This is a genomic window from Mycoplasma cottewii, assembly GCF_024918975.1.
GTDB lineage: Bacteria > Bacillota_I > Bacilli_A > Mycoplasmatales > Mycoplasmataceae > Mycoplasma > Mycoplasma cottewii.
In genome coordinates this window covers 1-57,671 of record NZ_CP103424.1, presented here as the reverse complement: position 1 = coordinate 57,671, position 57,671 = coordinate 1, and the positions used below count along the sequence as shown (strand labels likewise).

48 protein-coding genes and 1 pseudogene (1 of these 49 running past the window's edge) are annotated in these 57,671 nt (G+C 25.2%); 16 read left to right on the top strand and 33 right to left on the bottom strand.

The features are described from left to right. A protein-coding gene (locus tag NX779_RS00250) for a ribulose-phosphate 3-epimerase (protein WP_259430236.1) crosses the window boundary here: on the top strand, positions 1-386 show its 3' portion. 271 nt of this gene lie to the left of the window's left edge; only the last 386 of its 657 coding nucleotides appear in the window; its start codon lies beyond the left edge, outside the window; it ends in the stop codon at positions 384-386. 74 nt (positions 387-460) lie between these two features. On the opposite strand, the gene msrB is transcribed toward NX779_RS00250, so the two are convergent. From msrB to NX779_RS04500, 8 genes and pseudogenes are all read right to left on the bottom strand, one after another. Continuing rightward, a complete protein-coding gene (msrB, locus tag NX779_RS00245; RefSeq protein WP_259430235.1) occupies positions 461-1,390 on the bottom strand; it encodes a peptide-methionine (R)-S-oxide reductase MsrB in 930 nt (309 codons plus the stop codon). Between the two features lie 137 nt (positions 1,391-1,527). Continuing rightward, a complete protein-coding gene (locus NX779_RS00240; RefSeq protein ID WP_259430234.1) occupies positions 1,528-2,646 on the bottom strand; it encodes an LlaJI family restriction endonuclease in 1,119 nt (372 codons plus the stop codon). Between the two features lie 198 nt (positions 2,647-2,844). Continuing rightward, positions 2,845-4,845 (bottom strand): AAA family ATPase, encoded by a 2,001-nt coding sequence (locus NX779_RS00235; RefSeq protein WP_259430233.1) that lies wholly within the window; start codon positions 4,843-4,845, stop codon positions 2,845-2,847. A gap of 222 nt (positions 4,846-5,067) precedes the next feature. Next, complete coding sequence (locus NX779_RS00230) at positions 5,068-5,745, bottom strand: chromate transporter (protein ID WP_259430232.1); 678 nt, start codon at positions 5,743-5,745, stop codon at positions 5,068-5,070. Then, on the bottom strand, positions 5,745-6,356 hold the full coding sequence (locus NX779_RS00225) for a chromate transporter (protein ID WP_259430231.1): 612 nt from the start codon (positions 6,354-6,356) through the stop codon (positions 5,745-5,747). Before NX779_RS00225 ends, NX779_RS00230 begins: the two co-directional genes overlap by 1 nt. A 92-nt stretch (positions 6,357-6,448) precedes the next feature. Beyond that, positions 6,449-7,717, bottom strand: a complete 1,269-nt coding sequence (gene serS, locus NX779_RS00220; RefSeq protein WP_259430230.1) for a serine--tRNA ligase — start codon at positions 7,715-7,717, stop codon at positions 6,449-6,451. Between the two features lie 77 nt (positions 7,718-7,794). Then, the gene (locus NX779_RS00215) at positions 7,795-9,519 is read right to left on the bottom strand and encodes a PTS transporter subunit EIIC (RefSeq protein ID WP_259430229.1); all 1,725 of its coding nucleotides are present in this window, start codon (positions 9,517-9,519) and stop codon (positions 7,795-7,797) included. A 108-nt stretch (positions 9,520-9,627) separates the two neighbouring features. Beyond that, positions 9,628-10,424: pseudogene (locus NX779_RS04500) on the bottom strand (SPE_1075/MLC_0560 family membrane protein). A 325-nt stretch (positions 10,425-10,749) separates the two neighbouring features. Between NX779_RS04500 and NX779_RS00200 the strand changes: the two are divergent. Next, complete coding sequence (locus NX779_RS00200; protein WP_259430226.1) at positions 10,750-12,183, top strand: RNA/DNA-binding domain-containing protein; 1,434 nt, start codon at positions 10,750-10,752, stop codon at positions 12,181-12,183. Positions 12,184-12,221: 38 nt separating this feature from the next. Here the strand turns inward: NX779_RS00200 and NX779_RS00195 are convergent, their stop codons facing one another. The 4 genes from NX779_RS00195 to NX779_RS00180 all read right to left on the bottom strand — a co-directional run bounded on the left by NX779_RS00195 (position 12,222) and on the right by NX779_RS00180 (position 16,499). Next, the gene (locus NX779_RS00195; protein ID WP_259430225.1) at positions 12,222-12,797 is read right to left on the bottom strand and encodes an MSC_0063 family putative ECF transporter S component; all 576 of its coding nucleotides are present in this window, start codon (positions 12,795-12,797) and stop codon (positions 12,222-12,224) included. Positions 12,798-13,015: 218 nt separating this feature from the next. After that, positions 13,016-14,017 (bottom strand): alpha/beta hydrolase, encoded by a 1,002-nt coding sequence (locus NX779_RS00190; RefSeq protein WP_259430224.1) that lies wholly within the window; start codon positions 14,015-14,017, stop codon positions 13,016-13,018. A 53-nt stretch (positions 14,018-14,070) separates the two neighbouring features. Then, positions 14,071-15,648 (bottom strand): hypothetical protein, encoded by a 1,578-nt coding sequence (locus tag NX779_RS00185; RefSeq protein ID WP_259430223.1) that lies wholly within the window; start codon positions 15,646-15,648, stop codon positions 14,071-14,073. Between the two features lie 143 nt (positions 15,649-15,791). Beyond that, positions 15,792-16,499 (bottom strand): glycerophosphodiester phosphodiesterase, encoded by a 708-nt coding sequence (locus NX779_RS00180; RefSeq protein ID WP_259430222.1) that lies wholly within the window; start codon positions 16,497-16,499, stop codon positions 15,792-15,794. Between the two features lie 305 nt (positions 16,500-16,804). Here NX779_RS00180 and NX779_RS00175 point away from each other — a divergent pair, with 305 nt between their 5' ends. The 6 genes from NX779_RS00175 to NX779_RS00150 all read left to right on the top strand — a co-directional run bounded on the left by NX779_RS00175 (position 16,805) and on the right by NX779_RS00150 (position 23,691). After that, positions 16,805-17,614 (top strand): TatD family hydrolase, encoded by an 810-nt coding sequence (locus tag NX779_RS00175; protein ID WP_259430221.1) that lies wholly within the window; start codon positions 16,805-16,807, stop codon positions 17,612-17,614. Positions 17,615-17,854: 240 nt separating this feature from the next. Then, a complete protein-coding gene (locus NX779_RS00170; RefSeq protein WP_259430220.1) occupies positions 17,855-19,696 on the top strand; it encodes an ABC transporter permease in 1,842 nt (613 codons plus the stop codon). 2 nt (positions 19,697-19,698) lie between these two features. Beyond that, positions 19,699-20,403, top strand: a complete 705-nt coding sequence (locus NX779_RS00165; RefSeq protein WP_259430219.1) for an ABC transporter ATP-binding protein — start codon at positions 19,699-19,701, stop codon at positions 20,401-20,403. Further along, positions 20,381-21,730: an aromatic motif membrane protein gene (locus tag NX779_RS00160; RefSeq protein WP_259430218.1), complete on the top strand. Its 1,350-nt coding sequence runs from the start codon at positions 20,381-20,383 to the stop codon at positions 21,728-21,730. The genes NX779_RS00165 and NX779_RS00160 overlap by 23 nt, the downstream gene beginning before the upstream one ends. Then, positions 21,717-22,796 (top strand): aromatic motif membrane protein, encoded by a 1,080-nt coding sequence (locus tag NX779_RS00155; RefSeq protein WP_259430217.1) that lies wholly within the window; start codon positions 21,717-21,719, stop codon positions 22,794-22,796. The genes NX779_RS00160 and NX779_RS00155 overlap by 14 nt, the downstream gene beginning before the upstream one ends. A 1-nt stretch (position 22,797) precedes the next feature. After that, positions 22,798-23,691, top strand: a complete 894-nt coding sequence (locus NX779_RS00150; protein ID WP_259430216.1) for an aromatic motif membrane protein — start codon at positions 22,798-22,800, stop codon at positions 23,689-23,691. A gap of 680 nt (positions 23,692-24,371) precedes the next feature. Here NX779_RS00150 and NX779_RS00145 read toward each other — a convergent pair. Further along, positions 24,372-25,910 carry an ABC-F family ATP-binding cassette domain-containing protein gene (locus NX779_RS00145; RefSeq protein WP_259430215.1) on the bottom strand — a complete coding sequence of 513 codons (1,539 nt, stop codon included), beginning with the start codon at positions 25,908-25,910 and terminating at the stop codon, positions 24,372-24,374. A 279-nt stretch (positions 25,911-26,189) separates the two neighbouring features. Between NX779_RS00145 and mnmE the strand changes: the two genes are divergently transcribed. From mnmE to adhP, 4 genes are all read left to right on the top strand, one after another. Then, entirely contained in the window at positions 26,190-27,551 is a 1,362-nt protein-coding gene (gene mnmE / locus NX779_RS00140) for a tRNA uridine-5-carboxymethylaminomethyl(34) synthesis GTPase MnmE (protein WP_259430587.1), read from the top strand. Positions 27,552-27,625: 74 nt separating this feature from the next. Beyond that, positions 27,626-28,078, top strand: coding sequence for a lipoprotein (locus NX779_RS00135; RefSeq protein ID WP_259430214.1), 453 nt, complete (start codon positions 27,626-27,628; stop codon positions 28,076-28,078). A gap of 381 nt (positions 28,079-28,459) precedes the next feature. After that, positions 28,460-28,795: a hypothetical protein gene (locus NX779_RS00130; protein ID WP_259430213.1), complete on the top strand. Its 336-nt coding sequence runs from the start codon at positions 28,460-28,462 to the stop codon at positions 28,793-28,795. A gap of 189 nt (positions 28,796-28,984) precedes the next feature. Beyond that, positions 28,985-30,034: an alcohol dehydrogenase AdhP gene (gene adhP / locus NX779_RS00125; RefSeq protein ID WP_370873687.1), complete on the top strand. Its 1,050-nt coding sequence runs from the start codon at positions 28,985-28,987 to the stop codon at positions 30,032-30,034. A 55-nt stretch (positions 30,035-30,089) separates the two neighbouring features. Here adhP and NX779_RS00120 read toward each other — a convergent pair whose 3' ends face one another. Continuing rightward, a complete protein-coding gene (locus NX779_RS00120) occupies positions 30,090-30,689 on the bottom strand; it encodes an FMN-dependent NADH-azoreductase (RefSeq protein WP_259430212.1) in 600 nt (199 codons plus the stop codon). 84 nt (positions 30,690-30,773) lie between these two features. Here NX779_RS00120 and NX779_RS00115 point away from each other — a divergent pair, with 84 nt between their 5' ends. Beyond that, a complete protein-coding gene (locus NX779_RS00115; protein ID WP_259430211.1) occupies positions 30,774-31,571 on the top strand; it encodes a TatD family hydrolase in 798 nt (265 codons plus the stop codon). A 236-nt stretch (positions 31,572-31,807) separates the two neighbouring features. On the opposite strand, the gene NX779_RS00110 is transcribed toward NX779_RS00115, so the two are convergent. The 11 genes from NX779_RS00110 to NX779_RS00060 all read right to left on the bottom strand — a co-directional run bounded on the left by NX779_RS00110 (position 31,808) and on the right by NX779_RS00060 (position 41,111). After that, positions 31,808-32,044 (bottom strand): hypothetical protein, encoded by a 237-nt coding sequence (locus NX779_RS00110; RefSeq protein ID WP_259430210.1) that lies wholly within the window; start codon positions 32,042-32,044, stop codon positions 31,808-31,810. Position 32,045: 1 nt separating this feature from the next. After that, complete coding sequence (locus NX779_RS00105; RefSeq protein ID WP_259430209.1) at positions 32,046-32,765, bottom strand: hypothetical protein; 720 nt, start codon at positions 32,763-32,765, stop codon at positions 32,046-32,048. Then, entirely contained in the window at positions 32,765-33,274 is a 510-nt protein-coding gene (locus tag NX779_RS00100; protein WP_259430208.1) for a protein-tyrosine phosphatase family protein, read from the bottom strand. The genes NX779_RS00105 and NX779_RS00100 overlap by 1 nt, the downstream gene beginning before the upstream one ends. Beyond that, a complete protein-coding gene (locus NX779_RS00095) occupies positions 33,274-35,004 on the bottom strand; it encodes a PTS transporter subunit EIIC (protein ID WP_259430207.1) in 1,731 nt (576 codons plus the stop codon). Before NX779_RS00095 ends, NX779_RS00100 begins: the two co-directional genes overlap by 1 nt. Before the next feature lie 114 nt (positions 35,005-35,118). Further along, complete coding sequence (locus tag NX779_RS00090; protein WP_259430206.1) at positions 35,119-36,858, bottom strand: PTS transporter subunit EIIC; 1,740 nt, start codon at positions 36,856-36,858, stop codon at positions 35,119-35,121. A 269-nt stretch (positions 36,859-37,127) separates the two neighbouring features. Beyond that, positions 37,128-37,451 carry a cupin domain-containing protein gene (locus NX779_RS00085; protein WP_259430205.1) on the bottom strand — a complete coding sequence of 108 codons (324 nt, stop codon included), beginning with the start codon at positions 37,449-37,451 and terminating at the stop codon, positions 37,128-37,130. After that, entirely contained in the window at positions 37,442-37,606 is a 165-nt protein-coding gene (locus tag NX779_RS00080; protein WP_259430204.1) for a hypothetical protein, read from the bottom strand. The genes NX779_RS00085 and NX779_RS00080 overlap by 10 nt, the downstream gene beginning before the upstream one ends. A gap of 273 nt (positions 37,607-37,879) precedes the next feature. After that, positions 37,880-38,560, bottom strand: coding sequence for a phosphoheptose isomerase family protein (locus NX779_RS00075; RefSeq protein ID WP_259430585.1), 681 nt, complete (start codon positions 38,558-38,560; stop codon positions 37,880-37,882). Positions 38,561-38,810: 250 nt separating this feature from the next. Beyond that, on the bottom strand, positions 38,811-39,824 hold the full coding sequence (locus tag NX779_RS00070) for a nucleotidyl transferase AbiEii/AbiGii toxin family protein (RefSeq protein ID WP_259430203.1): 1,014 nt from the start codon (positions 39,822-39,824) through the stop codon (positions 38,811-38,813). Further along, a complete protein-coding gene (locus tag NX779_RS00065) occupies positions 39,817-40,425 on the bottom strand; it encodes a DUF6088 family protein (protein ID WP_259430202.1) in 609 nt (202 codons plus the stop codon). The genes NX779_RS00070 and NX779_RS00065 overlap by 8 nt, the downstream gene beginning before the upstream one ends. Positions 40,426-40,502: 77 nt before the next feature. Next, positions 40,503-41,111: a DUF6088 family protein gene (locus NX779_RS00060; protein ID WP_259430201.1), complete on the bottom strand. Its 609-nt coding sequence runs from the start codon at positions 41,109-41,111 to the stop codon at positions 40,503-40,505. Between the two features lie 199 nt (positions 41,112-41,310). On the opposite strand from NX779_RS00060, the gene NX779_RS00055 reads away from it, so the two are divergent. After that, complete coding sequence (locus tag NX779_RS00055) at positions 41,311-42,900, top strand: SNF2-related protein (protein WP_259430200.1); 1,590 nt, start codon at positions 41,311-41,313, stop codon at positions 42,898-42,900. A 161-nt stretch (positions 42,901-43,061) separates the two neighbouring features. Here NX779_RS00055 and NX779_RS00050 read toward each other — a convergent pair whose 3' ends face one another. The 6 genes from NX779_RS00050 to rnmV all read right to left on the bottom strand — a co-directional run bounded on the left by NX779_RS00050 (position 43,062) and on the right by rnmV (position 51,263). After that, positions 43,062-43,589: a lipoprotein gene (locus tag NX779_RS00050; protein ID WP_259430199.1), complete on the bottom strand. Its 528-nt coding sequence runs from the start codon at positions 43,587-43,589 to the stop codon at positions 43,062-43,064. A 211-nt stretch (positions 43,590-43,800) separates the two neighbouring features. Continuing rightward, the gene (gene gyrA / locus NX779_RS00045; protein WP_259430198.1) at positions 43,801-46,287 is read right to left on the bottom strand and encodes a DNA gyrase subunit A; all 2,487 of its coding nucleotides are present in this window, start codon (positions 46,285-46,287) and stop codon (positions 43,801-43,803) included. Between the two features lie 15 nt (positions 46,288-46,302). Next, on the bottom strand, positions 46,303-48,207 hold the full coding sequence (gyrB, locus tag NX779_RS00040; protein WP_259430197.1) for a DNA topoisomerase (ATP-hydrolyzing) subunit B: 1,905 nt from the start codon (positions 48,205-48,207) through the stop codon (positions 46,303-46,305). A gap of 284 nt (positions 48,208-48,491) precedes the next feature. Continuing rightward, positions 48,492-49,928, bottom strand: coding sequence for an MATE family efflux transporter (locus tag NX779_RS00035; RefSeq protein ID WP_259430196.1), 1,437 nt, complete (start codon positions 49,926-49,928; stop codon positions 48,492-48,494). A 2-nt stretch (positions 49,929-49,930) separates the two neighbouring features. Then, a complete protein-coding gene (gene rsmA / locus NX779_RS00030) occupies positions 49,931-50,725 on the bottom strand; it encodes a 16S rRNA (adenine(1518)-N(6)/adenine(1519)-N(6))-dimethyltransferase RsmA (protein ID WP_259430195.1) in 795 nt (264 codons plus the stop codon). Position 50,726: 1 nt separating this feature from the next. Then, positions 50,727-51,263: a ribonuclease M5 gene (rnmV, locus tag NX779_RS00025; RefSeq protein ID WP_259430194.1), complete on the bottom strand. Its 537-nt coding sequence runs from the start codon at positions 51,261-51,263 to the stop codon at positions 50,727-50,729. A 214-nt stretch (positions 51,264-51,477) separates the two neighbouring features. Here rnmV and NX779_RS00020 point away from each other — a divergent pair, with 214 nt between their 5' ends. Continuing rightward, on the top strand, positions 51,478-52,521 hold the full coding sequence (locus NX779_RS00020) for an ATP-binding protein (RefSeq protein ID WP_259430193.1): 1,044 nt from the start codon (positions 51,478-51,480) through the stop codon (positions 52,519-52,521). 1 nt (position 52,522) lies between these two features. Beyond that, positions 52,523-54,793 (top strand): S8 family peptidase, encoded by a 2,271-nt coding sequence (locus NX779_RS00015; RefSeq protein ID WP_259430192.1) that lies wholly within the window; start codon positions 52,523-52,525, stop codon positions 54,791-54,793. 114 nt (positions 54,794-54,907) lie between these two features. Here the strand turns inward: NX779_RS00015 and NX779_RS00010 are convergent, their stop codons facing one another. Then, complete coding sequence (locus NX779_RS00010; RefSeq protein WP_259430191.1) at positions 54,908-56,035, bottom strand: DNA polymerase III subunit beta; 1,128 nt, start codon at positions 56,033-56,035, stop codon at positions 54,908-54,910. Positions 56,036-56,282: 247 nt separating this feature from the next. Next, positions 56,283-57,656, bottom strand: a complete 1,374-nt coding sequence (gene dnaA, locus NX779_RS00005; RefSeq protein ID WP_259430190.1) for a chromosomal replication initiator protein DnaA — start codon at positions 57,654-57,656, stop codon at positions 56,283-56,285. Positions 57,657-57,671: the final 15 nt, after the last annotated feature.

Sequence of the window (57,671 nt, the reverse complement as noted above, 5' to 3'; positions counted from 1 at the left end):
TTAAAAATATAGACAGTGCAAAACAGTGAATAGATGAAATTAAGCAACATAATTTAAAACCGGGAATAGCTATTGATTTAGATAATCAAATATCAGATATTTATGAATTGTTAGATGATTTGAATCATATAACTATTATGTCAATCAAACCTGGATTTACAGGTCAACAATTTGAAGATCTAACTTGAAAAAAATTAAATGAAATTAAACAAATAAAAGAGAGATACCCTTTATTAAAATTTCAAATTGATGGTGGAGTTAGATGATCTAATTTTAAAGAATTAATTGATATTGGTGTTGATTGAATTGTAGTTGGTTCTATGTTATTTGAAAGTGATGATTATACAAAAACAGTCGATAAAATTTATAAAGTTTCAAATAATTAATAAAATAGACTTTCAAGTCTATTTTTTATTTTTAAAAGTAAAAACAAAAAGAGAAGGTATGAAAACCTTCTCAATTACTTAACAAATTCTTTATATTCTGAATATCCTCTTTCATCCATTTCTTCTAAAGGAATGAACACTAAAGCCGCTCCATTAATACAATATCTTAATCCACCCATATCTTTAGGTCCATCATTAAAGACATGTCCTAAATGATTATCTCCAATTTTAGAACGAACTTCGATTCTATGCATATTATGAGAATTATCATCTAAATAAGTAACCGTTCTCTTTTTAATTGGTTCACTGAAACTAGGTCATCCACAACCTGCATCAAATTTAGTAGATGAAGAAAATAAAGCTTCACCACTTATTTTTTCAACATAGATTCCTTTTCTGTGTTCTTTATTTAACTCAGAAGTGTGTGGTCTTTCTGTTGCTGAATGTTTTAAAACACTATAACTTAAATCGTCTAATGATATTTCTTTTCTAACTTGATTAATTATTTCTTTTTCTCTATCAGTTAAATTATAATCAACATCAAGATTTACGTGACAATATCCAGTAGGATTCTTTTTTAAATAATCTTGGTGATATTCTTCACCTACTGAATAGTTTTTTAATTCTTCTAATTCAACATAAAATTCTTTATAATTCTTTTTAAAAATATTAAATACTGAATCAATAGTTTTAACATCACTACTATCAGTAAAATAAACACCGGTTCTATATTGAACACCAACATCATTTCCTTGCTTATTTAATGAGTCTGGATGAATGATTCTAAATAAATGCACAATTAATTCTTCAAGTGAAATTATGTTTGAATCATAATCTATTTTTACCGTTTCAGCATGCAGTGTTCTTTTTAAACTATGATATTTAGTTTTATCAGTTATTCCATTAGCATAACCAACTTCGGTATTAACTACTCCATTTAATCTAGAGAAATATTCTTGAACCCCTCAAAAGCATCCTCCCGCAAAATAAGTACTTTTTATCATGTTTTAGCTCCTTTCAAGTAGTTAATAATATTTTAAACATAATTATTCTTTTATAGTTATTTTCTAAGATATTCTTTATACATTTTTTCACATGATTTAAATATGACCGATACACCACAGCTTTGTTTATTTAAAATCTATGAAAGAACATCAATAGTAACACATCCTATTTTTTCTTGTTTTATGTCATGATTTTCATCACTTGGAAATAAAAATGCATTTTCTACTATATTAAGGTTATATTCTTTAGCAAATTCTTTATACGCTAATTCATATAGATATTGTTTAGTAATATCAGCTATTCCAGGTTTATCTTTTATTACATTTTCATTTAAGACAATATTGTAATACTTAGCATCATAGATGAAAAGAGAATTTTCATCTATACAAATAATATCTGGGTTTAGAGTGTCTTCGGATTTATGGTGATGATCATTTTGATGATTATCATCAGGATGGTATTTCCATTTAGGTTTGAAAATTATATTTTTTAAAGACTTTGAATTATCATCTTTAAAATTACTTAAATTTAATTCTTTTAAAGTTTTATCACGACTATTATTCATAACTACAGAACAAACATCTTCTCAAACTAAATTAAATGCATTAGTGCCAAAAAATGAAACACTATGTGATGTTGCTTCACTTTCTTTTTCTTGAATATATTTTTTTAATAGTTTTAAAATATTTTGCTTGTATGTGATAAATTGGGTTGAGATTTCCTGATTAAGTCGATGAACAATATATTCAGTTTTACCAAAATTACTAATATCACTTAAACTAAGGTCAACACCTTCTAAACCTATTAGTTCTAAAACTTCACTAAATCTATTAGATATATCAGTTAACACAAAACTGTGTAATTGTCTAAAATAATCATTATCATTATCTTTTTGATTGAAATTAAATGTATCTAAATAAACTGGAATGTTATTAGAAATATAAGCGGTATTTTCATTAATTGTTTTTTCTCAAAATATTTCACCTTCACCATTTAGTTCAATAATTTGTTTGTGATTATTATAAAGTCCATGTTCAAAATAATCTAACAGTAATTCTAAACAAATAGATAACATGTTAGAACTTTCTAGATCGTAGTTATTAGTGGTGTGTATTTTTCGTTGTTTAGATTTTTTATATTTTTTAATTACATTGATGATTTGTTTGAATTTTTTGTAGTTATTTTGGCTATCTTTTTCTATATTTTTTATATATTTTGGATATATAAACAAAAGAATGTTTTTAACAATTATCATTCCTACATATGTTAAAGAATAAAAAGCTTGTTTTGGAATATTTGGTTCTTCTGGATCTGCTTAGAGGTATTTTTTAAACTTTTAATTATATTATTTTCAAATAGTGATTGAATTATGTCTTTCAAATGATTTGGATCCTCGACTTCAAAAATATCTTGTAATTGATTAAAGGTAAAACGACTTAGTTCTTGTAATGTTTTAATTTTCATGGTTTAAATTTTCTTCTTTATTTTTCTTCTTTTTCTTTTCTTCATTATCCTCAATATTTAGACCGTTTTTGAACAATGCTAGACAATCATTATCGAATTCTTCACAAAGTTTAGAATATGTTTTGTATGTTCCTTCTCTAAAAAGTTCTGATCTATGAGCTCTTGTTACATCATCATATAAATACATTAACACTTTATCCTTTATAACTTCGGTAAGTTTTTCAGGAGTAGTTATAGATTCTTTTAAAATTTTTGAAGATATAAAATAAGGTCCAATTAACTTGTCTTCTGGAATATGTAAATTTGAAAGTTTATTATTTATTGCACGCCTGAACTCATCTCAATTGTATTTTTTTGATTTTACTTCTTGTGTTGAATTTACTTCTTGTGTTGATTTTACTTCAAACTCGTAATTTTTGAATTCTTTTTCATTTTTATCACTAGCTTTATTAATAGATAAATATTTAAATTCTCATCTTCTTTTAAATGCACTATCTAAAGGCATTACACCTTGATCAGCACTATTCATTGTTGCTAGTATGTAGAAGTTTTTTGGTAAATATAATTTTTCAAATTTAGGTTTTAATTTATCTTTAACTTCTTGTTCTAGTTCAGATTCATTGATATTTTCTTGTAAGTATTGTTGCAATTCTTCTGATGTTGAAATTAAGTATTGGCTATCTCCATTTTCATCTCTATCTAGTAATTGGAAAATATCTCCAAAAACAGCTGAAACATTTGCTCGGTTAATTTCTTCAATAACTAATGCAAAATTTTCATTAGGTTTTTTATATGCTTTTATTAATTGTTTTATTAATATTCCAGGAACATATTTATAAGTTATAGTTTCATTTTTAGTAAAAGGTTTAAAAGTTCCTACAAAATGACCGTACATATAACTTGGGTGGAAAGTTACGCGTTCATAGTTTTCACAAAAACTTTTTTCTACTAGTTTATTAAGTTCATAGCTTTTACCAGTACCTGGTGCTCCAAAGTAGATTGTTTGGTGAGCTACATCTGGTACTTCGTGTTCTGAATTATTTTTGCAATTGTTATTTAATAAAATGTCTTTCAATCTTAAAAAGTTTTCATAATGTTGTAAAGAAGTATATATATCGTTTCATGCTAAAAATTTAAAAGACACATTATCTTTTAATTTAGTTTTTATAATTTCAAAATCAGATAAATTATCAATTGTGTAAAGACTAATTTTATTAATATTTTGATCCCTAGCTTCTTTTGTTAATAAAAAATTTAAATTATCACCGTTTAATGCATCAAAATAATCTTTAACTGTTTTCTCTCCAAGACCAGGCTCTCCAGTTTTTTTGTTTAATACAATGAATTTTAAATATGCCTTGTATCCTTCTTTTATTTTTATTGATTCTTTTTTGTTTAGGATATTTTTAACTTCAGATCATCTATGTTTATTTGGTTCCATTTCTTTTTCTTGATTTTTAACATATTCATCAAAACGTTCACCATATACCGTTGTAATATAAATACTTACAACCCCTTCATCATAAATACACTTTTTATCTCCATGTGACTTTTTTTCTTTTTGAAATTTTTCAAAAGTTTCAGATATTTTTTTTAATCGACCTTTGTATCCCTTCTTCTCCTTTTCATCTTCTATTGAAAAGAAAGATTTGTTAGCTCTAAAAATTAAATCCATTGTATCAAAAGTAAAATCTTGTCCTTCTTTTAATTTTGTTGCTTTTAGATCATAAAAATATTGATCGTTTGATTCATCTAATAATATAGAAAAGAATTTTACTTCTTTATAAGTACAATATTCATAAAATTCAGCTCACGCTTTTGCTATTGGTTTTTCAATTTTACTGTAATAATCTCTACCTAAATTATTTTTTTGTCTTTCAGCTTCTTCTCTTGTAGGCCAAACAAATACAGCAATTTCTTGATTGTCATGAGTTTGAATTTTATATCCTCTTTTTTCTGTGTGTGTAATCAATAATATTTTTTGGATCATATTCAACCTTTATTATTTTTTCTAAAAACAACTTTAAATTTGTATCTGGATTCATACTATTATCCCTTTCTTTTTAATCATTATTACTAAAAATTACTTTAAAATAATTATCACATTTATTAAATATTTTTCAATTTTTAGAATTGTGTTATATTCTAGTTTCATGTTTGTTTTTATTTATAAATAAATAATAAAAAAGATGCTTTTAAGCATCTTTAAAATTTAAGCTAATCAGGGTTCAAATAATATTAAACTTATTATTATATTTACAAATATCAATCCAAATATTGGTATTTTTTTAAGATATAAATAAAAACTTATAACAACTCCTATTGGAACATAACAATATAAAGCAATTAATCTTCATCCACTAAAAAATTTCATGTTAGGTGTTGATTTTGAAACATCTATAATTCCTAAATATTCACTAGCTGATTTGTTAAAAATTAAATAAGGAAACATACAACTTAAAAATATTTCAATAGCTAAAGCAATAATAATTCCACTGACAACGGGATTCATAATATTAATTAATGATTTAAAAAAACTTGATTGATGGAATTTTTTAGAATATTTTAAAGCAATCATCATCATAAAAATAGCTGGTAAAACAAATGCTAAATATGTAAAGATCATTGCAATAAACCCTCATCATTGTCCTTGAGCAACCATATATCCAGTAATAGCAGCAAACTTAGGACTTAAAATACCTGGAGTTGAATTAGAAACTGCAAAAACAGTGTTTATGAAATCTTCAGGTATAGTAATTCCAAACCAACTCTCTAATGATTTTCACATTCAAACAAATATAGGCATGAAAACTTGTCCACCACCAAAAACTGATAATGAAACAAAAATAAGTAATAATAAGGATATAAAAAATGCGATAAAAGCACTCATTATTTTACATCCTTTCTAGCCATTGATTTTCTTGTTCTTTTAGTTTTAACTACAAAGATTGTTGAATAAATAGCTATAATTAAAACCATAACTAATACTGGAACGTTATATGGAGTTGGAATAAATAAAGAAAATGATAAACTAGTTAAAAATAAAATTATTCATAAACTTAGTTTCATAACTTTAATACCTTTTTTAAAATAATTTCACCCAAAACCAATTAATGCTCCTGTTATTGCTACTAAAACTCCAGTTTGAACAGCAATTAAATATTGACCTGGTATTTTATTGAATGCAAAAATAAGACCAACAGCTAAAATGATGTGTGGCATTGAAGCTAAGCTAACTACTAAATAAGCTTTAAATTTATTTAAAGTTTTAAAAGCTATATAAGCTGTAGTTTGAATTGCAGCGGGACCTGGTAACATATTTGTTAAAACTACATTGTGATGAAATTCATCTTCATCTAATCACTTATATTTATCAACAGCATAACGCTTAATAACGGGCATCATAGCGTTACCGCCACCAAACCCAACAAAAGTAATTAGCATTATAAAAATAAAGATATTTCAAAATGTAGGTTCTTTTTGATACTCTTTCTTTCTCATAAATTTCCCCCAAGAATTAAGTAATACAATATTAATAATATATTATAAAAATGTATTTTTCTTAAAAACAAAAAAGTAGCAAAGCTACTTAATTATTTAATGTATTCTTGATTGTTAAAATAAGGTCTTAACACTGGAGGTAATATTAATTTTTCTCCGTCTCATCAGTTTTCTAAAAGTGCAGCGATTAATCTATCTATAGCAACTCCACTACCGTTTAATGTGTGAACTAATTTAACTTCTCCATCAACATCTCTAAATCTTGTTTGCATTCTTCTAGCTTGGAAATCTCAACAGTTTGAACAAGATGATATTTCTCGATATTTATTTTGTTCAGGGAATCATACTTCTAAATCATAAGTTTTAGTTGCACTAAATCCAATATCACCACTACATAATTCAACAACTCTATAAGGTAATTCAAACAAGTTTAAAACATCTTCAGCATCAGTTACTAATGATTCTAATTCGTTCATAGATTGTTCTGGATGAACTAATTTAACTAATTCAACTTTATTAAATTGATGTAATCTAATCATACCTTTAGTATCACGTCCAGCACTTCCTGCTTCTTGTCTAAAACATTGAGTAAATCCAGTGTATTTTAAAGGTAGAACATCACTTGAAAGAATTTCACCAGCATGTAGATTTGTTAAAGGAACTTCACTTGTTGGAATTAATCATTGATCTCCTGCTTTATACATATCATCAGCAAATTTTGGTAATTGTCCTGTTCCTTTCATTATTTCAGTATTAACAATTAAAGGACAGAATATTTCTTTATAACCAAATTTTTCATGTCTTGATAATAAAATATCTGCAATTGCTCTAACTAATTTTGAACCTAATCCAGTATAAATTAAAAATCTTGATCCACTTAGTTTTGTACCTCTTTCAAAATCAATTAATCCTAATTTTGTTGCAATTTCTCAGTGTGGAGTATTGTGTTGAACTAATTTTGTATGTTTTGATTTTCTAATTTCTACATTATCATTATCATCACTTCCAAAAGTTATATCTTTATGTGGTAAGTTTGGAATGTATTGTAGTTTTGTAATCATTTCTTCATTAGTTATTTTTAATTCATCATCTAGTACTTGAATTTCAGAATTCATTTTAGATACTTGTTGTTTAATTTGTTCAGCTTCGTCTTGTTTTTTTTCACGAACTAAAACTCCAACTTGTTTAGATAATTGGTTTTTTTCTGCTTTAATTTTTTCAACTTTTAATAATAATTCTTTTCTTTTTTTATTTTTTTCAATTACGAATTTTAAATCTGATGAATAATCTTGTTGATTACGCATGTTTAACCTTTTAACAACATCATCGTAATTTTGTTCAATATAATTTATATCTAACATAAAGTACTCCTTAATAGTTAATCAATATTTTAATTATATTATAAAGACGTAATACTTTTTAGTAGATAAAACATTTATTAATCTTGTTTTAAAGCCTCATTAATCTTATCTGAAATAATTGTTGCTTCTCCGCCGAAGATAACTTGAACATTATTGTTTTTTACTATAAATCCCATACTTGCTAATTTATTTAATTCTTCTTTATTTACTAAATCAATATCTTTAACAACAACTCTTAATCTAGTAGCACAAGCTGAAACTGATTCAAGATTTGTTTTGTCACCTAAAACTTTGATAATATCTCTGATTCTTTGTTCAGCATTTTGTTTTTGATTTGATTTTAATTCTTGATAATCTTTTTTACTAATTAAACCTAATTCGTTACCTTTTCTTCCTGGTGTAGCAAGATCTTTTTTAATAATTCAGAAATAGAATATTACAAATATAGTAGATCCTTGTAATAAAGCAAATACAAATGCTCAGTAGAATCTAGTTCCTTTTAATACTGGTAAAGCTCCATATACTAATAAATCAATAAATCCTCTTGCAAAACCTACTCCAACATGAGCACCAACTAAGTTCATAAATAGATAACTTAATCCTGAGAAAGGTACATAAACTGCATAATATAGAACTGGAGTAACAAATAAGAATGTAAATTCTAATGGTTCAGTAATTCCAGTTAAGAATGAAACAGCCATCGCACTTGCTATTACTGAAATAGTTTGTTTTCTTGTGTTTTTATTTGAAGTAAATATAAATGCTAATCCTATTCCCATACAAGTTCCTAAATAAGTAGGATAATCTTGAGTAAATCTTCCTGCATTAACATTTAATTCTTTATCAAATCATTCAAATAAAGGTATGTTGTTAATTTTATTTATTGAAATTGAGTTTATAAAGTTTCAGATATTTTGATCTCCAATTATTCTTTTACCGTTTTCAGTTAATTTATTAAATTGATCTATTATTGATTGGATTTGAGCTTGATCTAAGTTTGATTGTTTTAATTTTTCAGTTAATGAGTCAAGTAGTAATACTCCACCAAATTCAGATTGATAAGCTAATGTAATCACAATATGATGTAATCCGAAAGGCATTAATGCACGACCTAATACACCATAAATAAATCCATCTAATCCTCTAGGTGATTTTTGTAGTGCAACTCCAACGTGACCTATACCTTGACCAACTCACGGTCAGAATATTAAGAATAATATTGATAGTAAAAACATTGCAGGAATAATTAAAATAGGTAAGAATCTTATTCCTGAAAAGAAATTTAAAGCATTAGGTAGTTGAATATATTTAAATTTGTTGTAAATAACAACAATAACTATTGCAACAACAATTGCTCCAAATAATGATGTTTGTAAAGATCTAATTCCTAGATTAGAAGCTACTATTGAGTTTAAAACTTCTCCTTTATGAAAGTAGAAAATATCAACTAATTTTCCATCTTTAAAATGAATAAATGGTGTTTGAGTAGAGCTGAAAACCAAATATCCTAATATAGCCATAAAAGCACCAGATCCAGAATCATTTGTAAAAGTAATCACTATAGAAATTACAAATAATATAGCTAGATTTGCAAAAACTATTTCTGACATTGATTTTAAAACACTAGCTATTTCTGTTGCTGTAGCATTATTAGCAAAGTTAGCACCAATTGCTCCACCAATTCCTAATAACAATCCTGCAAAAGGCAATATTGAAATTGGTAACATTAATCCACGACCAAATTTTTGCAATAATGCAGTTGTTTTGGATGAAAAATCTTTAAATTTACAATTTGATTTCATATTTAACCTCCCATAATTAATTATATAAAATTTAAAAATCTACATCAAAAACGACACTTTCAATAACCTGATCAAAATAAAAAAACGGATAAACCGTTTTAAGATAAATTAATAAATTTTTGTTATTTTGTTTAATACATTTAATGTTTTTCCTAGTAATGGACCTGTAGCAAAAACAAACATAACTGTTCCAATATTTAAATAATTTAATAAGAATTGTCCTTTTACTGATCAACTTACAGGATTAACTAAAAGTATAATAACTCCTGGTAAGAAAATTAAGATATCCATTAAAACTCTTGAAGTATTGAATGGTAATTTTGTCATTTTCATAAAACTATTATTAATTGAATTATAAGGACTAATTAATCATCCTGAGTGAACTCAAAATGTTAATCCTAAAATATATAATGCATAAGCAATTAAAAAGAATATTGTTCTAAATTGATATTGTGTTTCTTTGTTAAGCATTCATTCGTTGTATCCTATTTTTCCAAACATAGCAATTTGAGCATTAATAAGATATGGCATAGTGAAAATAACTATTAAATCTAAAATTATTAATACAACTAACTCTATTCATAATTTTTATTTTTCTCAACTTTATATTTTTTAAGAATAGAAACTGATAAAAATATTGCTGATAAAATCATTAAAAATAAATACAAGGCAGTTAATGCTATTTTATATTGTGATAATTCTACAAGACCAGAATCTTTATTTGTTCATTTATCAAAAATACCTAAAATAGCAAAGTTAGTAAAATCAACTTGACTAGCTCCAACATTAGTTACAGCATATAAAGCTATTGATAGTGAAAAAAGATAAAATCCTAAAATTAAACATATTAATCTAATTAGATATTTTCTACGATTGTTTTTAATATCTTCAATAATATTTTTCATACAAACCTCCCTTAACCTTTCTTTAAAATTATAAAGTATAAATTAAATATATTTTTTATCAGTTTGATTTTTGTAATTTTATTTGCGGTTGTTTGTGTTTTTTCTACCTTAGTATTTTAACCATTATGTAATATTTTCTACCGGTTTTGTCTTTTATCTACCGGTTATCTACCGATATTACGTGTTTTATACCGGTATTTGATTGATTTTCTACCATTTTAATGTGTTTTCTACCGGTTTATTGCTAATTATCTACCGGTTATGCAGTAATAATCTACCGGAGTGGTAGAATATATATAAATAAATATAGTTAAGGGGCTTTTGTATGAAGTACAAACATTATGGAGAAACTACAACAATAGAATACAAAGAAAGTTTTGATCCTAAAAATCCAGATAATATAATGCACACTATAAGTGCTTTTGCTAACACTGTTGGAGGTAAAATTTTTATAGGTATAAATGACAATCACCAAGTAGTAGGACTTCAAAATCCACAACTTACAGCAGAACAACTTAGTGAGTCTATAAAAACTATAATAGATCCAAAATTAGATTTTAAAATTGAAATAGAACAAGAAAATGATTTAAAATTTATAGTCTTAATTATTGAAAAGGGAGATAATCCTCCTTATTTATATTCAAAGAAAAATGATTCAGCAGCATATCTGAGAATGGGTAATCAAAGTGTAAAAGCAGATCGAGATCAATTAAGAAAATTGTTTATAAAATCAAACAACACACCTTTTGATCGTTTACAAACAATGATAAAGTGAGATGAAGCAAGTTTTAAAAATCTAAATCTTGAATTAAAAAAAATCGGTCAAGAAATTACAAGAAAATCTGAACTAGAATCATTAGGTCTTGTTAGTGATGATTTTTTAACAAATGCTGGTGCTTTATTAGCTGATGAAGCATATATAAATTCATCTAAAGTTTATCTAACAAGATGAAATGGTTTAAATAAATATTCAGAACAAAAAGTGATAATAGACACAAATGAGTTTAATGAAGGTGGATTATTAACAATTTTTCATAAATGTGAGGATTTCATACAAAAATATAATAAAACAATCTCTGAAAAAGGTGATCATAAAAGAATAAATTATCCAGATTATCCTTTTTTAGCAATAAGAGAAGCACTAGTAAATGCTTTAATTCACAGAGATTATTCAATAGAAGGAAGTCAAATAGATATTGATATATATGATGATAGGATTGAAATAATTTCTCCTGGTGGGATGCCTGATGGTTCTAATATACAAGAATTATTAACATGAAATATAGCTTCAAGAAGAAGAAATGAAATTTTGGCTGACATCTTTTCAAGATTAAACTATATGGAAAAACGTGGTAGTGGTATATCAAAAATTCTACAATTATATGCAAATCAAGAAAATTATAATAATACCTTAAAACCAGAATTTCTATCAAATGATAAAATGTTTAAAATAATCCTTTGAAATTTAAATTATGAGAGATCTGAAGATTATCAAAAACCAAATGACTTAAACCAATCACAATTTAATAATAGTTATAACAAAACAATTTCATACCAACCACAATCAAGAGATGAACTAATTATGAGTTTTATAAAAAGTCATTTAGAATTTACAAGAAAAGATTTAGAGAATTATATTGATATTAAAAGATCGAGAACAACTGAGATAATTAATGAATTATTAGATGAAAACATCATTATTAAAAAAGGTGATGGTAGAAGTACTAAATATATTTACAATAATAACAAGAATAAATAATTAAAAAGAGAATTGACCTTTTAAAGTCTATTCTCTTTTTAATTATCAAAATCACTATTAGGAGTAATATTTTCAAATATCTTGCTCATGCTTTTAGTTGAAAAAGCAATACATAATACAATTCCTGAACCAACAGAGATTGCATATTGAATAGCGTCAGTAATCAGAGATTTTATTGCTTCTGTTTTAGCTATTGCTAAACCTTGATTAAATCATGTAATACTAAAACCATATAAAATGTATAAAAACATAGGTAGTTCAGCAATCACAATAACTAAAAAAGTTGGGATTTTTTTAATCAGTAATTTCACTAAAATAAACATAATTAAATGAATAACTAATGAGGCTGGAACAAACATAACTCCACCTGAAATTATGTCAAATATCACAGCATATAAAGTTCCACTAACTGCCATCATAGGACCAGGAATAACACAAGCTAAACTTAAAAATACACCATCTGCAATCTGAAATTTAGCTACACCTAAATTAATCATTGAGGTTGTTGAAGCTAAAGCTATTAATAATGCAGTTGTTAAAGCTGTTGTTGATAAATAGTTAAGATCTTTAAACATTGATAGATAACTTATTATTGAAGTTCTTTTTTTAAACATATTATCCTCCTAAGATCTATTAAGAATAAAATAAACAATACTTTATTAAGTATATATCAATTTTATAAGTATGTAATAATTTTATGCTTAAGTGGGAAACTCATTATTTATGCTTAAAGTGGGAAAGATAAGAAATATTGTTTTTATGCTTAAAGTGGGAAAGATCTTTTAAATAAAAAATCCTATAATCTCTGATGAGATTATAGAACTATTTTTAATTATTTTTCAGCAGTTGATTTTGATTTTGTTGAAGTTGACTTCTTAGTTGTTGATTTTGATTTTGTTGAAGTTGACTTCTTAGTTGTTGATTTTTCTTTTGCTGAACTTGTTTTCTTAGTTGTTGATTTTGTTGTAGAAGTTTTTTTAGCTTTTGGTTTTGCTTCTTTTACAACAACTTCTTTAACTTTTTCAATACCTAGTCAAGAATCTAACACTTTGTAATGTTCATCTCTAGCATAGAATATTCCACAACAATGGCGAATATCTTTTTCATAAACATGAGAGTTTTGTAAATTATCCATAAATTTTTTAGCATGTTTGAATGAAACTAAATCATCACTTTTTGAATGGAAATGTAACACATTATCTCATTTTTTAAAATCTTCTAACTTGTTAAATTTTTTAACTGGTCATTTTGAAATTTTAAATAATATTGGAAGTAATAAATAAGTTAAATAAACACCATAACTAACTTTATCAAATGCTAATTTTTGAACATTATCAAAGAATGAATTATATCCAGCATCAACAACAAATTTATCAATATTTTGATTTGAATATTTATGTAGGTAACTATAAACAGTTCCTCCACCCATTGATTCTCCATAAACAACTAATTGTTTAGGTTTTAGATCAGTTTTAACAAAGTCAATAACATCTTTTAATAAATCCGCTTCTTTGACTCCTAAAGTACATTTTCCGAATTTTTCAGATTCTCCTCAACCGAAATTATCATAAGCAATAACTGTATAACCTCTAGGAATAAAATAATCTAAAAGTTTAATAACGTTGCGGTTGTTAGATAAAATACCATGACAATAAACAACAACTTTATCTCCATTACCATGTTTAAATAATTTTAAATCACCAAATCTTGTTTGAATAGTTTTATATTCTTTTTCTAATCCAGAAAGATCTGTATTATCAAAACTATAACCATTTTCTTTTGCAAGTTTGTATTCAAAATCTAACGAATCCTGATAAGTGACTTTTTGAGACATACGGTCTTTTACTAGTTTTCAAATGTATAAAGAAATCATATTAAACACCTTTTCTATTTATTAGCTTTTTTATTGAAATGTGACATTTTTGAATTTTTATTTTCATCAAATGTATGATCATCAATTTCTCTAGTTATAAACTTAGGTTCTTTAAATGCAAAGATTAAGATAAATACTGCAAATAGCATTGCTAAACCACAGATTAATCACACTCACATTCCATTTGTTCCATTAATTCCAAAGAATGTAACACGAGATAAGAATGAGTTAATAAATACAAATATAATTCCTCCAAAACCATAAGTTAATGAGTTAAATACAACAAATGTTGCTGGTCTTGTGTGAGGAGTTGTTACTCTTGAAACAAATTCATAACCTAATGCAACAGCTAGTGTTCCAGTAACAGCATATCCTATTCCACCAATTAAACTGTTAATTGTAACGTGAGCAGGTTTAACAATATAAACAACAACTCCTATTAAAAGGAAACTAAGTGATGAAAGAATTGAAGTTAAAATTAAGAATTTTTTCAAACTAATTTTTGATACTATTTTTAAAATTAAGAATGTTAATAATAATTGAGGTCCTAAAGCAAATGCTTTTTGATATCCTAATTGATTTGGAGCGTTAACTTCTTTTGTAGATGAAGTTAAATTTTCAACAGTATTAATTCAAATTGAGTTAAATGCTTGAACAGCACCAATTAAAATTAAGAATACAATAAGACCTATTATGAAGTTTTTGTTAAAAATAACTTGTTTTAGTGTAATTTGTTTATCTAATTCGTTTGATTCTTTAACTTCTTTAAATTTTCTTTCGCTTATATCTTCTTGATTTACGTGTGATTCACTAAACGCGTTATCTGGCATAAAGAACGCTAAGAAAATAACTAGTAATAATACAAATGCACCAACTAAATAATATGGATAAGCAGTTTTTCAACTTAATGAATCTTGATATGAATTTAATTGGAAAAGCATTTGAGTTATACAAATAGAACCAATTGTTCCTCCTACTGAATAGAAGTTACGAACGAAAGCAATTTTAACATTTGTCTTACGAGCAATTGATGTAGCTCACGGATCTAGTGCAGTTCTGTATGCGTATAAAAATGCAAATACCGGAGTAAACACTGTTATTAATAAAATAAGTGTTGAAACCAAAGGCATAACAAAGAACATAAAAATTGCTAATGCAAGTAATATAGGTAAAATAAATATTTTATATTTTTGTTTTTTAGTAATAGCAAAAACCAATAAAGGACCAGATATAAATGAAGCTGCTAATCCAGCTGCTGCAAATAACAATCCTTCAATTTTAAAAGCTTGATTTATGTTGTGATTATAATATCCACTAAGTATTTTGAATGCAACATTATTTTCATCATTGCTTGTTAATATTTCATAAAATTTATGAATAGTCTCAACACCCAAGGCTCTAAAACTAAAAGGATCCATACCCGGTATGTTAACACTATCTTTTAAAAGATCGCTTTTTAGTCATCCATTAAAAAGAACAACTTTTTGTACGAACCATTCAAGTTCATAAATGGTAGTTGAAGTAATACCAACCAATGCTCAAAAAGCTATTAATATAATTAATGACTTTCTTGATTGTTTTTTTAATTCCATTATTTTCTCCTAACTAAGAAATCTTTTGTATACAAAATTATTTTATAATATTTTAATTAAAAAATATTACCTAAAAATCCACGTAAAAAATATTGCTATAAATAACTAATAAAAAACCGGTGTAAACCGGTTGATTAAATTAACTACATATTTTTTGGATATAGTTCTGGATAATCTGAAATGTATCCATTAATTAAGTCTTTATACATTGAATGTAGTCTTTCTACATCTTTCATTTTTTTGAATGTTCAAACATTTAATGGAATGTTTAATTTTAAGAATAATTCTTGATTTTTAGCTTTTTTCAATAAGCTAATTGGTGGGTGTAAGAAATCAAATTTTTTACCTAATTCAACGTCAAATTGTGACATTTTTTCAAATAAGTATCCTGTTTTGTAGTTATTATTTTTTCTTTTTAAAATTTCGTTTAATACATTAGGAGAGAATGATGAAACAATTATTTCAACTCCTTTATTTGTGTATTTTTCAATTGATTTAAACACGATATCTAATTGTTCTTTGCTGTAGTTATCAGGTTTAATTTCAACGTTTATCATTTCATATTGTTTGAAATGTTGATCCATAAATTCTTCAAATAATGGAGGTAATCATAAAGGATTTTCTTTAAAGTATGGAATTTGTTTAATTTCATCATAAGTCATTGATTTAACAGTTTTGTTTAATTTTCCAATTCTTTTAAAGTTGTGATCATGGAAAATAATTACTTGATTATCTCTTGTTAAACGAATATCAAATTCAACAGCTTTAGTTATTTTTAATGCGTTTTCAAAATCAAATACCCTATTTTCTCCAAATAGTCCTCTAAAACCACGGTGAGCTACTAAAATCATATTTCTTCTTCCTTTCTTACTATGAAATAATTGTTAGTATAAGTTTTTAGTTCATAGATGATTTGTTGAGACGAGCTATATGTATTAATACTATTAATACTCGGCTCCTCTATAAATAATTATATCAATAAGTTTTGTTTGAACTTTGTTATCACAAATAATAGAAAAGAAATTGTAAAAATCTTATTTATAAAGTTAAAAAGTTATTTATAAATTCTAAAAAATAATTTTAAAATCATAATCTCTTAAGCTATTTTTAAAGAACTAAATATATATAATTAAAATATAAGAAAGTAGGTAAAAGTATGGGAATGTCTGGATTATATGATGTGCACTGTCATTTAAATGACACCAAGTATTTAGACTTAGAAATGACATCTATTGAAATGATTTTAGAAGCTAAAAAATCAGGAGTAGATTTTATCAACAATGTTGGATATGATGTTAAATCATCTAAAACAGCTGTTATTCAAGCTAACCTATCACCAGTAGTGTTTGCTATTGTTGGTATTCATCCAACTAATGCACATTTATTTACTGTTGAAGCATATGAAACAATTGAAGAATTGGCTCAATCTAATGAAGTTGTTGGGATCGGTGAAACTGGATTAGATTTTTCTAAAACTACAAAATATGAAAAACAACAAATTGAAGCTTTTAAAAGACATATTAGTATCGCTAAAAAACTTGATTTACCATTAATGTTACATTTAAAAAATGAACCAGGTAAAACTAGAGTTTATGAAATTGCATACAATTTATTAAAAGAAAATGGTGTAAAAAAAGGAGTTATTCATTCTTATGAAGGGACATTAGAATGAGCTAAAAAATTTATTGAATTAGGTTTATTAATTTCAGTGAGCGGAGCTGTTACTTATGATTCAAAAATTAATGCTGTTATTGATGGCATTTCATTAAATGATTTAGTTGTTGAATCAGATGCACCTTATCTAGCTCCTGTTCCATATGAGAAAACTTTAAACTATCCAAAATACCTACCTTTAACTATTAAACATATCGCTAGAATGAAAAACGTAAGTGAACTTGTTGTTGCTCAAACAACAAGAAATAATGCTAAAAATCTATTTTTAAAAAATAGAAGTCATAATAAATAAATTAAAAACACAGCAATTCTAAAGCTGTGTTTTTATTTGTTGAGTCTTATTTTTGATATTTAACTAACAACTACATCAAGTTTTGTGTCTTAGTTTATGCAATTCATTCTATTTTTATATAAACTTTGTTTAAAAGTTTATAACTTAATTAGATTTTTTGAATTTTTAATTGATTTTTATAATTTCCTTATTTATAATTTTTATAAATAACAATATTAAGACAAAGGAATGAAAAAATGTATGAAAAACGCTTATCTAAGATATTCTTTTTTTGCTTTTAACACTATTTTAAAGAAGAAAAGCTCAATTTTATTACCTATTATTGCAGTTGCAATTTCTTTTTTTGTAGGAATTGTTTTTAAATTTGCAGTTCCTAGTAATTATCAAGAACTAGCAGTATTTTTCTATACTTTTATAGCTATTATTATGACTGCAGTTTATTCATCTATTAAAGCATTAAACTTATTTAAAGATTTAGAACAAGAAGGAATAGAAATAATTACATTATCTAAACCTATATCTAGAAAACAATTAATTTTAGGTAAATTAATCTGTTTAAGTTATTTTGGATTAATTTGATCAACAGCTTTACTAGTTTCTGGATTTTTATATTTCTATGCTTCATTTAATTTTGTAAATGTATTATTAAATTCTTTAACATTATTTTTTGTTAGTTTAAGTGCTTATTTTATAATGGGACTTTTTGTTAGTTTATTAAGTTATAAATTAAGTCAAAAAATAGCTATGACTTTACCATTAATTACTTTTATACCACTAAGTAGTATTGGAATATTACTAGCAAGTAATCAAACAACAAATATCAATAAAGCATCAAGTTATATAAATAGAAGTTATGAATATCATCATTCAGGAAATGAAGCAAATACTGAAGCATATTTTATAAATAACAATAAAGACGAACTATTATTAATACCTAATGGTAGTGATAACAAAGATTTTGATGATGAACAAAATAAATATTTAGAAACAGTAGTTAACTTTACAAATAGATCTTTAACAAGTTGACAGGCTTATTCTTGAATATCAATACCTTATCAATTTATAAATATTTTTAATTTCAATAGTAAAAATATTTCTATTACTAATGCTAATAATTCAACTGAATTAGAAAAATATGTTTATTATAATGATTTAGATAATATTAGTTACACTTATAAATTAGATAAAAAACCTAATCAAATAAAGTATAAAGTTGCAGATGACAGTAATCAAAAATTTGCTGAAAAATACATAGTTCCAGGATTATTAAAATCTCATTCTAAATTTTCAGATTTCACTCAAACTGTTAATTATGATCTAATTTACGCAATTGATGGTGCTGAAAATGATGATTCAAAATTCTTTGAAGATGAAAACGAATTTTCAAATCAACGTTCTAGTTTAGTTGGAAGAATTAAATGAAACGTTATCAAACAAGCTTTAAAAGATAAGAAATTTAATCGAATTGCTAGTGATTTTGTAAATCAAAACTTAAAAGAATTTTTAAATGATAAAAGTAACACTTCAGAAGAATTAAACAAAAAACATAAAGAGTTAATGAATAAAATTTCTGAATATGTAACAAATGAAGATTCTGAAATTAATAATTATGAAAATCATAATGTAAAATTATTCGATAAAAGATCTATTACTGATGGTGAAATTGATGGTGTTGTTCAAATAAAAATATATAAAGCAATCGCAATCTTAAACTATATATATTTCAATTACCAAGATTCTCAACTTTTCAAAATAATGATTAAAAATCCTAATAACGAATATTTTGGAGATGCTCAAATTAATTTAGAATTAGATGGACGAAATTACCGATTAGGTGGTTTTAAAAACTTTTTAGAAAGAGTAGTTCAAAAAGACGAAAACGGAACTAAGAAAACATTATTTAGATTTAATTTACAAAAAAGTAAATCAAACTTCTTATTCAGTTCAGCAGATAACTTATATTCAATAACTAGAAATAGACAAATTGTTAATAAATATATAATCGCTTTATTATGACTTGTTATTATCGGTGCAGAATTTGCACTAACATTTAAAATTTACCAAAGAAAGGAATATAAATAGATATGAAAAAAATACTAGATATAGTTAAACTAACTAAAATATTTCCTTTATCAAATCGTGGTATTAAAAGTATAAATATGTCATTAAATGAAGGTGATTTTCATGCATTTATTGGTGAAAACGGTGCTGGAAAAACTACAACAATTAAAACAATTATTGGAGCTTATGTTGAATATAAAGGTAATATTTTTATAAATGAAATTAATATAAAAGACCCACAAGCAAGATCATTTATAGGTTATGTTCCTGAAAAAGCTTTATTTCCAAAAGATTTAACTACTTTTGATTATTTATTAAATTTTGCAATACTTTCTGGAGTTGATAAAAACATAGCTACAGAAAAAATAAATAACTTTTTAAAAATGTTTGACATAACTAATTTAGCAAAAGATAAACCTTATACATTTTCTTCAGGTCAACAAAAAAAGGTCTTATTAATTCAAGCTTTATTACACGATCCTAAGTTATTAATATTAGATGAACCGGCGGCCAATCTTGATCCTACTGCTAGATATGAATTATTCTCATTTTTACAAAAAATTAATAAAGAACAAAATATCGCTATTTTAATTAGTTCTCACATTCTATCTGAAATTGATAAATATGTTAATTCTGTAACTCTAATTCATGATGGTGTAGTTTTATATTCAGGTAAAAAAGAAAAAGACTTAGAGGAATTATTCTATGAAAAAGTTATTAAAAATTAGTATACTACCTTTTATGGCTTTATCAGTAGTTAGTTGTGCATCACAAATAAAACCTAATGATTCAATTAATAGATCTGTAAAAGAAAAAAAGTTATATGAAAATGATCATATTAAACAAATTTTAGATTCAATTTACAAAGATAATAAAGATCTAGAAAAAAGATATATCAATACTCAAGAACATAGATCTAGATCTGCATATATTGATTTAAGATATTCACTTACTGTTTATCCAATTTTTATAGGTCATTATGTGACTGAAGATGTAGAAAAACAATATAGAGATGTTGTAAATAAAGCTAAAAAACTTATTGAAAACAACCTTTCATCTAATTGATATTGAACATTAAATAATATTGATAAATTTGTTTTCAACTTTAATCCTTATGGTGATTTTTATAGAGAAAATGCTGTTGATCAACAATTATTTGAACTTAATGATCAAGCCAATTCAACTTTAGTAAGTATAAATAATAAGTTCCCTACAGGTATGATTACTTTTGAAAATCAAACTCTTGAAGTTGATAAATTAAAAGAATTCAAAACATTTTATTTAATATATGACAATTATAAAGTTTTAAAAATGATTCAATATAAAGAAGGTGAAAAACTTATAACTAGAATGTTACCTGATCTGTTAATTTTTAAAGATAAAAACATTACTAAAGATGAGATTGAATCAAATTTAGAAAAAATAGAAGAAGAAACTTTTAACATAAGAAAACAAAAACTTGATGACTATCTTGATGATAAAAAAGATAAATATGAAAATGCAGATATTTATCAAATGAAAAGCGACTTTAGTTCAAGTCATCGTAATATTTGAATAAATGATTGAAGAGTACGTAATAAATTTAGAAATTATGATTTAAAACAAACAAGATTAGCCGAATCATTATTTGAAAATTTAAAACAAGATAGAACAAAAGTTGAACAGTATATTAATGATTGAAAAAATAAACTAGAAGAAGCATATGAACAAGACGCAAAAAAATCTCAACCATATACTGAACACAAAGATTTATTAGATGAATACAAAGAAAAATTAGATCAATTAGTTAATACAACAATTGAAAAAATTCAAAAATGAAGCAAAGAACCACCAAAACAATTTGGCAAAAACGAAAGACAAACTGCATTACAACAATATCAAGATACAGACAAACGATTTTTTGAATTTCAAGCAAAACGTCAATATTCAAATGCCCTTTTCGATTCTATAAATAAAATTAATGAAATTAATATAAATAAAAAAATTCAAGACAAAGATTTAGACAAAGTAAAAATATTTAGATTTTCTATGAGGTATATTTATGAAAATAAATAAAAAACTTGTTATCGGTATTTCTTTAGCACACTTAATAATACCGTTATTAGCATTAGCATTTTTATTAGGTTCACTTTCAAAAAGTACAAAAGATATTGAACTTCAAATCCCAAGAAATCATGAAGTATACAAAAACGTTAATGATAGAACTGAAGAAATTTTTAGAAGTTTAAATAAAATACTTTTTGGTGACAATGAAGCTGAAAAAATAAAATATTTAAATACTCAAAAAGAAGAAAATTCAAAAGAATTTATTAAAAAATCTAATGAATTAAAAGCTAAATATTTAGAAACTAAATCTGAAGAATCAATTAAAGAATTAAAAGAGTTTTATTCAAAAAATTTAATACTACTATTAAGAAATCTAGATAAGTTTAATTTAAGATTTACTAAATATTGAACACTAGAAGAAACTAGAAATAGTAGTGGAAAAGTTGCAAAACACTCTAACGAGTTTTTAGAAGCTATTAAAAATAAACAACCTGTTAAAGATAAAAAAATAGATAATAACAACCTTAACGTTATAACAATAGGTAGTGAGTCTAAACATATAAGTAGTAATGTTATATATATTAGAAAAGACAACTTCTTTATTGTTATAAAAGCTTCAAAAACACCTTCAGTTGATATGAAAATAGAACTAGATAAAATCATATACTTTGCTGAATCAAAAACAGATAATATTAGCTCAACAGCGATTTCAAACGTTTTACATTCAAGTATTTATCACCAAGATCAAAGTGGATATGATGCATTTGAAAAAGATTTAATAAAACTTTATGGTTTTCCTTGTTTGGGTCTTTTAATAGCTGAAAAAGACTTTTTAGAAAACATAATTAAAACTAAAACAGGAATCAAATTAGATAAAGACGATAAACTTAAGATTAGTAAAGTTGTTGAAGCAGTTAATAAAGCAAATAATTTACAACTTGATGCATCACAATTAAGAGTTGAATTTATAGAAGAAACAAAAATTAAACTTTTAGCAAAAGAAAATTCAACTAAATACATAGGTTCAGTAGAAATCGAAATTGTTCAACCAAACGAAAATGAAAAGGAGAATTAGTATGAATAAGACAGTTAAAAAAATAATATATTCAATAGCTGGAATTCTAATTTTTGCTTTACCATTTTCTTTGATTTTTACAAATAAAAATAATATAAATTTAGATGCATTAAAAATTAGTAAAGAAAAACAAAAAGAAGATAAATGAAATAGATTCATAGAACATGAATATGTAAATCAAATATTAAATTTAGAATTTAAAGACTTAGAAGATTCTGAAGAAGAAAAAAATAAATATGTAAATGAACAAAAACAAATAGCACTTGGATTAAATAAACAATTTGATTTAAATAAAATAAAATCCGATCTATCTTATGTTAATAATTTCATTGTAAAATATGGAGAAGATGATGAACCATTTTCAAAAAGTAAATTTGGAAATATTTTAAATCAATTATTTAAACAAAATTGATTATCTACATTATTTAATTTAGATAAATTTATCTTTTTCGCTTACGATGACGATAACCAATTTGCAAAAATTGACTCTCAAGAAAATGCACTTAAATACGGTACATTTAGAAAATTAAAAACAAATGAAATAAGTCAATATGCAGTTTGAGATAGAAGTAAAACAAAAGCTGTAGAAAGATGAGAACTATATATATTAACTTCTGATTATAGTGTTTTAAAAATAGATATAAAAGATAAAAATGTTACAGGTAAAAACAAAAGAAATGAAGTTTCAATATTCAACTATGCTTTTCTATATCCAGAATTATCTAAAGATAAATTTAAAGCAGATAAGTTCATATTAAGAGATTATGTAAAAGTTGAAGCAATGCACACAGCAAACAAAAACTCTCCTAACAAAGATGCTTTTAATGAACAGTTTGGTGGATCGCCTCATAGATATGTTATTATTGATGTTGACTCAAAAACTGATGATAATTAAATGTCATATGCTTGAGATGAGTCTAGATAAAAAAATATAACCCAAATATTCAGTCTTTTTAGATTTCTAACAGAAAGCAAACTAATAAACTCACCAAAAAAAGCTTTCAAAATTCAAATAATAAATTAAGATATGAGTCCTTTTCATATCTTTTTTATTTACAAATTTTTTATAGTTATTTTATTGTTAAATATTGTTAATTATTTCATTGAGTTATAACAAACAATGGTATAAAATAATTTTGAGGAATTTATCTCAGATTCCTCACGTAAATTAAATTCTTTTGAAATATTTATATAAAGTCTTAACTTATATTGTTCATAATTATGTTTATATTTTAATATTCTATTTTTATTAAAATTTTTTTATTTTTCTATATTTTTTTGTTTCGATCGTTTCATATATTATTTAAGTTTTTCAAGTTAGTTTTTAAAACTCCTTTCTTATAACTCCTTTAATTTTCTTACAAAATAATTCTTTAATTAAAGTTAATAAATTGTGCATAGTAATAATAAAAGAATTCTATAAAGGGTTTATAACAAAATAATTTTGTTATAAGATAAAACGATCAAAATATTGTAAAATTCCTTTTATTCATCTTTTATATGTATAAAAAAATACATATTTTGTCAATGAAAAAAATAATTTAAAAGACGTTCGGTGATGAACGTCTTTCTTTTTTAATCAACTAAATCTTCAAAGTTTAATACTTTATCTGCTCAGTTAGTTTCAAAGTTAATATCGTGAGTTGTAATTAGTACTGTTCCAGTGAATTGCTGGATTGCTTCTAGTAATGATTCTTTAGCTAGAACATCAATATGGTTAGTAGGCTCATCTAATATTAATAAGCTTGCTGGTTCTAAACTTAATGAAGCAAGTCTCACTTTAGTTTGTTCTCCTCCAGAAAGTTGTTTCATAGGATTTTGCATTAATTCAGATTTAACACCAAATCTTGAAATTGTTGCTCTTATTTCTGGTTCTAGCATTTTTGGATGACGATTCATTAGATATGAAATAGGAGTTTCAGAATCATCAAAATCTTCAGTTTGATGGAAATATCTAACTTCAACTCCATCACCTAGTTTTGATCAACCGCTTATTGGTTTAATTTCATTTGCAATAGTTTTTAAAAATGTAGTTTTACCAATACCGTTGTAACCTTTAACGATACATTTTTGACCTTCACGTAATTCAAATGTTAAAGGGTCAGTTAAAACAAAATCATAACCGATTTCTAAGTTTTCAGCTTTTACTACAACTGCTGAATTAGGCCTTTTGTATTTAAAACTCATTTTAGGTTTAACAAGTTTTTGACGTTGATCCATAACTTCAATTTTATCTAGTTGTTTTTGTCTTGATTGAGCACTTCTTGCAGTTGATGCACGAGCTGCATTTCTTGAAATATAATCTTTTAATTTAGCTATTTGTTGTTGTTGAGATTCTCTTGCTTTATCATATTGTTCTGCTTTTAAAGCTGATAATTCTAAGTATTTATTGTAATCTCCAACATAACGATTGATTTCTTGATTTTCAATTGCAAAAATTATTTTAGAAATTTTATTTATAAAATCAATATCATGACTCACTACTAAAAATGCGTGTTCATAATCATTTAAAAAGTTAGCTAATCATTCAACTTGTTCAATATCTAAAAAGTTAGTAGGCTCATCTAATAAAATAAAATCATCATTTTTTAATAATAACTTAGCTAATAGAATTTTTCCTCTTTGTCCACCTGATAATTGACCTAATTTTTTTGTCATATTTTCAGGATTAATACCTAAACCTGAAACTAAGTTTCCAATTGTTTTGTCAATTGTATCAAAACCATGACTTGTTAAATAATCTTGTAATTCTAAAGCTTTAACTAGATCTTCTTCTTTATATTCAATAGCCATATTTTCATAAATCTTATTAATTTTTTCTTCTATTTCATATAAATATTTAAAAGCATCTTTTAAATAATCTTGACTAGTAATATTCATATCTACTTCTTGGTGTTGATCTAGATAACCTATTTTTGCTTTTGGATGTCATTCTATAGTCCCGTGATCTGGAACTATTTTTTGAGCTATGATATTTAATAAAGTTGTTTTACCAGCTCCGTTAGGTCCTACAAGTGCAACATGTTCACCTTTATTGATTCTCATTTCAGAATCTCTATATAGAATTTTTCCACCATTTTGATGCGAAATATTTTCTAAAACTATTAAACTCATATTAACCCCCAAATACTTTTATAACTTAAATACATTATATAAAAGAAATTCAAACTTATAAATAAAAATACATTTCCAATAGTTTTATAACTTCTAATTTTAATAATTAAATATTTTAAAAAATTAGTTGTTTTACTTAATGTTTCTAGCGCTTTATTTGTATAGCTATAAATTTATTACATATATAATTGGTAAGTATCATTTTGTTTAATATTTCACTACCATTAATAAATTAGTCTTATAAAATTATATTGATAAAAGAAAAGAGATGGTTTAATGATTACATTACAAGATACAGTTGTCGCTCCTGCTACTAATATTTCAACTCAAGCAATAGCTTTAATTAGAATTAGTGGAGATGAAGCTTTTACTGTAATTAATAGATTATTAAAAGAAAAAGATCAAATACAAACTAAAAGAGGAATATTTGTTAGAAAACTTTATTTTAAAGATGAATTAATTGATGAAGTTGTTTTAACTTGTTTTGTTGCTCCTAATTCATTTACCGGTGAAAATGTAGTTGAAATTGCTTGTCACGGTGGTATTCTAAACACTAATAGAATTATTAATATAATTACTCAATCAGGAGCTAGAATGGCTATGAGAGGTGAATTTAGTCAAAGATCATTTGTTAATGGAAAGATAGATCTAATTCAAGCTGAAGGTATTAACAATTTAATTCACGCTAAAAATGAGTTAGCTTTAAAAATTGGTGTTGCTAATATGAGTGGGGCTAACAATAAAGCTGTTATTGAATTAAAAGATAATCTTTTAGATATTATTAGTAGAATTCAAGTTTCAATTGATTATCCTGATTATGATGATGTTGAAGGGTCAAGTGTTGAAGATTTAACTAAATTATTAGAGATAATAAATGACCAAATCAATAAACTTTTAATTAGATCAAAAATGGCATTTAAAAATTCAGAAGGAATTAAAACAGCAATTATTGGTCAAACTAATGTAGGTAAATCATCTATTTTAAATACTTTAATTAATGAAGATAAAGCAATTGTTACTGATATTCCAGGAACTACTCGTGATATTGTTGAAGGACAAATTAGTTTAGAAAATGTAACTTTAGATTTAATTGATACTGCTGGAATTAGATCAACTGATGATATTGTTGAAAATCTAGGAATTCAAAAATCTAAAGATTTAATTAATAAAGCTGATCTTGTTTTATTTGTTGTTAACTACAATAATATTGATGATAAAGATAATAAAGAAATTTTTGAATTATTAAATGATAAAAATTGAATTCTAGTTGTTAATAAAACTGATCAACTTGATGACAAACAAGTTGAATCATTGAATCAAAAATATAATAACGTTGTATTTACTAGTGCTAAAAATCAAGATATAGATCAACTAATTTTAAAAATTAATCAAATGTATAACAACGAAGAAATCAAAAAAAATGATGAACTAATTTTAATTGGATTAAATCAAATCGCATTAGTTGAACAAATTAAAACTAAACTAACAACTGCTTTAGATGTAATTAAATCAGGAATGCCTATTGATATAGTTAATGTTGACTTATATGATGCATGAAACTTATTAAATGAATTAATAGGTGTTGAATATGAAGATGAAATTATTGATAACATTTTTAGAAAATATTGTTTAGGAAAATAATTTGTAAGTTTTTAACAACAACATTTTAAAAGTGATAGTATAGAGACATAAAAATCAAAAATAGGAATGAGAATATGAAAAAATTAGTATCTATATTATCAGTATTTGGAATGGTTGCTACAGCTGGGGTTGTTGCAGTTTCATGTGCTAGAAGTGAAATAAAAGAAAAAACTATTGAAGAGAAAATTGATGAAAGACAACTTGAAACACAATTTCAAAATATTAAAAAAATTGTTGGTCCAAAAATTGAAAAGTTAATAAATAAGTTGAAATCAATAGAAAAAAGTGAGGCTGAAAAAATTCTAGGATCCGAAGAAGGTGGAGTTTTAGCTAGTATTTATCAATTTTATGAAGATTCTAAAGCATTCGGTTCTATAAAAGAGGCTGCAGAGAAATTTTCAGAAAAAAATGAAGACAAAGAAAAATCTAAAACAAATTTCTTAGAATCTGTTAAATCTACATTTGATGATTATGAAAAATACAAAATTAAAATAGATGAATTGATAAACAAGTATGTGGTTTCTTAAACTTAAAATAAAAATAGCAAATGCTATTTTTTTATTTATCAAAATTATAGATAAATACATTGATTAAATTACTAATATTTCACACATAAACTGATACAAATTTTTCATTGTAAAAAATAAAAAATATTTATTTAAATATGATAATATCGTTTCATAAAAATCAAAAATAGGGATGAGAATATGAAAAATTAGTATCTATATTATCAGTATTTGGAATGGTTGCTACAGCTGGGGTTGTTGCAGTTTCATGTGCTAAAAATGATGTGCAAGCAAAGCCTAAATCAGATAAAAAAGACGACATCAAAGAACAACCTAAAGAATTAAAAATTGGTGGAGAAAATATCAAAAGCATCGGTGTAACACAATTTGAAAAAGAGTTCGATGAAATCAAAAAACAAAATCGGACCAAAAATTGAAAAATTTGTAAATGGTTTAAAAGAAGATCAAGAAAAAGAAAAACTCGATGATTTAAAATTAGAAGAGTTAAAAAATTTCTTTGCTTCAAATGTTGGAAAATCATTATCTAAGCTTTTAGAATTTTATGGAGATTCAAAACCTTTTAGTTCTTTAAGTGAAGCTTTAAATAAACTTGCAGAAATAAGTAAAAATAAAGAACAATCTAAAATTAATTTTCTAAAACATATGAAAGAAATTTTTGAAGACTACAAGAAACATGAAAATAAAATAGATTCATGAATACAAAAATTTAATAGTTAACAAATAAGAAAACGACAGAAAATGATCTGTCTTTTTTATATTGAAAAATGAAAAAAATAACAATAAACGGTTTATTTTTCAAATTAATAAATATGCGTCGCGTTTTCACTAAATGTGATAATTAAAAACTATAATTTAGTTGAAATATATAAAGAATATTTCTATTAATGTTTTCAATATGGGGGATTTATGGCAAAGATGAAAGCTTTTGTGGTTAGTGAACCACACAAATGAAGTGTAGAGATGGTAGATATTCCTGAACCAAAGGAAAAAGAAGTCTTGATCAAAATGGAAACTAGCGGGATCTGTCACACAGATTTACACGCAGCAAATTATGATTGATTAGTTGAACCTAAATATCCATTAATACCTGGTCATGAAGGAATTGGTATTGTTACTAAACTAGGTCCTGGATGTACACATTTAAAAGTTGGAGATAGAGTTTGTCTTGCTTGATTACATGATGCTTGTGGTCACTGTGAATACTGTCTAAGTGGTAGAGAGACATTGTGTCCTGATCAAAATATGTCAGCATATACAAAAGATGGATCATATGCTGAATATGCAATAGGTCATGAAGATTTTGTCGGATTAGTTCCAAAAGATTTAGATATCATAACAGGTGCTCCAGTTGTTTGTGCAGGAGTAACTACTTATAAGGCTGTTAAACAAGCTAAATTAAAACCTGGCAATTTTGTTGTTGTTATTGGAGTTGGTGGACTAGGTCAAATGGCTATTCAATACGCTAAAGCAATGGGTTATAGAGCTATAGGTATTGATGTAACTGATGAAAAAGTTGATCTAGCTTTAAAATCAGGTGCAGAATTTGCATTTAATAGTAAAAAAGTTAATGCTATTGAAAAAGTTATTGAAGTTACAAATGGTGGAGCTCATGGAGTAGTTAACACTTCAGTTGCAACATCTGCAGCTAACCAAGGAATGGAAATGTTAAGACGTGGTGGTCGTCAAGTGTTAGTAGGACTTCCTGCTAAAGATAAATTAGGAAAAGATGAGTTTGGTGTTTCTGTTTTCTGAACCGTATTATTAGAACGTGAACTAGCAGGATCTATTGTAGGTACTCGTAAAGATTTACAAGAAGCTTTAGATTATGCTGCTAGAGGATTAGTTAAATCAGAAGTAACTAAAGTTGTTAAATTAGATCAAGTAGCTGAAATATTTGAAAAACTTGAAAAAGGTGATTTCATAGGTAGAGCAGTTATTGATTTTAGAGAAAATTAAAAAAATATTTTAAGATACAAAAAGAGGGATAAAACTATCCCTCTTTTACAATTTATTAAAATGTTCTAGCAGCTTCTTTAATATCATCAATAATTGTTTCAACACGTTGTTCTGGTGATAGTTGAGCTAATTCTCCAACTTTAACTCCAGCTAGTAAAACAGTTTTATTAAATTTAATTCCTAAGAATCCTAAAGCTCCTTCAACATATTGAGTGTGTGCTCCTCAAGTGTATCATCCTAAAGGTGCTCCTTGAACTCCTAAAATTTGAGCTTTTAAATTAGTAACTAATCCAATAGCATCTCCTTTTTTAGAGTATTTATATGAGAATGTTTCGTTAGCTAAAGAAACGTGATCAATAAAAGTTTTTAATGTAACTGGTGTTGAGAAATTGTACATAGGACAAGCGATAACTAATTTATCTACGCTTTTTAATAATTTAATGTAATCAATTGTTGCTTGTTGTTGGAAAAATGTAGGAAATGATTGTTGTGTCAAAATACTTGTTCCTACCTCTTCTTTATTTAAGTCAATTTCAATGATTTCATCATTTGGATTTAACTTTTTATATTCTTCTAAAAATCTTTTTGTTAATGCAACTGAGTTTGATGTTTCATCAGGTTGCGCTGTTGTTTTTAAAACAAGAACTTTACTCATTTTAGTTCCTCCTTTGTAATTATATTTTATAGTTATTATATGTTATTTGTTAAAATTTTATTATATTAAACGAGAGGTTAAGTTATGGACAATAATAAAATTTTTGATAATCATATACATTTTAATGATGATTTTAGATATAAAGATGCAAATATTAAAGAAATGATAGAAGAATCTTACAAACACAATGTTGGTGGGTGATTATGTGCTAGTTTTGATTTAACTAGTTCAAAAAAAGCAGTCGAATTATCAGAAGAGTTTAATGATGTTTATGTAGCAGTCGCTATTCATCCGAATGAAGTATCTAATTATGATAAAAGTGTGATAGATCAATTAGATCAATTAGCTAGTCATCAAAAAGTTGTTGCAATAGGTGAAACTGGATTAGATTATTATTACACTAGAGAAGATGAACAATTACAAAAAGAATTTTTTAAAGCTCATATTAATTTAGCAATAAAGCATAACAAAGTTTTACAAATGCACATTAGAGATTTAAAAGATGTTTATGAAGCATATGATGATGTTATAGAAATCATTAAAGATCTAAATCAAATACCTAAAGTTGTACATTGTTTTTCAGCAAATAAAGAATATGCTTTAAAGTTTTTAGATCTAGATTGTTATATAAATATTGGTGGGGCCGTTACTTTTAAAAATGCAAAAGATTTACAAGAAGCAGTTAAAGTAATACCGTTAGATAAATTATTATTAGAAACTGATGCACCTTATTTAACTCCTCATCCTTTTAGAGGTCAACTAAATCACCCTAAATATATTTACTACACAGCGGAAAAAGTAGCTGAATTGAAAAATGTAACTGTTGAAGAAGTTATAAAACAAACTACTTTAAATTCTAAGAAACTATTTAAAATAGACTAGTCTATTTTAAATTTTTATTTGATCTTTTTTATATGAAAATTTAAATTAGTAAAAAGTTAACTCGTGAAATTTAGTCGGAATTCCGACTTTTTTTCATGAGTATGTCAATTTACTTTTGCTTTTTAATTATTTTGTCCTAAAAACTATATAATTTTCGGGACAAATTGCCTTTCTATAAAAGTTTTTATTAACTTTTATTCCATAATTTTTTATAAATAAAAAAGCCTTTAAAGGCTTTAATTTACAATATTTGTTATAAATTGACTTAAACCACCTAATAGTAAAACTAAAATCCCTGCAACTATTAAACTTATTGATATTAAAGATAAAAATGTTTGTCTTTTACTAGTTTTTTGAGTATTAAAAGTAATTGCATTTTTCTTTTTAATATAAAGTTGTAATAAACCACCAATTATTAATAATATTACTCCAACTACTATATTAACTATTAAAACAATATATTTTGCATCCATTTTATAATACACAATTAAAACTTTCTAAATAAAGTTCATCATATTTTACTGACTTATTAGTATCTATTAAAGCACTAACTTGATCGTTTATTATTTTAAATACATTAGTTAAAAACTGTTGATCGGTAATTGTAATATCAACATCAACTCCTGTAATGTATGATCTACAAACTACTGTATTTATAGTTTGTTTAGAGTTAATTTGACTAATTAAATCTCAAGTTTTTTTAGTATTTAATGTAGCATTATAGTTTAAATAAAATAAACTTTGAATATGATGTTGTAAAAATGCTCTTCCTTTTTTAATGGTTTGAATACTATTTTTATTATTATCAAAAATTACTATTTCATCATTTCTTAATTCAACATAATAATCATTAGAACCTGCTAATATTTTTAAAAACTCAATTTCATCAATAGTATTAAAATCTTTAATATCTACATTGTATCTGTTAACTATTTTGAAATCAGTTATATTGTTATCTAACACTAATTGATTGACTCTTATTTTTAAATCTTCAAAAGACCCTATTTTACGATTTTCTGTACAATTAATTGATAAGAAATTGCCTGGTTTTCTCATTTCTTGATCTGTAATATCACCAATCGCAATAATATCTTTTGATACTAGATCTCTTAAAACTAATGCTTTTTCTGTTTTTAGTAATTTATCTTCATTTCAAATATTAACTTTATTTCAATCAAAATCTATATAAATCATTACTTAAAATCCTTTCAATCATTTTTTGCTAATTGTTTTAAATTATGAAAAGGATAATTGTTTTCTAAATATTTATATACACCTAGATTCACTTTCATAAATGGATAAATGTCTGTGACATATTTTTTTAATGCTTGTTTGAAAGTTAAATTATTATCAATTACTCCTTTAATTACTAAAAACATAAAGATAGTAGATGCACTTCTACTAATACCTAATTGGCAATGAGTGTATAAGGTTGTGTTTATATCATTTTCTAATAAGAATTTAATAGCTGGTGCAAAAAGATCATCACTAAAATCATCTACATCATGAGAATCTAATAAATTAATAGCTAATTTGTTTTTTGTTAAAATAAAGTTTTTTGTTTTATATAAAATTTCTTCATCACTATTTGATAGAATGTTATAAAAAATGTTACTTATTTTTAATTCTTTTTGTGGGTTAATTATTTTTTTAGAAAATTGATCTCCCAAATAAATATTATCTATTATTCTTTCACAAGGCATTATGATTCCACTCCTAACTTTTCACGAACCATTGTTGCTATGTTTGTTACTTTTGGTCCATAAATAATTTGAACTTGATCACCAATTTCTTTATAACCATATGGTTTAGTTTTATCTACAATTTCTTTATTGAATTTTGTTTTATCATACATTGTAACTCTTAATCTAGTTACACAGTTTGCCATAATTTTAATATTTTCAGCTCCTCCACAACCTTCAATAATATTGTTTAAAAACTCTTCATCATATGCTTCTTTTTTAGTAGATGTTTGGTTGGCTTCAAGTTTTTGAATTTCTTTTAATTCTTGTTCTAATTCAATATCTTCTTTTTTGTTTTTTAATTCTTTGTAATCTTTTTTAGTTACTAGATGAGTTAAACCACCTTCTTCGCGACCTGGTGTTTTGTAATCGAATTTTTTAATCATAAAGTAAAATGCTACAAAATAAATTGCACCAAAAATTGGACCAAGAACTAAAGTTCCTCAAACGTTAGATATTAATTTAAAGTTAATTGGATTAACTATTAATCAAGTAATAATACCACTACCACGTGTTGTGACTGATGCAAAATTAAACACATACATTAACATATTTTGAAGACCAGCAAATATAGCATGAAATATATATAATATTGGTGCTACAAATAAGAATGTAAATTCTAATGGTTCAGTTACTCCTGATAAAAATGAAACTGTACCTGCAGAAATAATAGAAGAACCATAAACTTTTCTGTTAGCTTTTGGCATTACAAAAAACATTGCAAGAGCAGCACCAGTAAGGCTAAACATATTGTTCACAAAAACACCGTTTGTTGCTCAAGTGTCTTCTGCTGTTATTTTTTCTTGAAAAGCTAATTTAGATAATGATATATTTATTATTCCAGTAATTTGATTACCACTAGGGTCTGTTCATTGTCCACCAACTGGAGTGTAATAAACAAAGAAGTTTAATACTTGGTGTAATCCAAAAGGAATTAAGGCACGGTTAAGTGAATAATATAAGAACGGAGAAAATGCACCTAATTTTTTTAAACCTTGACCACTATAAAATAATCCTTTGTTTAAATAAATTCATATATAACCTAATAACAATCCAAATGCTCAACCAGCTAAAGTAGCAGCAACTGGTGAAAATTTAGGACCTCCAAAAAATGAAAGTACTTCTGGGAATTTTAATTTATATGTGTATTTATGGATTACATAACCTAATAATCCAGCTAACATCCCACCAAATGCACTATATTGAAATGATAATACTCCAAATCTTTGTTTTAATCCAAAAACATCTTTAATTTGTTTTGAAACTCCATCTACTATTATTGTTGCTTTAGCAGGATCTGTATATATAATTTTTAATATCAATGCTGTTGCTAAGTGAATAGCAGCATAAGCCATCAATCCAGAAAGTGCAGCAGACACCTTTTCAGTTCTTGCTAACCCAGCAGCTAATCCTACAGCTACTAAAAAGTCAATGTTGGTAATAGCTATCATGCCTAAATCTTTAATCGCATTAATTGTTAACTCTAATGCTACTGGTGGTTTATTAGCACCAACATACTTAGCAGCTAAAATAGCTTGACCAGCATATCCAATAGCCGCTATTAATGCTAATAATGGAATTACAGTAACTGGAACTAAAATAGCGCGACCAAATGTTTCTAAATTAGATCTAACATTAAAAAAATATGTTTTAAATTTTCCTTTGTTTTGTTTTACAAAATCATTTTTCAAACCAACTATCCTCCTTGTCTATTTTTTAACTATATAAAAAGTGCAAATTCTTTATGGATTTGTACTTTTTAAAAACTATTTGATAACCGAAATTTTAAAATTATATTATAGTTATTATGATTCAATACCTAATTTTTCACGAACCAATGTTGCTATGTTTGTTACTTTTGGTCCATAAATAATTTGAACTTGATCACCAATTTCTTTATAACCATATGGTTTAGTTTTATCTACAATTTCTTTATTGAATTTTGTTTTATCATACATTGTAACTCTTAATCTAGTTACACAGTTTGCCATAATTTTAATATTTTCAGCTCCTCCACAACCTTCAATAATATTGTTTAAAAACTCTTCATCATATGCTTCTTTTTTAGAAGATGTTTGGTTGGCTTCCAGTTTTTGAATTTCTTTTAATTCTTGTTCCAATTCAATGTCTTCTTTTTTGTTTTTTAATTCTTTATATTCTTTTTTAGTTACTAGATGAGTTAAACCACCATCTTCGCGACCTGGTGTTTTGTAATTGAATTTTTTAATCATAAATGTGAAGATACCAAAGTACACACCTAACATTACCGGTCCAACTACTCATGTACCTCAAACATTTTGAATTAATCTGTAGTTTGCAGGGTTAACTATTAATCAAGTAATAATACCACTACCACGTGTTGTGACTGCTCCAAAATTACATAGATACATTATCATATTTTGAAAACCACTTAAGAAAACGTGAATTACATATAATAATGGTGCCACAAATAAGAATGTAAATTCAATAGGTTCAGTTACTCCTGATAATGCAGATACAGCACCAGCAGAAATTATAGAAGAACCATAAACTTTTCTGTTAACTTTTGGCATTACAAAGAACATTGCTAAAGTTGCTCCTGTTAAACTAAATATTTTAGTTACATAAGTACCATTAATTACTCATGTATCTTTAGCAAGAATTTTTTCATTGTTTGCTAATTTTGCAAGTGCAACATTAAGAACACCTTCTATAGTTTTAGAATCAGGCCCTGGAGTGATATAAGTTCCTCCAACAGGAGTATAGTAAACAAAGAAGTTTAATACGTGGTGTATACCAAAAGGTAATAATGCACGTTCAGCTGATGCATATAAGAACGGAGAAAATGCACCTAATTTTTTTAAACCTTGTCCAGATGAATATAGTCCTTTATTAATATAAATTCAAATGTAACCTAATAATAATCCAAATACTCAACCAGCTAAAGTAGCAGCAACTGGTGAAAATTTAGGACCTCCAAAAAATGAAAGTACTTCTGGGAATTTTAATTTATATGTGTATTTATGGATTACATAACCTAATAATCCAGCTAACATCCCACCAAATGCACTATATTGAAATGATAATACTCCAAATCTTTGTTTTAATCCAAAAACATCTTTAATTTGTTTTGAAACGCCATCTACTATTATTGTTGCTTTAGCAGGATCTGTATATATAACTTTTAATATCAATGCTGTTGCTAAATGAATAGCAGCATAAGCCATCAACCCAGAAAGTGCAGCAGACACCTTTTCAGTTCTTGCTAACCCAGCAGCTAATCCTACAGCTACTAAAAAGTCAATGTTGGTAATAGCTATCATACCTAAATCTTTAATCGCATTAATTGTTAACTCTAATGCAGCTGGTGGTTTATTAGCACCAACATACTTAGCAGCTAAAATAGCTTGACCAGTATATCCAATAGCTCCAATTAATGCTAATAATGGAATTACAGTCACTGGAACTAAAATAGCACGACCAAATTTTTCTAAACTCGCTCTAAACTCAGAAAGTCAAGATTTAAGATTTGATTTTTTAAATGTTTCTTTAGACGAAAATGACATGTTATACCTCCCAAATTTATTTTAAATTTAAATAATAAAAGAACTACTACTATATCAATGATATTTTTTTAAATTTTTTAGAAATTCCATAAAAAAAACAAACTCTTTATTAGTTTGTTTTTTAATTCAAGAACTAATAACAGTAATTTTTCCTTTTATAATAAGCTTTTCTACTTGATTTATTGTTTTGCAAATTCAGATTTTTCAAAACTAACACTATTAATTAAACCACAACCACCAATAACTGTCAGTTGTAATCAATCACAACTTTAGTTAGTTTCAAATTCTTTATAACCATCACATTCTAATACATATAATGAAAACTCTTTACTTGTAAATGTTTTATTTTTAAAATTGTTAATAATAACTTTTTTTGAGTCAGGATCGGTTGTACAATTGATTGAATCAATAGTATGTAATTCTCTATATTGATTTGTTGAACTATCAATTCTATTAAAATCATAAAATCTATAAGTAACATCACTTGAACGTTGTAATTCATATATAACAACATTTGAAGTGATAGCATGAATCTTACCAGTTGGTACGTATAAAAAATCAGATTTCTTTATATCAACAGTTTTTAATAACATTGATTATTAATAACCATTTCTTCTAATTCTTTTTTAGTTTTTGCATTATGTCCATAAACTAATGAACTATCTTTATTACAATCTAAAACATATCAGGATTCAGGTTTTCCTAGTTGGTTATATTTGCAAATAGCAACATCATCATTTTGGTGCACTTGTACAGATAAATTTTCGCTTGTTGTAATAATCTTAGCTAATAGAGGATACTCACCTTGATAGTTATTAATTAATGTCTATGATTTTAAAACAAATCTTTTAAACTCATATTTACCTTTAGTGGTTATATAACTAGATTTATTTTTATAACCAGAAATAACTCAAGCTTCTCCAGCCTTATAATTATTGTTTATATTAAAACCAATTTCTTTTAGTTGATTACCTCATATTTTATTAAAAAATAAGGTGATACTTTTAATAATTCCATGCTTTTAAATTACGTTTGTTGTTTTTGTTTTTTCTTGAAACTTAATATTTTCTAGATCCACTTCATTTAAAATTGTTAAAAACAATAAATCCATAATATATTGGATCTTATATTTTTCAATAATTGGAGTGGTTTTATTGTCATTTAAAAAGAAATTGTTTTGACTACCGTGTAAATGATAAGTAGGTTTAATATCACATTTAAATTCTGTTGAAGATGTAATTGCAATAAGTGATCTATAGTTTTTATTGTTTATTAAATTTAAATATCTATTAATTTTAGAATTATTTCCTGAAGCAGAAACAACTACAACACAAGCATCATTAACATCATAAGCATTATGATCAAACAAATTAGAATAAAGTTCAACTCTTAAGTTAAGTTCTAATAATCAAAAAAACATTAAACTGACTAATATCTTAGTTTTACCAGTACAAAATAAAATAATCTTTTTACTTGATAACATTTCATCTACTACTTTTTTAACTAGATTAATATCAATATCATTGTTTAAAGAGTTAAATGTTTTATTAACTTGTTTTTTAAACTCAGCTACAAGATTGTTAGAAAAGACTTGGTTTTCACTTTTATAAAAATTAAAATTGTTTTCTAAAATTTTAATTAATTGCTTTAATCCACCAATTTCTAATTTATATAAAGTGTGTGATATAACTGATGGTTGCACTTTCAACTTGTTTGCTAAAAACTTAATTGAAAAAGATTTATAATTGGCAATGTTGTTTAATATATAATCACAAACTTTTACTTCTTGGGGTGATAAAAAAACTCTGTTTTTGTTAATTTTTTCAATTAAATTCATAATAACTCCTTTATTTATGGAATAACTGCTTTTTTATTATATTTTAAGATGTTTGTATAGTTAATTTATGCGGTAAACTTCTGCTTAATAATAATTTAAAACTTTTGTTTTTTTTCTAATTTCAAATATTTTCTTTTGACAGTTTATCATTAATTTCTTTTTCTAAATTTTTAAGTGTTTCTAGGATTTTATCAAATTCAATAATTTCTCCATAAAACATTGATTTCATATCTATATAATCTTTTCTAATTTGTTCAATTCTAAACTCACTAGGAATTAATTTTAATTTTTTATTTTTTAAAACTTCATCATAATTTGCATATTTAATTCAGTAAAATTTCTTTTTAAATTCAGTTGCTTCTTTAAGCAATTGTATATTTTGTAACACTTTTTCTTTATAAGATGAATTTGCTAGACAATACAAATCATAATAATGTCTTGCATATCTTGTGTTAAAAGTTTTATCTTCAGGTTTGTTACATACTGAATGTAAAATTAGTGCTTTTTCTCAAAATGTTCTTTCTGGATCAATTACTCTTATAATAGATGAATTAGTAAATATTCCAGGAAAGACTTCGTCAATGATACTACTTATTTCTACTTCTTTAAAAGGAGTTGTGCTTGCAATAGAACCTATTTCTAATTTTATTTCCTGAATTATATAACTTGATGTGTAAAAACTTGGGTATTTGCATCAAATTATGTTTTCATCTTCTTTGTCAATGTAAAACTTAAGATCAAACTTATTTAGATCTTCATCTAATGTTTTTATAAATCTTTCTTTTAAAAATTCTGCTGTTCTTTTATTCATTTCTGGATTGAATTTACTTTGACTTGTTATTGATCGATTAATATAAGGTTCATCTAGTTTATATCCTAGAATATCTCAATCCAAAATTAGATCAATATCTTCTGAGAATCTTTTAATAACGTTGAAACATTTAGATAATGAGGTTCCACCTTTAAAAGTAAATAATTTTGAGTATTTATTTTCATTAAGAATATAATCTAATAAAAAACTAACTCAATAATCCTTTTCTATAATTTCAGGAGCTATGCTACTTTTTTTAGATGATCTTTTAATTAGATTTTTTAGATCTCTAATAGTTTCTACATAAAATTTATTCATTTTCCTCCTTACATATTTCTTTAATATATTCATAAATTCATTTTGTTGTGTGTCTTGCTTCAACTAATAAATTTTGTTTTTCAGCTTCAGTTAATCTTCATCTTATTCTATCTATATGGTACTTTTCTATTTTTCCTTTTCCTAACTCTTTTATGGCCTGGATAACTATTCTTGTCTTTATAGACATATTTGATATTTCTTTATGATTTACTTTTCTAAATTCTATTGTCATACCATCTATATTAAATGTTTTATATTTAGCATTAGAAACAAAAATAAGTTTAGCAGGCACTTGAGTAGATAAACTCAATATATTTAAACATGCTAGACCAAAAGGAGCGATATCTCAATTGTATTTTCTTGCTATTGCATCAATTAATTCATATATATCAAAGTCTTCATAATCTTTAATAAAATCACTATACTCAGGAGCATAATAAAAACCGTTTATAATTCTTCTGATTTTTTGTTCTTTTGCTAATCTATTTAATGTTCTACGAACAGTTTCACTAGAAGCTATATCTAAAAAATCATCAGCAATAAACACTTTATCATATTCAAAAGTGTTAATTCGATTTTGAATTTGTGATATATATGTCATAATTTTCTCTCCTTTTATCCCTAAAATTATATCATTTTCGGGACAAATTTTATTTAGGACAGTTTGTGTGTGAATGGTTATTCACTTACTTCCTTACATATTTCTTTGATATGTTCATAAATTCATTTAGTTGTATTTTTGGCTTCAACTAATAAATTTTGTTTTTCAGATTCAGTTAATTCCTTTCTTATTCTATCTATATAATTATCTGTCATATTTTCATTTCCAATTTCTTTTATAGCTTGGATAACTATTCTTGTTTTTAAAGACATGTTTGATATTTCTCTAGAACTTACTTTTCTAAATTCTAAAAGCATTTTACCTACTTTATAAATTTTAGATTTTCCGCTAGAAACATATATTACTTTAACTGGAACTTGAGTAGATAAACCCAAAATGTTCAAACAAGCTAATCCGAAAGGAGCAATATCTCAGTTATTCTTTCTAGCTATAGCTTTTGCTAACTCTTCAATTCTAACTTGTTCATATTCTTTAATTAGCTCACTGTATCTAGGAGAGTAATAAAAACCATTCATAACTCTTCTAATTTTTTGTTCTTTTGCTAACTTATTTAGAGTTCTACGAACAGTTTCACTAGAAGCTATATCTAAAAAATCATCGCTGATAAATACTTTTCCATTTTTCAGGTCATTAATTCTATCTTGAATTTGTGATATATATGTCATAATTTTCTCTCCTTTTATCCCTAAAATTATATAATTTTCGGGACAAATTTTCTTCATATTAACTTGTTGGTAAACATTTATTAAATATATCTACATTATAGAATTAGAAAAAAATAAAGTTTTTTTTGCCTATTGTGATTAATTTTTATTATTTTTAAAATAATACTGAACAATATCTTAAATATAGAAAGAGATAATTATGACATTATTTAATAAACTTAAAGATTTTCAAAAAGAAGTTCTTCTTAAAAATAAAGATAAAACTAAACTAGGACTATTTTTAGATATGGGGTTAGGTAAAACTATTTTGAGTTTAAGTTTTTGCGAGCAATTTAATGCTGATGCAATTATTGTAATTTGTCCTAAACCTATTGCTGTAAAACAAGAAAATGAAAAAGGAAGTTTTGCTGATCACTTAGTAAATGATTTAAATTTCACTGTATATAATAGATTTCAAAAAAAGATTGATGAAGTTGAATTTGATAAAAATCAAAAAGAAGCATTAATTTTAAATTTTGAATCTTTTATAAATATTAAAGAAGAAAAAACAAAAGACAAAATCCCTGTCTTTTTAAAGAAATTTGTTTTTGCTCATAAAGATCAAAAAATAGCAATCATAATTGATGAAAGTCATCGAATAAAAAATAGTACACCTATAACTTCTAAAGTAATTACTAATTTTATTGAAGGAATTGAAAAATATAATAGAAAATATTTTAATAACGTAGATAAATTTAGATTGTATTTATTAACAGGAACTCCAGTTAGTATAGGATATGTTGATGTATATAATCAACTAAAATTTTTAGGTTTAGAAATGACTAAAACTAAGTTTCTTGAGAATTTTGCAGTAAGAAGAAACATAAAAAGTTTACCTGAATATAAAAGACCGGTTAAAGGGTATAAGAACATAGATCAATTAGTTGAATTAATTAATAATTATGCAGTTTGTTTAAGAACAGAAGATGTAATAGAACTAACTAATATTAAAGAAGAATACATAGAATTACCTATCTCAAAAGAATTTAAATTATTAACACAAAAAGAAGTCTTAGAAAGTGATCTATTCAAATTCTGTAACAAAAATAACATAGAACACAATTACAAAGATGATGATTGTAACCTTGTTTATAATCCTTTTTATAGAAATTTAAGTTATCCAGAATATCATTGATTTGCAACAAATAGTACTGGTGGATATTGATTAAGATCTAGACAAATCTCTATAGGTTTTCAAGGAAATGAGAAAAATTACAAATGATTTGATTATTCTAGATTAGAAAAATTAAAAGAACTATTATCTAACAATCCTGATAACTATATTATCTTTTATAACTACGAAGCTGAATATGATGAAATACTAAAAATATGTCAAGAACTAGAATATAAAATAGATACTTGAAATGGTAAAACTAAAACTGATAAACATTACAAAGAATATGAAAAACTAAAAGATACTAAAACATCTGAAAATAAAAAGAGAGTAATTATTGCAAATTATGCTTCTGGATCAACTGGAATGAACTGACAAAAATATACCAATACAATTTGATTTTCTATAGCACTTTATAAAGATCATGCTCAATCAATGAAAAGAAATCATAGAATAGGCGTTGAAAATGATATTAAGTATTATGTTTTCTATCAAAATAATTTCTTAGATAAATCTATGATTGAAGCAAGAAGAAACAAAAAGAACTATACTGAAAAAATGTTTATCAGAGAAGAAGAAAACAGAAATTCAAAACAGGGAATTGTCCAAAATCTAAAGTTTGAGTGAGCAGATTAATACAAATAAAAAGAGTGTCTTGTGACACTCTAAATTATTTAATTTATTAAGAAGCATTGACTCCATTTTCAGCAGCTGGTGGAGTAGGTGTAGGTGCTGTAAATTCAATTTCTACTGATCCTTCATATTTAGCTGAGTCTTGTTTTGCTGAAAGTTTTAATTTATTTTCAGCTCCTTGAATAGCTTCAACCGCTAATTGTTCATGATCAAGTTTTGCATTTGGGTTTTTGCATTAACAGCATCAACAACTTTTTAACATCACCTTTATCTGCAGGTGCTAATTCAATACCAGTTTTAACTGTAACTAAATCAGTTAATTTTTGTTTTACTACAGGGTCTGGTGTAGGTGCTGTAAATTCAATTTCTACTGATCCTTCATATTTAGCTGAGTCTTGTTTTGCTGAAAGTTTTAATTTATTTTCAGCTCCTTGAATAGCTTCAACCGCTAATTGTTCATGATCAAGTTTTGCATTTGGGTTTTTTGCATTAACAGCATCAACAACTTTTTTAACATCACCTTTATCTGCAGGTGCTAATTCAATACCAGTTTTAACTGTAACTAAATCAGTTAATTTTTGTTTTTGAACTACTGGTTTATCAGGTTTAGCTTCAGTTTTACATGCTACTGCAACTGCTCCAGTTGTAGCAACCATTGCAACTGATCCTAAAATTGTTAATAATTTTTTCATAGTAAAATTTGTACCTCTTTAAATCGAAAATATATTTTTAATTTAGATAAGTACGAATAAGGTCATATTTCATACAACGCGTTATTGGTATGCAGTACTTAATATCATTCTTTTTTTTTTTTTTTAATTCAAGCGTTTTACATAGAAAAGATTGTAACTTTTACAAAAATAAAAAATCACTTACACCAATAAGGTTGAAGTGATTTTTTTACTATTCTTCGTCTTCGAAATCTTTTAAATCATCTGGGTGTTTAATGTATTCTAAAGTTATAGCACTTATTTCTTGACCATCATCAAGTCTTATTCCTTTAACTCCAGTAGCTGTTCTTGATAGAGTAGGAATATTAGATACTTTAGTTTTGATTATGTTTCCATCACTCGAAACAATTACAATTAAATCTGTTTCTCTAGCAGGAATTAAAGCTTTGAATTTACCTGTTTTTTCATTTAAATTCATTACTTTCATACCTTTAGTATTTCTATTACTAATTCTATAATCATCAACTAAACTCTTTTTAAAGATACCTTTGCTTGAAACTGTTGTAATGTGAGATAGTTTAAATGAACTTACTGCTCCAACTACAACATCATTATCTTCTAATTTAATTGATTTAACTCCAGAACCAGTTCTAGACATAGCACGAATTTTATCTTCTTGTACTCTAATTACTTTTCCTGATTCATTAGCAACAAAAATAGTATCTTTTCCTGTTGTTGCAAATACTGAAACTAATTGATCATCATCTCTTAATGTAATTGCTTTTTTACCATTTCTATTAATGTTTTCAAATTCACTAACTTTTGTACGTTTAATCATTCCATTTTGAGTTACAAATGTTAAATATTCAAATTTGTTTTTAGTGTTTCTAAAACATAAAATAGCAGTAATTTTATCTTCAGGTGATAAGTCATTTAAGAAGTTAACAATAGGTAATCCTCTTGCAGTTCTTGAGTATTGTCTAATGTTATACATTTTTGTTCTAAATACTTTTCCTGAGTTAGTAAAGAACATTACTCAATCTCTCATTTTACCCATTGTGATTAAATCAATCGGATCACTTGGTTCAGCATTAACATTAACTCCACGTCCACCACGTTTTTGAATTCTAAATTCATCAGGATCAACTCTTCTGATGTATCCTTCTTTTGATAATAAAATCATTGTTTTAGTATCAGGAATTAATTCTTCATCTTGAATATTAATTAATTTATCATCAATTAATCCAGTTCTTCTATCATCACCATATTTATTAGCGATTTCATCTAATTGATATTTTAAAACTGAATTTTGTTCATCTTTATCATTAATTAATTTATCTAAATATGCGATACGTTCTTGAATTGCTTGCATTTCAGATCAGATTTTTTCTCTTTCTAAACCAACCAATCTTTGTAAACGCATATCTAAAATTGCTTTATTTTGTTCTTCATCAAAACCATATTTATTAGTTAATGACATTTTAGCTTCATCAGCTGTTTTAGATGATTTAATAATTTCAATAACATGATCAACATCGTCTAATGCTTTATGTAATGCTTCTAGTATGTGATAACGCTTAGCTATTTTATTTTTCTCAAATATAGAACGTCTTATGATAACTTGAACTTGGAATTCTACATAGTATTTAATGATAGATTTCAAATCTAAAAGTACAGGTAAATTATTGTGTAATGATAATAAGTTAATTGTAAAACTTGATTGTAAACCAGTGAATTTATATAACTTAGATAAAATAACATCAGGATTTGCATCACGTTTTAAGTCAATTACAATTCTAATTCCCTCATAGTTTGATTCATCTCTAATATCTGCGATTCCATTAATTGTTTTTGTTTTAACTAATTCAGCAATTTTTTCAATAATTTTTGATTTGTTAACTTGATAAGGAATTTCAGTAATTACAAATCTACTATGTTTTGAAGTTTCTTCTAAATCAACTTTAGCACGAATAATTACTCCACCACGTCCTGTTTTGTATCCTTCTCTCATTTTTTGACCATTAGTCATTAATGCTCCAGTTGGAAAATCAGGACCTAATATATGATTATCTAAAATTTCATCAATAGTGATTTCATTATTATCAATATATGCTTTTAATGCACTTACAACTTCTCTTAAATTATGAGGAGGAATAGAAGTTGCCATACCAACAGCAATACCAGTTGCACCATTAACTAATAAGTTAGGTAAATATCCAGGTAAATAAGAAGGTTCTTTTTCACTAGCATCATAGTTATCAATAAATGGAACAGTTTCCATATCAATATCTTTAATAATATAGTTTGATATTTTAGCAAGTCTTGCTTCAGTATAACGCATAGCAGCTGCTCCATCACCATCAATTGATCCAAAGTTACCATGACCATCAACTAAAGGATAACGATAAGAAAAATCTTGAGCCATTCTTACCATTGATTCATAAACTGCACTATCTCCGTGTGGGTGATACTTACCGATTACTTCTCCGACAATTCTTGCAGATTTTTTGTGTGGTTTATCAGCTGTAATACCTAAATCATTCATAGCATAAATTATACGTCTATGAACAGGTTTTAATCCATCTTTTAAATCAGGTAAAGCACGACTTACAATAACACTCATTGCATATTCTAAAAAGTCTTTTCTAACCTCAGAAGAAATATCAATTTGAGTTATTTTTCCATGATAATGTTCTTGATTGTTGTTTTGATTATCCATTCTTGCTTTTCCTTTCTACACGTCAATGTTTTCTACAAATTTAGCATTGTCTTGAATATAATTTTTTCTTAATTCAGGATCTTCACCCATTAAATCTGAAAATACTTCATTAGCAAGTGCTGCATCATCTAATGAAATTTGAAGCATTGTTCTTTGTTGTGGATCCATTGTTGTTTCTCATAATTGAAGTGGATCCATTTCTCCAAGACCTTTGTATCGTTGAATTGTATATTTAGTATCTTTAAATTCATTATTTTTTAATGCTTCTAATTCTGCATCTGTATAAGCGTACTCTACTCGTTTAGAAGATTCAATTTTATATAAAGGTGGTTGAGCAATATAAATATTTCCATTGTTAATTAATTCTTTCATGTATCTGTAGAAGAATGTTAATAATAGAATTCTAATATGGGCACCATCGACATCGGCATCAGTCATAATTACAATTTTTCCATATCTTAATTTAGAAAGATCTAATTCTTCTTTTATTCCTGTTCCAATTGCAGTGATGATTGATTTAATTTCATTATTTGCAAATGCTCTAGCTTCAGTTACACGTTCAACATTTAATACTTTACCTCTTAAAGGCAGAATAGCTTGAAAACGTCTGTTTCTTCCAGTTTTAGCACTACCACCAGCTGAATCTCCCTCAACTAAATATAACTCAGCAATGCTTGCATCTTTACTTTCACAATCTGCTAATTTTCCTGGTAATGAGAAAGTATCTAAAGCTGATTTTCTTCTTGTTTCTTCTCTTGCTCTTTGAGCTGCAATTCTTGCTTTTTGTGCATTAGCATTTTTATCTAAAATAGCTTTAGCATCTTCTGGAGATTTCAATAAGAATTCTTCGAATGCTTGACCAATAATTTCATTAACTGCTTCTTTAGCATCTAAGTTAGATAATTTTGTCTTAGTTTGACCTTCATATTGTGGATCGGTATGTCTTACTGAAACAATACATACCATTCCTTCTTTAATATCATCTCAAGAGTATTTTCCATTTGATTTATTAGATTTAATAACATTTTCAGCATATCTATTGATATCTCTAATTAAAGCTTGTTTTAACCCATCTTCATGAGTACCACCTTCAAGAGTGTTAATGTTATTAACAAAAGTAATTAAATTTTCTTGATAGTCAGAATTATATTGTAATGCTACTTCAACTTCGATATCTTTGTATTTTGAATCAACATAAAAAATGTTTGGATTTATTGTTGTTTTGTTTTCATTTTTTTCTTTAATGTAATCTAAGATTCCATTAGCAAAATAATACTCAACACTTTTATCAACTCTTTGATCAGTTAAAGTTAATCTTAGACCTTTATTTAAGTAAGCTAATTGTTTTGCTTTATTTCTAACAACATCATAATCAAAATTTACTGTTTCTTTAAATATTTCAGGATCTGGTTTAAATCTAACTTTAGTTCCTCTTAATTCTGTTGGTCCTAAATTTTCTAAAGCTGATTCTTTTGTTCCACCTTCACTAAAATATTGGTGATAATGAATGTTTTCTCTGTAAACATCAACATCAACATATAATGATAAAGCATTAACAACACTGGCTCCAACTCCGTGTAATCCACCTGAAATTTTATAACTATCAGAATCAAATTTACCTCCAGCGTGAAGTTGAGTAAATACTAACTCTAAAGCTGATTTTCCTGATTCTTGATTAATACCAGTAGGAATACCACGTCCATTATCTTGAACAATAACTTCTCCATCAACTGTAAGTGTAATGTCAATTTTATCTGCATATCCTGCCATAGCCTCATCAACAGAGTTATCTAAAATTTCTCACACTAAGTGGTGTAATCCAGTTTTAGAAGTTGATCCAATATACATTCCTGGACGTTTTCTAACTGCTTCTAAACCTTTTAAAACTTTTATCGATTCAGCATCATAATTTACAGACATTTTTTCTTCCTCCTAATCATTTTTTTATAAAGCAAAATAAAAAATACCCCATAAAAAACACTTTTAATTTTATATATTTAATACATACATAAACCGTACATTTAACATACATATAACATATATAAAACACATATATTAATTATATCTAAAATCGGTCTAAAAGTCTTGTAAAAACACTGATAAACACAAAGAAAAAATCTTATTTAACATAAAGAAAAATAAGATTTATTTTTATGAAATTTTTGAGTCATTAAATATGATTTTTATCTAGTAAAAATATTGAATTAAACAACTTTAATACGGCTTTCTCATTTTCTTTTAAATCAACGTTTAGTATAGATTATTGATCTTAAAATAGGATCTAAACTTATAACTAAATAAATAAGAACTAAACCATAACCTGTATCACCTTTAAAAGTAGAACTAACAAGTCAAGGTAATAAACACATACCACTAATCATTGTAACAACTGATATTGATAAAGGTATTCATAAATCTCCAGTTGATCATAATGCTCTTAGTAAAGTCATATTAGCAGTATCAAATAAAAGTTTAATAAACAACACACTCATTAAAATATATCCATACTTATTAATTAATGTTGAATTTATGTTGAATGCTTTTAGTAATGGATAAGTTAAAACTAAAGTAATTGATGATAATAATAACTGAGAATAAATTGCTATTTTTCAACAACTAACTCCTATTTCAAAAGCTTTTTGTTTATCATTTTTTCCTATCATTTTAGCTACTAACATTGATGTAATTGTACTTATAGCTAATAAGAAAGTAATTGAGTACTGTACAATAGCAGTTAATGTTCTATGTAAGTTTATAAAAGTATTAATTACTTGTTGTTGATCAATAAAAGTTGAATTTACATATAAATGACTAATAGCTGTATTTGCAACAAAATTACATACGTTTCATAATCCTACTTCTAAAGTTATAGGAAGACCTATTTTAATAGTTTCAAACATATATTTAACTTCAATCTGATTAATAAATTTTCAATTTCTATAATCAATATAAATAACATTTACTACTATCATATAAACTAATTGAAATAAAACTGCTAAGACTAAACCTAAACTAGCATAAATAGGATTTCAATCAAATGCATATAAAACTAATACAACCAAAATAATATCTACCACATTAGATAAAATTGAACCAATTGCAATGTGACGTTGTTTACTAATGATTTGTAATCCAGCAACTAAAACTTGAACAACTGACATAATTACTAAACTAATATTTATAATTTGAAAATACTTTACACAAAAATCTAATTCATTAATTTGATTGTACTTATTATTAGTAACTATGAATTCATTTTTTGCATCTAATCAACTTAAAAAAGTTGAAGCAAATACACTAGTTAAAATATAGATAAATAAAGTAATAGTTAAGTTAATTAAAATACCAGTAGTTATTAGTTTAGATAATTCTTTTTCTTTATTTTGACCAAATAATTTACTTCCTACAACCAACGTTCCACTAGCAACTAAACCAGGAATAAATTGAATAGCAATAAATAATGTTGTTGTTTTATTAACTGCAGCAAAAAATCCTGTTCCTCCAGCATATCAACTAAATAATAAAATATTTATTTGAGATATAATTGCTGCAAAAAATAATTGTAAAAATATATGAATTGTTAGCGACATTATCTGTTTAAAATCTTTTACATAAAGTATCTTTTTTAAATTAAATTTCATGATTAACCTATCAAATTAAATAGTAAAATAAATTCTTCTAAACCTAATTGTTCAGGTCTTTTTTTAGCATCAATGTTTGCTTTATTTAAATAATCTAAAGCTAAATTTTTATCACTAACAATATTTGTTAAATTGTTCAAAATAGTTTTTCTTTTGTTGTTAAATAATTTTCTTACAAATTCAGCAAATTTTTGATCATCTTTAACTTGAGATTTAAACTTATCATTAAAAGTTAAACTAACAATTGCTGAATCAACTTTTGGAATAGGTCTAAACATTCCTTTAACTACAGTAAATTCATATTTTCTATCAGAATAAAATTCACAAACAACTGATAAATTATTGTAGTTATTTTCATTTTTATTAGCACACAATCTAACCGCTACTTCTTTTTGCATCATAAAAACTGCTTTATTTAATAAATGACTTATTTTAAGAGTTTTAAATAAAATTTCACTTGTTATGTAATAAGGCATATTTGAAATAATAGAAACTTTTTTAAAATCGTATTGTTTAATTAAAGATTCAAAATCAACAGTTAAAACATCAGCTAAAACAAAATCAAAATTATCTGAATTAATTTTTGATCTTAAAATCGGTTCTAATTCTTTATCAATTTCAATAGCAACAACTTTTTTAAATCTTTTAACTAATTCAGTTGTTAATGCTCCAGTTCCTGGTCCTATTTCAATTATTAATTGATCAGAATCATCACCTAAGACATCAACAATTTTACTTATTAATTTAGGATCTGATATAAAGTTTTGACCAAAATGTTTTTTAGCTTTTACTTGCATTTTATTCTCCTAATATTTCTTTAATATCTTTTACTTTTAAGTTCATTCAATTTAATCATTTAAACAAAGTTTTTGAACTAATTGATTTTTCAAAATTAAAATGTTTACAAATTTTATCTCTATTAGATTTTAAATAAAAATCATTATTAACATAATCATTTCAACTAATAGAATCATTATTTTTATCATAAACTATTAGTTCTGATAAAGCTTTTTTAATAGCGGACTCATCAGCTTGAGCTATTCCTATTTTTTTATATTGTTTGTTTACATCTTGTTTTGTTATAAAAGCATTTAAGACTTTATTATCTAAATAATTAATAATTTGTTCTCTAATTTTCTTACCAGCTCCATCTGGATCAGTAAAAATAATAACTCCAACTGTATCGTTAAATTCTTTAATTATTCTAAGAGTTTTTTGATCTAAACTCAATCCATTAGTTTCAATAGTTTTAATCTCATTACCAAAAATATTTTTAAGTTTTTGAGTATCAGTTTTACCTTCTACTATAATAACTTGTTTGATTTTATTAAGCATTTTTATATCTCCTGTTAGTATAAAAACAGACTAAAAATTATATATATTTATCAACTCAATTTCTATTATATTGTATATTTTAATACTTTACAATTTATTGATAATTATAAAATTTTTACAAATATTAATTATGAAATTATTTTTATTTTTGTCCTTTTTATTGCTTTTTTGTCCAAATGTTATTTATAATTAACTTATGAAAGGTAATGATGTTATGAGAAAGGCTAATGTCTTAAATTTAATACAATATCATATAGAAGAAAATGATATAGCTTTTAGAAAAGAAGCGTATTTAATTGCTGAAGAATTTTACAAAACAAATGATGATGAATTAGGTGAATATATCTTTTCAATGTTGCGTGGAGCTAATAATTTTGTTCCTCAATTAAGTTCTGATATAACAATTCCATTTGCTCAAAAAATACAATTACAAACAAGTTTAGAACCACTTCCACTTCCAGAAAAAATCTCAGAAGATATCAAAGGTATAATTAATGCGATAAATCGTAAAGTCGCAATAAATAAATTTTTATTTCAAGGTCCACCAGGAACAGGAAAAACTGAAAGTGTAAAACAAATCGCAAGAATATTAAATAGAGATTTATTTATTATTGATTCAAATAATATTATTGATTCTCATTTAGGACAAACTGGAAAAAATATTTCAGAATTATTTGATGCAATTAATAATATCTCTTCACCTGAAAAAGTTATTATTTGTTTTGATGAAATTGATGCACTTGCTTTAGAACGTGTTGATCAAAAAGATGTTAGAGAAATGGGTAGAGTTACTACTAGTATTTTGAAAGCTTTAGATAGTTTAAATGAAAATATTATACTTATAGCTACAACTAACTTATTCAAACATTTTGATAAAGCATTAAGTAGAAGATTTGATTTAGTTTTAAATTTCAATAGATACCAAAGACAAGATCTTATTGATATTAGTGAAGTTATTTTAAAACATTATCTTAAAAAAGTTGAGAACGTAAAAAGTGAACTTAAATTATTTAGAAAAATCATTTCTTTAATGCAAGAAATTCCTTTACCTGGTGAACTAAAAAATATTATTAAATCAGCAATTTATTTAAGTGATCCTAATGATGAACATGATTATTTAAAAAGACTTTATAAACAAATTTCAAATGATAGTTATGATCTAAAAAAATTAAAAGAAAATAATTTTACAGTTAGAGAAATTGAAATATTAACAGGTATTTCAAAAAGTAACGTAGCCGTAAAGCTGAAAGGAGAATAATATGAATTCATTGCTAGTTTTAAAAGGTGAATTCGAGTCAAAACCTAATCCTTCAAAACCTGGTGATCCTAAATTAAGTGGTAAAAAATATTTAAAAGTGGATCATATTAAAAATTTACTAGATCAATTAAATAATGCTTATAATTTTTGAAAAAATCAGAACTTAGAAATTGATGCTTTAATAAATGTTAAATACTATTCAATAGCAGCAAAAAGCAAAAGAATAAACCAATTATTTTATTCAGCATTAAAACAAAATAATGACAAAATAGTTGGTGTTAGTTTAATTGATGATTATGAAAATAATAATATAAAACAAAAGCATTTAATAACTTATTATATTGAAAAAGATATATTAAAAAATGCAATCAATAAATTATCGATGATAGTTAATCAATTAGAACAAAACAACATTAAATTCATAACAAATGAATTATTAGATCGAATTTCAAATAATCAAATTGATATATCATCAAGTGAAATATCTAAAACTCAATTTCGTTCTGTAATTGTTGATTTATCTCACATTGAAGAGTTTAATGTTAAAACTACTCATACTGATTTAAATAATGAAAAAATAGTAACTTTATATGATATTAATGTTGATGAAATCGAATTATTAAAACAATTAAATATTAATTTAAATACACGAGATAGAATTAGTAAAAATACATTTTATTTAGATAGTGAATCATACAATTTATTAAAAGAAAAAGCTCCATATTTAATTTCAATGTCTGTTGAAGATTTAAATGAAGTAGATTGAAAAGATGATGACTATAACTTAGTTTCTAACAATAATATTTTAACAATACCAGATCCTACATTTGAACCTGTTGTTGGAGTAATTGATACAATGTTTGATAACAGAGTTTATTTTTCAAAATGAGTTGAATTTAAAAAAGATATCTCAGATGAAATACCTTTATCACAAAATGATTTTAATCATGGAACAGCTGTAACTTCTATTATCGTTGATGGTCCATCTTTTAATAAACATTTAGAAGATAATTGCGGTAGATTTAGAGTACGACATTTTGGTGTAGCTAAAAATAATTGAAACAGTACTTTATCTCTTTATAACAAAATAAAAAATATTGTTGAAAATAATAAAGATATTAAAGTTTGAAATTTATCTTTAGGTTCAAAATTAGAAATAGATAAAAACTCAATATCAGTTATGGGACATTTACTAGATAAATTGCAATATGAAAATGATGTTATTTTTATAGTTGCAGGAACTAATAAAGAAGTGGATGAATTAAATTTAAAAAGAATAGGATCTCCTGCAGATTCAATAAATTCAATTGTTGTAAATTCAGTTGATTACAAAAATAATCCTGTAAGTTATTCTAGAAAAGGGCCTGTTCTACATTTCTTTAATAAACCTGATGTCAGTTATTACGGTGGAACTAAAGATAAACCTATCACAACTTGTACAGCTAATGGTGTTTATAAAGTTATTGGTACTTCATTTGCAGCACCTTGAATAACAAGAAAAGTTGCATATCTTATTCATAAATTAAAATTTTCAAAAGAAGAAGCTAAAGCTTTAATAATTGATTCCGCAATATCTAATGACAATGATAAAGACATAGTAGGACATGGAATTGTGCCAATAAAAATAAATGATATTGTTGAATCTAAAAATCATGAAATTAAAATAGTTTTATCATCTTACACAAAAGAATATCATACTTATAATCATGAATTCCCAGTCCCTGTTCAAGACAATGCTTTTCCGTTCACTGTAAAAGCAACACTAGTATATTTTACTGATACTAATAGAAATCAAGGTGTTGATTACACTAAAAATGAATTAGATTTCCAATTTGGACCAATGATTGGAGAAAGAGAAAATTTAAAAATAAAACCATTAAATGAAAATAAACAATCTTCTCATGAAGATAATGTTTATATAAACGAACAAGAAGCAAGAAAAGAATTTTCAAAATGAAATACCGTTAAAATTATTGAGAAAAAAGAAACAACTGAAACAGGTAAATCTAGAAAATCAATAAAAGTAAAAAACAATCATCTTTCTTGAGGAATTAAAGTTACTAAAAAATATAGATTAAATAACACTAATAATGACAAAATAAAATTCAGTATTGTGATAACTCTTAAAGATATAGATAGAACAAAAAATCGCTTAGAAAACTTTATTAGTTTATGTAAATCTAGTCAAAGATGATATGTTAGAAAAATTAAAATTGACAATGAAATTAATATTTTTTCTAAATCAAATGAACAGATAGAATTTGATTCTTAATATTATTTTATGCTTAAAGTGGGAAACATAATAAAATTTAATTCTTTCAATTAAAAAACCGTTGCATTGAAACGGTTTTTATTTTATCAACACACTTATTTTTTACAATATAAATTAATTACTTAAAAACGTAGGAAGAATAACTTGTTTTAAATCTTCATCACTCATATTGTTTAAAATGATTGGTTTTGTTGAGTTAATTAATTTTAATTCAATAATATCTTCATCTAAAGTTTTGATAGCTTCAATTAAAAATCTAGTATTAAAACTTATTGAAATATTTTTGTTTCCTTCAATAGAGAAATCTTCAAATTCTTCTTCATATTTTCCAACTTCTGAAATAGAAGTTTTGAAATAAATTTTATCATTGTCAACTTTAATATTAACAATACTTGGCATACCGTCATCTGTAGGAAAATCAAATCTTGATAATAATTTAGAAATCACTCTTTGTTTTAAACTAATAATTGTTTCAAATTCTTTAGGAAAGGCAATTTGTACATTAGGAAATCTTCCGTCTATTAAATTTGATTGGAAAACTACATTATCAATAATAAAAGTAATATATCCTTCAAATAATATTATTTTTAAATTTTTAGCATTATCTAATAATCTAGGTAATTCACTAACAGTTTTATAAGGAATTGTTATATCAACATGTTCAACTATTTTAGATTTTGCTTGTAAAACTTTTTGACTTATTCTGAATGAATCAGTTGTTGAGAAAATTACTTTATCATCTTCTACTTTTAAATTTAAACCTGTTAAAACTAATTTTTTATTATTTTCATTCATTGAAACAATTACTTGATAAATAGTTCTTTTAACTTCATTTGGATTTAAAACAATTTCAGTACCTTTTTCTCTAAAACCAATTAAAGGATAATCATCTGCATTTAAAACACTAACATTAAAATCAGAATTATGAGTTCTAATAGTTAATTCACTATCTTCAACCATTGTTAATATTACAAATTCATCTTCTAACTTTCTTAGCATTTCTAAAACATATTTAGGTTTAATTATAACTTTACCTTCTTGTTTAATTTCTAAATCAGAATTTTTATTATCTAAAATACTTTTAAATGAAAGTGTACCATTAGTTGAAATAATACTTACTTTATCATTTTCTGCATTTAAATAAATACCAGTTAAACTAGGATTAGTATTTTTATGGTCTATAAGTTTAACTGCTTTTTGTAAATTATCTAATAACACCATTCTATTGATTCTAATATTCATGTTTTTATCTCCTAAAGATTCTATTGTCTTTAATAACATATTTATTTATATTTTAATTTTTTGTATGTGTTTTTTCATCTATTTTTCAAATGAATTTTTACTTTATTTTTACAAAGTATGTTCAAAAGAAAAAATCCTAAATTACTAATAATTACTATATTTCTTAATTACTTTATTTATTATTCTTATTATGGAGTAGAAATGTGGATAAATAATTAAAAGTCTTTATTTTAAAGGATTTAATAGTTTATTTTGCTAAGATTTTAGCCTTTAAGTTTTCCATAATTTTTTTAAATTCTTTGTTATCTTTCAACATTTTATTTATTTTACGTTCAGCGTTTATAACTGTTGTATGATCTCTTCCACCGAATTCTTCACCTATTTGAACTAAAGTATGATTTAAGATGATTTTTGTAAGATACATTGCAATATGTCTTGCTTCAACAATCGCTTTTGCTCTTCCTCTTCCATCAATTGCATTAACACTAACACCGTATTTTTCAGAAACAACTTCTTTGATTTTTTTAACATTTAATATACCGAACTTAGAAGTAGGAACACCTTTAAACAATTCAGTAACAATATCAATAGAAATAATTGTTTGATCTGGATTTTGTAACATTCAGAAACTTAATCTAGATATTGAACCTTTGATTTTTCTAACATCATCAGCATAATAATTAGATAAAAAGTTAATAGCTTCTGGTGAGAAATCTAAGTTAGGATTTTGTTCTTTAAGTTCTTTTTTAATGATTGCAGTTGCTGTTTTTATATCTAAATTCATAATTGGAATACTTAATCCCATATTAAATCTAGTAATTAATCTATTATCAAAACCGTTTAATTGTTCAGGTGATTTATCACTTGAAAAAATCAGTTGTTTATCATACTCAATAAAATTGTTGAAAATTGTGAATAACAGCTCATTTGTCTTTATTTTATTGCTTAAAAATTGGATATCATCAATTATTAACACATCATTTATCAAGATATCATCTTTAAATGCTTCGATTTCTTGATGAGTTTTTTGTAGTACATCAATTGCTTTTCTAGCAAACTCTTCACCACTCATATAAACTACTTTTAAATCAGAAAAATTATTCTCAATATAGTTTTTAGTAGCTTTTAAAATATGAGTTTTCCCCATTCCTGATTCTCCATAAATAAATAATGGATTATAAGCAAAACCGGGATTTTTAGCAACAGTTTGAGCAGCTAAAAAAGCTTGTTCATTACTAGGTCCAACAACAAAATTATCAAATGTATTTCCTATTAATCTGCTAGGTTTTTTTAATAAAGAACTTGATTTTGGTTTTACTTGTTCTTCTTGTTTAGTTGCTTGGCTAGATAATGTTTCTTGTTCTTTTTTATATTTTTTTTCATCAGTAAAACTTAATAAAACTTCATTATGTAATTCTTTTTTTATAACATCTTGTATTACACCTTCGATATGTTTAATAGTTTTTAGTCCAAATATAGACTTAACTACAAAAACATATTCATTTTCACTCTTTTTATACAATTTAGAAGTAGAAATGTATTCGTTATACACAGCTTCATCAATATTAGGGTTTTCTGATAATGAAAGTTTAAGTTTTTTTAATAAGTCTTTCTCTTCCACAAAGTTACCTCTCAT